Genomic DNA, 45,852 nt, shown 5'->3' on the forward strand with positions numbered 1-45,852 from the left:
TTTTCGTCGAACGTGAAGGGCTCCGCGGGACCGATCGCCAGCTTCGCGAAGTCCGCGTGACGCGGGTTCAGCAGGAAGTTTCGCTCGCCGGGGACCACGGCCGAGGGGACCTCGAGGCACGCCGAGTCGCCTGCCGCGATCCAGGCGGCGCCGATCTCTTGAAGCGCGCGCGGGCCTGGATGCCTGCGCCACTCCTTGGGGAGAGTCCCGACGAGAGCCTGGCGGATCCTCACACCGTCGGGGATGTCGACCGTGAAGCTGACGAAGTCATCGGGGAGACGAGTCCGGTGAAGATGCACGAGCTGCTCGAGAGCAGCGAGCGCGCGGCTCTCGGATGCGTAGATGACGCGGACACCCCGTGGATGCCAGCGACCGGGATAGAGAACCGCCCCGTCGCCAGTGAACGCGCTGTCGGTGTGCCGCGCCTGACAGATCCGAAAGACGCGCATCAGCCGACGATGCCGTGCTCGATTCTGCCGAGAACGTCGTCGACCTGCTCCGCGCCGATGTCGGTGTCGAGAAGGGCAAGCGGCTGCTGTTTGCCGAGCGACGGGTTCGGAGCCTGAATCCACTCGGCCGACTCCTCGAGATCGCCGAACACCCGGTTCGCGTGCGCGAGCACCCGTGCAAGCCGGTAGAGACGATCGGATTCATCCGCGGACAGGCGGCTCTGCTCCCTTCGCCGGAGCAGATTTCTCCGCGAGAGATGCAGGATCGCGCACAGGACTTCGCGCGGGATCCCGTACTGCTCCATGACGGCCGTCAGCGAGGAGAAGGGCAAGCCTCCGCGCACCCGCATCGCCAGGTCCTCCGGTGAGCGGAGGGCGCGACCGAGCACCTTCGCACCACCGAGGACGGAGACGACGCCGCCAAGCTCGCTCTTCATCGCATCAATTTATCGGCAACCGCGCCGTCTGGCGAGAGAGGCGCGCCAATTGGCGCTTTCCGAGAAGCGCGCAAGCGCTGCTCCCGGCCGCAGTCCTGCTTCGCAACCCATCGCCAACACGCACATTTCTGTGCACCGGCCGATGTCAGGCCGACCCCTTCTCCACGCGGCTCACCGTCTGCACCAGGAACAGCAGCACGGCGAGCACGTTCAGCAGCGCCCCCCACGCCCGCAGCTCGTACACGCCGGAGAGATCTCCGATGAGCCGCAGCGCGAGGCCGGCGTTCAGCAGCGCCAGGTGGATCCAGAAGCGCGGGGCGAAGCGGATCTGCACGCGAAGGATGGCTGGGAAGATGATCGGGGCGTGGCCGAAGATCATAGAGAAGGCGAAGCCGACGAAGAGCGCGTGCAGGATCGCGTCCCAGGCGGGGCCGGCTTGCGGCGCGCCCCAGGTGAGGGCGAACGCGCCGGAGAGCGCGAGCCACACGTGGCCGGAGAGGACGGCCCAGGCGATGAAGCGCGGCAGGCCGGGCCGGCCGAGCGATTTGCGCGCGAGGTCCCAGCGCAGCAGCCAGACGGCGAGGCCGAGCCATGCCGCGCCCGACAGTCGCGCACCGAGCTGCGCGTCCGCGAAGCCGACCAGCGGCCCGGCGATCGCGAGCGCGACGAGCGCGGCGAACGCGACGAGAGCCGCGCGCGTGGGCGCGAGCAGGCGCGAGAGCTCGAGGCGCTCGCCGGCGATGGTCAGCACCACGAAGGCGGCCCACAACGGGACCACGTCGACGAGCGCGCGGCCGGCGAGCCAGGCGAGCGCGCCGATCGCGAAGCAGGCGGCGCCGGCGAGCTGCGTGGCGGCCCAGCGCGTCGCGCGTTCGTAGAAGCCGAGCGCGAGGCCGGCGAAGAAGATGGCGCCGCCTGCCGCGATCGCGGCGCGGCCGGGAGCGACCGGGCCGCCGGCCCAGAGCGAGATCGTGCCGACACCGATCAGCACCGGGGCCGCGTAGCCGAAGGTGCGCTGAAGCGCGACGGCTTTTTCGAGCGAGATCAGCGTGCCGAGGAATCCAGCGAGCATCAGCGCGCCGTGCTGCGCCACGGCTTCCGGCGGAACGCTCGGCACGGCCCAGCCGACGCGGACCAGCCCGCCCGCAAGGCCCGCGAGGAGCGAGAGCATTCCCAGGATGAGCAGGGGCGCGCGTTGCATCGGCGCGAGTATAGATGCGCAGACCGCGAGCTCGCCCTACCCGTATGATGGCCGTCATAGGGCCGGGCCCGCGCCGCGGCCAGACTGCCGTGGAGGTTCCGATGCAGGCCGTTCTCGAGGGCCACTACCGCGAAGACGCCCCGTACCCGTCGGTGATCGTGAACGTCACCGAGCGCTGCAACCTGAGCTGCGCGCACTGCTTCATCTACCGCGACGCGAACCCGCTCTCGCCCGTGCGCCCGCGGGTCGCCGACGAGCCGACCGACGACGAGATGCTCGAGACGCTCGAGATGCTGCGCGACCGCCACGGCATCCGCACAGCGCTCTGGATGGGCGGCGAGCCGCTGCTTCGCGGCCCGCTGATCGAGCGCGGCGTGAAGCTCTTCCCGCGCAACACCATCACCACCAACGGCACGATCGAAGTTCCCGACCTGGGGCCGAACGTGCTCTACGTCGTCTCGCTCGACGGCCCCGAGGACGTGAACGACGCGATCCGCGGCCGCGGCAGCTACAAGCGCGTGATGCAGAACCTGCGCCGGCTGCCGGAGGATCTGTCCTCGCCGGTGCAGGTGCAGTGCACGGTCACGCGCCGCAACCAGGACCGGCTCGAGGAGCTGGTGCGCGAGCTGCAGAAGACGCGCGTGGGCTGGATGAGCTTCTCGTTCTACGTGCCGCGCGCGAGCGACGACGGGCCCGACGCCTGGCCCGACAACGAGGCGCGCGTGCCCGCGGTGCGCGAGGTGATGCGGCTTCGCAACGAGTACCCGGGCTTCGTGCGCAACACGCGGCGCAGCCTGGAGCTGATGCTCCCCGAGCACGCGGAGCGAGTCACCGCCGCCTGCCCGGCGCGCGAGCGCGTGCTGCCGCTCTACCTGGACGGGCACGTCTTCCGCACGCCGGGCTGCTGCTACGGGAACGACGTGGACTGCGTGCGCTGCGGCGCCTGGGTCGTGTTCCACCTGGCGGCCGAGCTCGAGGGGCACGCGTCGTGAGCGCCGCGAAGCCGACACGCGAGAGTGTCGAGTTCGAGAGCCGCGGCCAGACCTGCCGCGGCTGGCTCTACCGCCCCGCGGGGCCGGCCGGCGCGCGCGTGCCCGCGGTGGTGATGGCGCACGGCTTCTCGGCGGTGAAGGAGATGTTCCTGCCCGCCTTCGCGGAGCGCTTCGCGGCCGCGGGCTGCGCGGTGCTGGTGTTCGACTTCCGCTTCCTGGGCGCGAGCGACGGCGAGCCGCGCGGGCAGGTGTTCCCGTTCGAGCAGCACGAGGACTACCGAAACGCGATCTCGTGGGTGACGCTTGCGCCCGGCATCGACCCCGCGCGCATCGGCCTCTGGGGCAGCTCGTACAGCGGCGGGCACACGCTGCACCTGGCCGCGTTCGACCGGCGCGTGAAGGCGGCCGTGGCGCAGGTGCCCGCGGTGCGCGCGTGGCCGCTTCTGCTCGCGCTTCTGGGCCGGCCCGGGCTCGACGCGTTCCTCGCCCAGATCTCGGCCGACCGCGTGGAGCGCTTCAAGACCGGCGCGGTGACGGAGATCCCCGTCGTAGCAAAGCCCGGCCAGCCCAGCGTGCTGGCCGCGCCCGACGCGTGGGAATGGTTCCAGCGCACGGGCGCCGCGGTCGCGCCGAGCTGGCGCAACGCCGTCACGCTGGAGTCGCTGGAGAAGATGCTCGAGTACGACCCGCCCGGCGCGATCGAGCTGGTCTCGCCCACGCCGCTGCTCGTGATCGGGGCGAAGAACGACTCGCTGATCCCGATCGAGCAGCTGCGCGCCGCGGTCGCGCGCGCGGGCGAGCCCAAGCGCTACCTCGAGCTCGACTGCGGACACTTCGATGTGTACGACACGGAGCCCTGGTTCGAGCGCGCCGCGAGCGCCGCGACGGACTGGTTCCGGCAGCACCTGGGCGCGGGCTGAGCTTCCGGGGGCTCAGACCTCCGGCGGCGCGGCAGGCGCGCTCTCGCCGCGCGATGCGACGCGCAGCAGCGCGAGGCCGATTCCCGTGAGCGCGCCCGCGCCGAGCAGCCAGGCGAGCGGCGTGTGCGCTGCGGTGGTGTCGTCGAAGCCGGCGATGCCGAAGACCTGGTAGAGCGCGCCCAGGGTGATCACGCCGGTGAGCGCGTGCAGGGCGATCGACGGCCAGAGCGATCGGGACGCCTGGCGCAGCACCGCCAGCACGAGCGAGTTCGCGAACGCCGGCGCGACGCCCCATACGCCGCCGAAGATCAGTCCGCTGGCGACGCCGCTCATCAGCGCGCCGAGCACGATGCCGAGACCGAGCCCGAGCCTGGCGACCGCGAGCGGCTGCAGGATGCCGCGGAAGAAGAGCTCGTAGGCGAGCGGGAACACGGCGATCTGCACCACCGCGAGCATCACTCCCCAGAATGGCGGCGTCTCGGGCGCCTCGCCCGCCGCCGTGAGCTCGAGCGGCGGCGGGAACGCCGCCTTCACCAGGTTGTCGATCTCGCTGGTGAGCAGCACGGACGCGGCCAGGAACGCGACCGCGAGCCAGGCCGTCGCCGGTGCGCGCACGAGCGCGAGCCGCTCGAGCGGAGGCTCGCGAAACCGCGAAGCGCAGAGCGTGAACATGCCGCCGTAGGCGAGCACCGCGGCCATGCCGACCACCGGCACCGTGCCGCGAAAGCCGATCAGGAGCAGCACCGTCACGCAGACCATGTGGACCAGCGGCGCGAGCAGCGCGAGCACGAAGGCGAACTCGAGCGTGAGCGGCGGGCGGGCTCCGGCGTCGCGGTCGGGAATCATGATCTGAACACGATCGGGCGCAGCGCCTGTCCGGTGTAGGAGAGCGGGTCGTTGGCGACCTCTTCCGGCGTGCCGGTCGCGATCACCTCGCCGCCCTTGTCGCCGCCCTCGGGCCCGAGATCGATGATGTGGTCCGCCGTCTTGATCACGTCGAGATTGTGCTCGATCACCACCACCGTGTTGCCGCGGTCGACCAGCTTGTGAATCACGTCGAGAAGCTTCTCCACGTCGGCAAAGTGCAGTCCGGTGGTCGGCTCGTCCAGGATGTACATCGTGCGGCCGGTGGCGCGCTTCGAGAGCTCCTTTGCGAGCTTGATCCGCTGCGCCTCGCCGCCCGAGAGCGTGGTCGCCTGCTGGCCCAGGTGCACGTAGCCGAGCCCCACCTCGGCCAGCGTCGCCAGACCGCTTCGCACGCCCGGGATGTGCTCCAGGAACTCGAACGCCTCGTCGACGGTCATCTCGAGCACGTCGGCGATCGACTTGCCCTTGTACTTCACTTCGAGCGTCTGCGGGTTGTAGCGCTTGCCCTGGCACTCCTCGCAGGTCACGTACACGTCGGGCAGGAAGTGCATCTCGATGCGCAGGATGCCGTCGCCCTGGCAGGCTTCGCAGCGCCCGCCCTTCACGTTGAACGAGAAGCGGCCCGGCGCGTAGCCGCGCTGGCGGCTCTCGGGAAGCTGCGTGAAGAGCTCGCGGATCCCCGTGAAGATCCCCGTGTAGGTGGCCGGATTCGAGCGCGAGGTTCGCCCGATCGGGTCCTGCGAGACGTCGATCACCTTGTCGAGGTGTGCAAGCCCATCGATCTTCTTGTGCTTGCCGGGCTTGTCCTTGGCCTCGAAGAGCTCGTGCGCGAGCGCCTTGTACAGGGTGTCGTTGATCAGTGTCGACTTGCCACTGCCCGAGACGCCCGTCACCACCGTCATCACGCCGAGCGGAATGCGCACCGTCACGTCGCGCAGGTTGTTCTCGCTCGCGCCGACGATGGTCACGAACTTGTCGGAGCCGGGTCGGCGCTTCTCGGGCACGGGGATCCTGCGCGCGCCGGAGAGGAACTGGCCGGTGAGCGAGCGCGCCTCCTTCTCGATGTCCTCGGGTCGGCCTTCGGCCACGATCTCGCCGCCGTGCCGGCCCGCGCCCGGCCCCATGTCGATCACCCAATCGGCGGCGCGGATGGTCTCCTCGTCGTGCTCGACCACGAGCACGGTGTTGCCGGTGTCGCGCAGCGAGACCAGCGTGCGCAGCAGCCGGTCGTTGTCGCGCGCGTGCAGCCCGATCGACGGCTCGTCCAGGATGTAGAGCACTCCCGCCAGCGCCGAGCCCACCTGCGTCGCCAGGCGGATGCGCTGGCTCTCGCCGCCCGAGAGCGTGCCGGCGGTGCGGTCGCGCGTCAGATACTCGAGCCCGACGTTCTGCAGGAACGCGAGTCGCTCGCGGATCTCGCGCAGCAGCCGCTCGGCGATCAACAGGTCCTGCTTGCCGAGCTTCAGGTTCGTGAAGAACTGCACCGCCTGCGCGACCGAGAGCGCGCAGACCTGCGGCAGCGTGGTCGCGCCGACGAAGACCGAGCGCGCCTCTGGGCGCAGGCGCGCGCCCGCACAGGCCGTGCAGGCGGTGTTGCTCATGTACTGGCGCAGCCCCTCGCGCACGAGATCGCTCTCGGTCTCGCGGTAGCGCTTGTCGAGCAGGCCCACGACCCCCGACCAGCTGCGGTCGAAGCTCCACTTGCGGCTGCGCCCGAAGCGGAAGGTCACCTTCTCGTCGTTGCCGTTCAGGATCTGCGCGCGCGCCTCGGCCGAGAGCTTCCTCCACGGCGTGTCGAGCGAGAACCCGTAGTGCGTGGCGAGCGAGCGCAGCATCGCGGCGTAGTAGCGCGAGGCGTGTCCGCGGCCCTTGAACGGCGCGATCGCGCCGTCCGCGATCGAGATCGAAGCGTCGGGAACGAGCAGCTCCGGGTCGAAGAAGTCCTTCGTGCCCAGGCCGTCGCACTCGGGGCAGGCGCCCTGCGGGCTGTTGAAAGAGAACAAGCGCGGATTGATCTCGGGGAAGCTCGCGCCGCAGTCCATGCACGCGGCGAGCTCGGAGAAGAGGACCTCTTCCTGGCCCGGCCCGATGTCGACCTTCGCGAAGCCCGAGCTCGCTCGTAGCGCCGTCTCGAACGAATCCGCCAGCCGCTTTCCGACGTCGCCGCGGATCACCAGACGGTCGACCACCAGGTCGATGTCGTGGCGCTTCTTGCGGTCGAGCTCCGGCGGCGAATCGAGCTGGTGGTCCTCGCCGTCGATGCGAACGCGCACGAAGCCCTGTCGCGCGAACTCGCGCAGCTCCTTCTTGTACTCGCCTTTGCGGCCGCGCACGACCGGCGAGAGCACCTGCACGCGCGTGCCCTCGGGGAGCGCGAGCACGCGGTCGCACATCTGCTTCACGGTCTGCGCCTGGATCGGCTTGCCGCAGTTCACGCAGTGCGGCACGCCGATCCGCGCGAAGAGCAGTCGCAGGTAGTCGTAGATCTCGGTGACCGTGCCGACGGTCGAGCGCGGGTTGCGGCTGGTGGTCTTCTGCTCGATCGAGATCGCGGGCGAGAGGCCCTCGATCGAGTCGACCTCGGGCTTCTTCATCTGGTCGAGGAACTGCCGCGCGTAGGCCGACAGGCTCTCGACGTAGCGGCGCTGCCCCTCGGCGTAGAGCGTGTCGAACGCGAGCGAGCTCTTGCCCGAGCCCGAGAGCCCCGTGAGCACGACCAAGCGGTTGCGCGGGATGCGCACGTTCAGCGACTTCAGGTTGTGCTCGCACGCGCCCCGGACGACGATCTCTACAGGTTCTCCGCTCACTGCAGCTCCGGCGCGACGATCTCGACGTAGCGGTTCTTCCGCACGTCTGCGAGCCACTTCTCGAACTCGGGCATGGTGCGGCGCTCGATCAGCTCGCCGCGAAGCTTGTCCGCGACCTGCTCGAACGACACCGTCGAAGGATCGAAGCGGTCGAGGAACTGGAACAGGTTCTCGCCGTGCGCGTTCTCGATCACGTCGGTGATCTCGCCGGGCTTCAGCCCGAAGACCGCGCTCTTGATCAGATCCGGCGCGTCCTCTTCGCGGAAGACCGTGAGCCCGCCCTGCTGCGCCGTCGGCGCCCCGGAGTACTTGCGCGCGAGCCCGCCGAAGTCGCCATTCTGGCGCGCCTGATCGCGGAGCTGCGCGGCGAACGCCCGCGCCTTCTCGCGCGTTTCCGGCGGGGCGTCCGACGGCACGGCGATCAGGATGTGCAGCACCCGGATCCGCTCGCCGGGCCTGGCCTGCCCGTAGCGCTCGTCGTAGAGCTTGCGCACTTCCTCGTCGCTCACGCGGACCCGGCCCTGCACCGAGCCGGAGATCATCTTCATGCGCGTGATCTGCTTGCCGAGCTGCTCGCGGTAGGCGGCGCGCGGAAGGCCCTGCTCGGCCGCGGCGGCGTAGATCGCGTCGGCCGCGATGCCCTCCTCCTCGGCGATTCCGTTCACCGCCGCGTCGATCTCCTCTTCGCTCGCGGCGATGCCCTGGAACTTGGCGACCTGCAGGATCAGCCGGTCGTCGATCAGGCTCTTCAGCGCGTTGTCGCGAATCTGCTTCATCTCCTGGGGCGTCAGCGGGTGGTCCTTCGGCACGCGGGCGGCCACGGACTGCATCGCCGATCGCACCTCGGAGAGCAGCACCACCTCGTCCCCGACGATCGCGGCCACGCCGTCTGCGACCTCGGCACGGGCGATGCCGCTCGCGGCCAGGAGCATCAGCAGCAGGCAGAGCTTGTCTCTCATCGCAGCGTCTCCAGATACGCGTCGTTCGAGCGGATCTCGGCGCTCCTGCGCAGGCCGCGCAGCCACTCGCGGCGCAGCTCCTCGAGATTGCGCTGGCCGAGCTCCGCCTCGAGCCGCTCGCGGAGCTCGTCGAAGCCGGGCTCCCGAGCCGGGATCTTGCGCTCCAGGAAGAAGATGTGGAAGCCGTACGGCGACTCGACCACGGCCGAGAACTGCCCCTCTTCGAGCTCGAAGGCGCGGTCGAACGCCTCGGGGAGCTCCCCGCGCGCGAACGCCGGCAGCTCGCCGCCGCTCGCGGCCTCGGGCGCGATGCTGTGCTCGCGCGCCGCGGCGGCGAAGTCCCCGCCCGACTCGAGCTGCGTTCGCAGTCGCTCGGCCTTCGCGCGCTCCTCGACCACGATCTGTCGTACCTGCGCGCGCTCGGGCTGCGCGTACTCGCTGCGGTGCTCGTCGAAGTAGGCGCGCAGCGCGCTCTCGGGCACGCGCATTCGCGGGGCGAGCTCGACCAGCGCGATGCGGTCGACGATCATCTCGCGGCGCACGCTCTCGCGGTAGCGCGGATCGTCGTCCTTCCACTCCTCGCCGTGGAGCATGTGCAGGCGGTCGGTCACCTCCGTGTCGGCGACGCTCACCCCGGCTTCGGACGCGCGGTTCAGAGCGACCTGGGCCGACACCAGGCGGTTCAGCTCCTCGGTCACGACGTCGCCGCGATCGGCGTCCGGCTCCTCCTCGAGCCGCTGCTCCACCAGGCGCCGCAGCTCCGCGGCGGGAATCCGCACGCCGTCGACCTCGGCGGCCCAGGCGTCGTCGCGCCCGCCGTCACCGCAGCCGAGCAACAGCCCGAGGAGCGCCACGATCACTCGCTTCATCGGCTGGCGCTCCTTTCGACCGGCGTGCCCTCGCCGGGCTGGAGAAGATCGAGAAGGCCGAAGCTCTCGGCCAGTGCGTCGCCCGGCTCGCGCAGGCGCAGGCCCAGGCGCCGGTCCGGATAGGCGCGGATCTGCGCCCCGGGGCGACCAATCACGCGCACCAGCCGGCTCGGGTCGACGGCCGCGCGCTCGGCGATGCGCAGCTGAAGCTCGCCGTTTCGCACCTCCACGGAGAGCACGCCCAGGCTGCGGCAGCGGATCTTGAGCCGGATCACCTCGAGCAGGTTCTGCGCCGCGTCGGGCAGCGCGCCGAAGCGATCGAGGAGATCGCCGCGCAGCGCGGCGAGCTCCTCGTCGTCGCGCGCCGAGGAGAGCTGCTTGTAGAGCGCGAGCCGCTGCGAGACCTCGGGCACGTAGCTCTCGGGAAGCAGCGCGGGGAGCGGCAGCCGGATCTCGGGGTCGATCGCGTCTGCGGTCTGCTCGCCGCGCAGGCGCGCCATCGCCTCGTCCATCATCTCCATGTACAGGTCGTAGCCGACCGACGCGATGTGCCCGGACTGCTCGCCGCCGAGCAGGTTTCCCGCGCCGCGGATCTCGAGGTCCTCGGTCGCGAGTCGGAAGCCCGCGCCCAGCTCCGAGAGGTCCTGGATCGCCTCGATCCGTCGCTGCGCGTCGTCGCTGATCTGCCCGGTGGCGGGCAGCAGCAGGTACGCGTAGGCGCGCCGGTCTCCGCGGCCGACGCGACCGCGAAGCTGGTAGAGCTGCGCCAGCCCGAACATGTCGGCGCGGTGGATCAGGATCGTGTTGGCATTGGGAATGTCGAGCCCGGACTCGATGATCGCCGTACACACGAGAACGTCGTACTCGCGGTGCATGAAGGCGAGCATCACGCGCTCCAGCTTCTGCGCCGACATCTGCCCGTGCGCGATCCCGAAGCGCGCGGACGGCAGGATGCGCTGCAGGTAGCCGGCGATCTCGCCGATCGTCTCGACGCGGTTGTGCACGAAGAAGACCTGCCCGCCGCGGCGCAGCTCGCGCTCGACCGCCTCGGAGATCAGCTCCTGCGACACGCGCGCGATCTGCGTGCGCACCGCCGTGCGGTCGGGGGGCGGAGTGGCGATCACCGACAGATCGCGCATTCCCGAGAACGCCATCTGCAGGGTGCGCGGGATCGGAGTCGCCGAGAGCGTGAGCACGTCGACGAGCTTGCGCAGCTGCTTCAGCCGCTCCTTGTGCGCCACGCCGAAGCGGTGCTCCTCGTCGACGATCAGAAGACCGAGATTCCGGAACGTGATGTCCTTCGAGAGCAGGCGGTGCGTGCCGACGACGAGGTCGATCTTGCCGCTGGCCAGCCCCTCGCGCACCTCGCGAAGCTGCTTGGGCGACGAGAGCCGCGACAGGCCGGCGATCTCCACCGGCGTGCCGGCGAAGCGCTCCCGGATCGTCTCGAGGTGCTGTTGACACAGAACGGTGGTGGGCACCAGGAAGGCGACCTGGCGGCCCGACATGGCGCACAGGTACGCGGCCCGGCACGCGACCTCGGTCTTGCCGAAGCCGACGTCGCCGCAGACCAGCCGGTCCATCGGCCGCCGCTTGCGCATGTCGCCCAGCACGTCGTCGGTGACCTTGCGCTGGTCGGGCGTGTCGTCCCAGCGGAAGCGCGCCTCGAACTCCTCGTAGGCCGCGTCGGGCGCGGGAAAGGCCGTTCCCTCGAGCGTCTCGCGGGCGGCGACCACGGCGAGGAGCGCCTCGGCCATGTCCTGCACCGCGCGGCGCACGCGGGTCTTCGTGCGGGTCCAGCCCTGGCCGCCGAGACGGTCGAGCGCGGGGCTCGCGTCCTCGGCGGAGGCGTAGCGCTGGACCTGTCCCAGCCGCGACACCGGCACGTAGAGCTTGTCGGCCTTGTCGTAGAGCAGCAGCAGGAACTCCTGCTCGCCTCCTGACACGGAAATGCGTACCAGGCCGCCGAAGCGCCCGATGCCGTGCTCGGCGTGGACCAGGAAGTCGCCCTCCTGGATCTGCGCGAGCCGCTCGATCGCGTTCGTCTGGCGCGTGATCCGCACCGCGCGGCGCTGCTGGCGCTGGCCGAAGACGTTCTGCTCGGTGAGCACGACGAGCGCGTCGTCCGGAAGCTCGAAGCCGTCGGCGAGCGGCGCCACCCCGACGTCGATCTCTCCCGGCTCCGGGAGGGCCGCGAACGCGTGGCCGCGAGCGATGGGCAGCGCCAGCCCGTAGTCCGAGAGGATGTCGACGAGCCGCTCCGCCGCGGACGGCGTCGGGCAGACGATGCGCACGCGTCGCTTCTGCTCGCGCCAGGTCGCGAGCCTGCGCGAGAGCGGCTGGAGCGCGTGTCCGCTGCCGCGCTGCTCCTCGATCTCGCGCCGCAGGTCGCGGTGGTCGTCGCCGCGCACGTCGACGACCTGCTCGCGCACCAGCGGGTCGGGAATCCCCAGCGGGTCGAGGAGCACGGGGTTGCGCGCGAGCAGCGCCTTCCACGCGGAGTCGTCACTCACGTACAGCGAGAGCGGCTCGCAGACCAGCCGGTCCTGCGCCGCGGCGCGCTCGTGGCCGCCGAAGACCTCGCCCATGTATGCGAGCGCGCGCGTTCGGCCGGCCTCGGGATCGTCGATCAGAATGCGCGTGGACGGCGGCAGATAGTCGAAGACGGTCTCGAGCTCGTCGTGGAGCAGGGCCTCCAGGTTCTCGACGCCCGGCGGCAGCGACCGGCGCGCGAACGCCTCGGTGACGCTGTAGATCTGCGACTCGGGCAGGCTCCGCTCGCGGCCGCGGCGCCGGACGTCCTGGATCAGCGCGTCGACGTCGCTCGGCACGCGATAGGCGCGCGGCGGAATCGCGACGATCGAGTCGAGCTCGCCCTCTGAACGCTGGGTCGTCGGGTCGAAGCGGCGCAACGACCCGATCGAGTCGAAGTCGAACTCGATCCGCACCGGCCGGTCGAGCTGGGGCGGGAACAGGTCGACGATCCCGCCGCGCGCGCCGACCTCGCCGCGCTCCTCCACCAGGCTCGTGCGCTGGTAGCCGGCCTGCACCAGCACGTCGACGAGCGCGTCGCGGTCGATCGAGAGACCGCGCTCGAGGTGCGTGACCCGGCTGCGCAGCTCCGAGCGCGACGGAACCCGCCGGAGCAGCGCCGACCAGGGCGCGACGACGGTCAGTCCCGTCTCGGGTCCGGCGGAAAGCCACGAGTAGAGCAGGCTCATGCGCCGCGCCTCGATCTCGGGATGGGCCGAGAAGCGGTCGTACGGCGGCACGTCGTAGCGGGGCAGGATCCGGACCTCCGTTTCCGGCGAGAACGCCCGCAGCGCCGCGGCGAACTCCTCCGCCCGCGTCGAGCCGGGCGCGACCACGAGGATCGGGCCGCGGTGCGCCGCGCGGAGCTCGGCCGCGAGCCAGGCGCCGGCCGATCCCCGGATCCGGCCGAGGCGCAGCGGGAGCTGCGGGCTCTGCGCAAGCGTGACCAGCTCCGAGATCTTCAGGGGATGCGTCCAAACGAGGAGCGGCCCGCCACCCGGGATTCTCCCGGGGGATGGCACGCCCAGTTCACGGTGAGCGCCGGAGTATAGGAAAGGGTTGGGCGACGGAGAGGGCCCTGCTACTATGCGCAGCCCTCGTCTTTGGAGCCCCCGCGATGAGCCTCGAACTGATTGGCCGAAAGCTCGGAATGACCCAGATCTTCACCGAGAGCGGCGACCGCGTTCCCGTGACCGTGATCGAGGCCGGCCCCTGCACGGTGGTGCAGAAGAAGACCGGCGACCGCGACGGCTATACCGCCCTGCAGATCGGCTACGGAGCCAAGCGCGCCAAGCTCGTTCCCAAGGCCATGCAGGGCCACTTCGCCAAGGCGAACACCGCGCCCAAGCGCGTGCTCGTCGAGGTGCGGGTAGGCGCGAGCGACCTCGACGGCTACCAGGTCGGCCAGGAGCTGACCTGTGAGGGCTTCAAGGTCGGGCAGCGCGTCGACGTGATCGGCACGACGATCGGGCGCGGCTTCAGCGGCGTGGTCCGGCGGCACGGCTTCCCGACCCGGAGCGTCTCGCACGGCAACCACGAGTCCTTCCGCCACGGAGGCTCGATGTCGGCCGGCACCTTCCCCGGGCGCATCCGTCCCGGCCTGCGGATGGCCGGCCAGATGGGCAACGCGCGCCGGACCCAGCTCAACCTGAAGGTCGAGCGCGTCGAGCCGGAGAAGAATCTGATCTACGTGCGTGGGGCGGTCCCCGGTCACCCCAACGCGTTCGTGCGCATCCGGCCGACGGTCAAGGGCTAGCCGCACGGCTCGCTACGAGCGCAAGGACGGGTTCTACCGCAGGGCGAAGGAAGAGGGCCTGCGCTCGCGGGCCGCGTTCAAGCTCGAGGACCTGCTGCGCCGCGCCCCGCCGCTGCGCCGCGGCGCGCGCGTGCTCGATCTCGGCTGCTGGCCGGGAAGCTGGCTGCAGGTCCTGTCCGAGCGCGTCGGCCCCGAGGGCCGCGTGGTCGGCGTGGATCTGGCGCCCACCGACTTCGTCGCCGCCAACGTCGTGGTGCTCGCGCTCGACATGACGGAGCCCGGGTCGGCGGAGCGGATCGCGAGCGCGCTCGGCGGAAGCGCCGACGCCGTTCTGTGTGACGCCGCGCCAAAGCTCACCGGGATTCGCGACCTCGATCTCGCGGCGATCGAGGAGATCTGGGCGGCGGCGCTCGCGATCGCTCTCGCGACGCTCGCGCCCAGTGGCTTTCTGATCGTGAAGGGCTTCCCGGGCCAGGAGAGCGATCTCTTCCGCAAGCAGCTGCGGTCCGTCTTCGCCCGGGTCGACGAGGTCCGGCCCGAGGGAAAGCGCTCCACCTCGAAGGAATTCTACTGGGTCGCGTCCTCGCGCCGCGATGCCGCTCGCGGGTCCGGAAGCCCCTCGCGGATGCGCTCGGAGAAATCGGGACCCTGACCGGCCGCCTTCGCGCGCGCGTCGATGTTCGAGATCGCGCGCAGCTCCTCGAACGGAAGCGACGTGTCGGTCCGGCCGCTCTCGTACAGGGCCTGGTCGAGGTAGCCGTTCACGAGCAGGCGCCAGCCGAAGCGCGGGCCGTCCGGCTGCAGATGCCGCACGTGGCGCTGGATGCTGGTGGTGCAGTTGTCCGAGAAGGCGTTGTACCACTCGGGCTTCTCGACCAGCTCGTTCATGCTCCGCACGTAATCCAGAAGCAGCAGGCGGGCGTTCTCGGGCGGCGCGGTCAGCCGGTACAGCCAGACGTTCTCGCCGCGAAAGTTCGTGCGCAGCCCGATCAGGTCGCGCTCGTCGGCGGCCACGTAATAGATCGGGTACTGGCGGAAGAAGCCCTCGACCGCGGAGTACTGCTGGCCCTTCACCTTTCGCGTCTCGATCGAGATCGCCAGCCGTTGCCCGTCGGCGAACTGCCAGGACATGATCGTGTGCGCGATCAGCGGCGAACCCCAGTGGGAGAAGAACATGTCGAGCCCGTCGAGCTTCGAGAGGTCGTAGCTGCGGGTCTCCCAGCGCTCCGTGAAATCCGTCTCGCTCCGGTAGCTGAAGTCGCGCACGTTGTGCAGCGTGAGGATCTCACCCTCGACCTCGCCGCGCGCGAGCTGGCCGACGTCGGGCTGCCAGTCGCCCGCGTTCGAGGGCTCGAGCGAGAAGAACCAGACCAGGACGGACGCGAAGATGCCGAGCGCAACGGCCACGGCGCGCCGGAAGGGCCTGAGTCCGATCAGCGTGCCGACCGCGACGAGCGTGCAGAGCAGCGACGCCGAGCGCGCGACCCACCATGGCCCCGGAACGGTGTATGCGAGCGCGAGGCCGCTCCACCCGATCAGCGCGAGAACGGGTAGAGAGGCCAGCGCGCGCGCGATCGCCTTCATGCGAAGGGGATCGTATCAGAACGAGATCGTCGCCTCCGCGAAGATGTAGTCGGCGTCCTCGTCCTGGAAGGCTTCACCGATCATTCCACTGCCGTCCACGTGCGCGTAGTAGACGTTGAGCGCGAGCCACTTCACGGGGGTCACGGTGACCGAGGTGTCGAACATGGTGCCGATGCCCGTCTTGTTGCCCGAAGCGGTGCCCGTGAAGCCGAAGACGGTGTTGTTGGTCGCGCCTCCGCCTCCGTAGAGGAAGTCGTCGCGATCGCTCAAGCGAAGCGAGTGCAGCGTCGCCTGCGCGCTCACCATCGCGTGCGGCTTCAGGATCAGCTGCGCGAACAGGTCGCGGTTGTTCATCATGTTGTAGAAGGGGAACATCGCGTAGAGCCGCGCGGTGGGCAGCATCTGGAAGAAGGTCGAGTGATCGCCGTCGCTCGCATCCGAGTCACCCGAGCCCTGGTCCAAACCGACGCGCAGCCATGGTGCGCTCCAGACATTGGGGAGCTGGTAGCCGGCCTCGATGGCGTAGGCCCACGAGTCCTGGTCCTGGGTCAGCCAGTCGCCGGTCTGGATCGCGCCCCAGATCAGGAAGTCCGCCTTGCCCGGGCCGATCGCGTGCACGTGCGTCGCGTTGGCGCCGATCGTGTAGATCTGGATGTCGCCATGGTCCGCCTGGCGCACCGCCAGCGGCCGGTTGTCGACCGGCACCACCTCGCGCCGATCGCGGTACCAGAGGCCGAAGATGCGCGCGTTCGTGCCCGGCAATGCCTCGAGCGCCTTCAGGCTCGCCGACACGCCCGCGACGCCGACCTCGAGCTCGCGATTGGCGTTGATCTCGTAGCCGCCCCAAGTGGGAGTGAACGCGAAGCCGGTCACGTTCATGGCCGCGTTGTCGAAGGCGACCTGCCCGCCGTCGAAGCTGCGACCCACGTGTGTGTAGTCGAACGGGCCGATCAGTCGCTCGGAAATCCGGCTCTTCTGCAGCCAGAGCAGCGTCGGATCGGTGGCCGGCGCCTCGAGGCCGTCGCGGAAGATCTGCCTTCCCGCCGTGAGCGACAGGCCCTGCGCGCCGAACGGGTTCTTCCAGCGCAACCAAATGTTGCGCAGGATTCCCTTCTCCTGATTCTTCTCCGGCGTGTTCGTGTAGTACGCCCCGCCCGGCCCCGGCCCGTGATCCGGCAAGCTCGTGACCAGCGAGTGTTGGAACTGCGCGAAGAACTCGACCGGATCGCGTGTGACGCGCAGCCCCACCTGCATTCGATTCGCGAAGAATCCGTAGTCGTGATCTCGCGTCGCGGACGCCGGTGCGGTCTCGAACCAGTCGAAGCGCTCGTACCGAATGCGATCAGAGACTTCCAGCCTCACCTTCGAGTCGAAAGGCCCCTCGCGCTCGAGCTGTGCCCATGCGGTGTCGGCGATCAGAATGAGTGCGACGAGCGGGAGTAAGTGTTTCTTCATAGTGACCTGAATCTAGCAGAGCCGTGACTCGCGTTCAGGATGGGAGCCACGAAAAGCTGCGCCGCAAGCTGCCCCGTCCGTCGGCCTCCAGGACTTCTCCGTGCGCGACGACGACGCGCCCGAAGTCCCATTCGAGGATCCGGTCGATCGACGCCCGCATCGCTCGTGCGTCCTTCATCACCGAGTAGCGGAACAGCCGCGAAGGGCCGAAGCGACCATACGCAGAATTGAGACGCATGAAGACGCGCGTGAAGGCGCTCGAAGCGTGCCGCACGTTGAAGCAGAGGTCGACACAGATCAGCGTCCGGCTCGCGCGGTGCAGGAACACCACCTCGTTCAGGCCGGGTGCACCCTGCACGACGAGCTGATCGAGGTCGTCCGCCCAGAGCGACGGCGGCGTTTCCGCGAGCACCTGGTCGACTCGAATCGCGCCGCGCTTCTCGCGCAGTCCTGGCGCGGCGAAGACGAGTGCCCCGGGAAACGCCCGCGCGCTTTCGGCCAGGAAGAGGTGGTGGAGCAGGTTCGGCGCGATCAGCGCGCGCACCGGTCCGAGCGCCTCGATCTCGCCCCGGAGCGCCGCGGTGGACGGCCCGGGCGAATGGACGACCAGACCGCCGTCCGCGAGCCGTACGACGGTGGTGCGGGTACCCAGCTCGAGCCCGCCGACGCGAAGCGGCTGCTCGACGGTCCACAGCCCCGGATCGAGCTCGCGCAGGCCGGTCACGCGCCGCTGTCCGGCTCGCTCGCGCCGCGCTCGCCCGACTCGCGATACTCGGCGCGGAAGGCCGCCTTCCAGTCGGCGAAGCGGCCCGCGACGATCGCCTCGCGCATCTCCGCCATCAGCCGCTGGTAGAAACGAACGTTGTGGATCGCGCCGAGGATCGCGGCGAGGATCTCGTTGGCTGCATACAGGTGGTTCAGATACGCGCGGGTGAACGTCGCGCACGCGTAGCAGTCACAGCTCGTGTCGATCGGATACATGTCGGGGCGGTAGCGGCGGTGGTTCATTCGGATCCGACCGCGGCGCGTGAAGAGCGTCGCCGAGCGCGCGTAGCGGGTGGGGATCACGCAGTCGAACATGTCGATCCCGCGCTCGACGGACTCGACCAGGTCCTCGGGAAGCCCGACGCCCATCAGGTAGCGCGGCTTCGTCTCGGGCAGCAGCGGCGCAGTGATCGAGACGATGCGCTTCAGCTCATCGATTCCCTCGCCCACCGAGACCCCGCCGATCGCATAGCCGGGCGAATCGAAGCGGACGATGCTTCGCGCGCATTCCGCGCGCAGCTCCGGGTACACCGATCCCTGTACGATCGGAAACAGCGCCTGCGTCGAGGCGCCGTGCGCGGCGATGCAGCGCTCGAGCCAGGCGAGCGAGTTCTCGACGCCGCGCCGCGCCAGCTCCCGGCTCGCCGGGTACGGCGTGCACTCGTCGAACGCCATGATGATGTCGGCGCCGAGCGCGTGCTGGATCTCGATCGAGCGCTCCGGAGTGAGCATGACGGTCGAGCCGTCGATCTCGTTGCGGAAGCGTACGCCCTCGGGGCTGATCTCCTTGTGCTTCAGGCTGAACACCTGAAAGCCCCCCGAGTCGGTCAGGATCGGCCCGTCCCACGCCATGAACGCGTGCAGGCCGCCCGCCTTCTTGATCAGGTCCGGTCCGGGACGGAGCAGCAGGTGATAGGTGTTCGCGAGCACGATCCGCGCGCCGGTCGCCTTCACCTGTTCGGGCGTCATCGCGCGCACCGCGGCGTGCGTGCCGACCGGCATGAAGACGGGCGTCGCGACCTCGCCGTGGTCGGTGAAGAGACGGCCGGCGCGGGCCGCACAGCTGCGGTCCGTCGCCTCGAGCGCGAACCGGATCACGGCTCGCGGACGAAGAGCTTCGACCGGCCGACGAGCCGCTCTGGCAGGATCCGGATCGCGCGCTCGGGATCCGCGACCGCGCGGCCGAGCCGCCACGCGTCGACGCCCGTGCCCTGGAGCGCCGCGAGCGTGCGCTCGACGTCGGACTCCGGCACGACCACGGTCAGGCCCACTCCCATGTTGAAGACGCTGGCCATCTCGGCCGCATCGAGCTCGCCGAGCTTCCGGATCAGACCGAAGATCGGCGGAGCCGGCGGCAGGAAGTCGATCTCGAAGCCGACCGGCGCTTCGATCCGGCGGATGTTCAGGAAGCCGTCGCCGGTGATGTGCGCGAGCGCCCGCGGCTGCACGCCCGCCTTCGCGAGCGCCTCGACCTGGGCGACGTAGATCCGTGTCGGGCGCAGAAGCTCGTCGGCGAGCGTCCCTCCGAGCTCTTCGACCCATTCCTCGAAGCCGAGCTTTCGCTGCAGCACGGAGCGCGCGAGCGTGAGCCCGTTCGAGTGCACGCCGTTCGAGGCCACGCCGATCAGCGCATCGCCCGGCCGCACCTTCGAGCCGTCGATCAGGCCGCCCTCGGGCACGATGCCGATCGCCATCCCCACCAGATCCAGCCCGCTTCCCTCGCGCGCGCCGCGCAGCATGGCCGGAATCAGCGCCGTCTCGCCACCGACGATCGAGACACCCGCCTGTCGCGCGCCCTCGCAGAGCCCCTTGCCGATCTGGCCGAAGACCTCGGGGTCGCAGCGCTCGACCGCGATGTAGTCCAGCATCGCGATCGGCTTCGCTCCGACGCAGAGCAGGTCGTTCACGTTCATCGCCACGCAGTCGATTCCGATCGTGTCGTACCGGCCGATGGCTTGCGCGACCAGGAGCTTCGTGCCGACCCCGTCGGTGGTGAGCGCGACGTGCAGCGGGCCGAAAATGATCACTGCCGCGAAGTGCCCGATTCCGATCTCGCTCGCGGCGCCGAACGCCTGCGTGGGGGAGATCTCCAGAATCAGCCGCGCCAGCGCGCGATCCGCTTCGCTGGTGTCCACGCCGCTGCGCGCGTACTCGCTCTGGCTCATTCGCGCCCCGCGCTGATGCAGGAGGTCAGGTGTTCGTCGACTCGCCGCGGCTGCGCCGCAGCCGCGCGCGCCTCGTCTTGGCGCGCAGGCGCGCCCGGTGGCGCACGCTCTTCTTGCGGTTGCGATGGCCCAGCTTGGTCGACTTCTTCATGGCGCCGCGCAGCTTACCCGTCCGGGCGCATCCCTGCCAGCAGCCCGCGCTACGATCGCTGCGTGGGCGCGCGGGGCGAAGGCAGGGGCGAAAGATGAGCGTGCGAGTGCGCGTGCGTCCAGGCGTCCCCGACGCCGCGCTGCGCGTGCTGGCGGAGGCGGGTCTCGGCTTCGAGGTCGGGCCGCTCGACGGCACGGGGGTCGAGGCCCTGCTCTGCCTGCTCACGGATCGGATCGACGCGGGGTTTCTCGCCGCGAACCCGGGCATGCGGATCGTCGCGAACATGGCCGTGGGCACCGACAACGTCGATCTGGCGGCCGCCACGCGGCTCGGAATCGCCGTATCGAACACGCCCGACGTGCTGACCGACGCGACCGCCGACCTCGCCTTCGCGCTCCTGCTCGCCGCGGCGCGCCGCCTGGCCTGGGCCGACCGCTACGTGCGCGCCGGCGGCTTCGTGGGCTGGAACCCGGAGCTCGGCATCGGACTGGACGTGACGGGCCGAACGCTGGGAATCGTCGGTGCGGGCCGGATCGGCCGCGCGGTCGCCGAGCGCGCGCGCGGCTTCCGCATGGAGGTCCTGCTGCACTCGCGCAGCGGTGGTCCGCCGCTTGCCGAGCTGCTAGAGCGCAGCGACTTCGTCTCGCTTCACGTCCCGCTCACGCAGCAGACGCGCCACCTGATCGGCGCGCCGGAGCTCGCGCGGATGAAGCGGACCGCGGTGCTGGTGAACACCGCGCGCGGGCCGATCGTCGACGAGGCCGCGCTCGTCGCCGCGCTTCGCGCGGGCCGGATCGCCGCGGCCGGCCTCGACGTCTTCGAGCGCGAGCCGGCGCTCGCCCCGGGCCTTCGCGATCTGCCGCAGGTCGTGCTCGCGCCGCACGTCGGCAGCGCCACCGTCGCCACGCGCGCTCGGATGGCCGAGGTCGCCGCCCGAAACGTCGTCGCCGCGCTTCGCGGCGAGCCAATTCCGAATCGGGTGGCCTAGACGTGGCGCGCACGTCCGTCGAAAGCGCCGAGCCGCCGCTTCGCGCACGCGTCTACTACGACTTCGCATCGACGCTCTGCTACGTGGCGCACCGCGTCTTCGCCGACCTCGAGCCGGATCTCGCGGCGCTCGGCGTCGAGCTCGAATGGCAGCCGCTCGATCTTTCCGAGCTTCTCGGCTGGCCGCGCGGAGTCGTAGTCGACGAAGCGCGGCTGTCGAACGCCAGCCGCGTCGCAGCGGAGTTCGGAATCGCGGTGCGACCGCTGCCGGTATGGCCCGACTCGCGCGAAGCCCTGGCGGCGGCGCTCGCGCTCGGCCGTGGCCCGCGCGGCGAGGCGTTCCGAGAGCGCGTATTCGCCGCCGCCTTCGAGGAGCGCGTCGACCTCGACGCGCCGGGCGTGGTCGCGAGGTGCGCGCGCGACCTCGGCCTCGCCTTCGATGCGCGCGAGCTCGAGGACGCGTGCGCGACTCTCGAGCTCGGCGCGCGGCGGGCCTCGGAAGAGGGCGTGACGGGCCTGCCGACGATCATGCTCGACACGTTCCCGTTCCCGGGCGTGCAGTCGCGCCAGACCACGCTTCTCGTGCTCGAGCGCTGGGCGCGAAGAAGCCGCGCGGCCAAGCTGGTAGGCTAGGGCGCAAGCGAGGAAGGAGATCCGCATGGACGTTCAGGGTGGCTGCTACTGCGGCGCGGTCCGCTATCGGGCGACGGGCGAGGCGCTGATGCGGGCGCAGTGCCACTGTCGCGAGTGCCAGTACGTCACCGGCGGCAGCCCGAACGTGTTCATGGCGCTACCGGAGTCGGGATTCAGCTACACCAAGGCGCAGCCGAAGGTGTTCCGCCGCAAGGACCTGCCCAATCCGGTCACGCGCGAGTTCTGCGCGGAGTGCGGCACGCACCTGGTCTCGCGCGCGCCCGGCCTGCCGGGTGCGGTCATCCTGAAGGTCGGCACGCTCGACGATCCGAGCGCGTTCGGCGGTCCGCAGATCGCGATCTTCACCGTCGACAAGCAGACCTTCCACCAGATTCCCGCCGGCGTGGCCGCGTTCGAGCGGGTGCCGGGCTGAGCTCGCCGCACTCGCCGCCAATGGCCAAGGCGATGGATCTGCCCACTCCGGGACCCGTCTCGCTCCTGCGCGAGGGGCTCGGACTGCTGGAGCTGCCGCGGCTTCTGCTGCGCTTTCCCGAGCTCGCGCGCATGCCGCGCGGATCCGGCCAGCCGGTCATGGTCCTGCCGGGATTCGGCGCGAGCGACGGCTCGACGTTCGTGCTGCGCTCGTATCTGCGCTTCCTGGGCTATCAGGTCCGAGGCTGGAGGATGGGCGTGAACACCGGACAGGTCGCCGAGCTGCTGCCGCGCGTCCGCCGACGCGTGGCGAGCGCGGCCGATCGCGCGGGCGACCGGGTGCGGCTGATCGGCTGGAGCCTTGGCGGAGTGCTCGCGCGCGAGGTCGCGCGCGAGGCGCCGGACCTGGTGCGCAGCGTGAACACGATCGGCTCCCCCATCGTCGGCGGGCCGAAGTACACCGCCGTCGGTCGCATCTACGCGCAACGGGGCGTGGATCTCGACGCGCTCGAGGCCGAGATCGAGGGCCGCGAGGCGACGCCGATCCGCGTGCCCATCACGGCGATCTGGTCGCGCGCCGACGGCGTCGTCGCCTGGCAAGCGTGTGTCGACAGGCGCAGCCCAGAAGTGGAGAACGTCGAGGTCGTGGCCACGCACCTCGGGCTCGGCTTCGCAGCCGACGTGTACCGGGTCGTCGCGGAGCGCCTGCCGCGATGAAGCTCTACGTCTTTCCCGTCGCCCCGAATCCGACCCGGGTGCGCCTGTATCTGGCCGAGAAGCGCGAAGCGGGTGGCGCGATCGCGGTCGAGGAAGTGACGGTGAGCCTGCCACGCTCGGAGCAGAAGTCGCCCGAGCACCTGGCGCGCAATCCTTTCGGGCGCCTGCCAGTGCTCGAGCTCGACGACGGCTCGTACCTCACGGAGTCACTCGCGATCATGGAATATCTCGAAGAGCTCCACCCGGAGCCGTCGCTGATCGGCCGCAATCCAGTGGAGCGTGCGAGGGTCCGCGAGCTCGAGCGCATCTGCGAGCTCGGCGTGCTGCTTCCCATCGCGCAGATCGTGCACGCGACACGCTCGCCGCTGCGCCTGCCTGCGCGGCCCGAGGTGGCGGCGCATTTCCGCGAGGCCCTGCCGCGCGTCCTCGAGTTGCTCGACGCGAAGCTCGCCGACGACCGTCCGTTCCTGGCGGGCGCGGGCCCTACCGTCGCGGATTTCGCGCTCGCGGCCGCGTTCCAGTTCGGCCGCTTCGGGGGAGTCGAGATCGAGGCCCGGTTCGAGCGGATCGCGCGCTGGGACCTCGCCTACCGCGAGCGACCCGCGGCGAAGGCCGTGCTCGTCATCTAGCGCGAAGCGCTCGTGTCGTGAGACGGCCTGGCTGTCGCGATCGCCAAGGCGAGGCGCCGTAGCCCGACTCGCGCCGTTCAGTTGGGCGCTGATATCACCGAACCGACGGCATGACCCTGGGAAAGCTGTCCGTCGGCCGGATGATCCTGCTCATCTGCATCTCGTTTCTGATCCCGATCGCGCTCTCGACCTCACTGCTGATGCGATCGCTCTCGGCGAAGGTCCATCACGCCGAGCTGGAGCGCGCGGGCGTGGCGGAGCAGAGCGTGCTCGCCGACATCCTCGTCGGTCTCGCCGAGTACGCGCACCGCGCACGAACCGGTGACTCGCTCGAAAAGCCGCGTGCGAACGTCTCCGCCGGTTTCGCCGCTCTCGCCAGCGCGCAGGAGGAGTCGGCCGAGAAGCTCGCGACGACGCCCGAGGCGCTCGGCGCGGTCGATCTCGGCGCGCTCGCGCCGGCGGCGCTCGAGGCGCAGTTCCGCAGCCTGGACAGGGATCTTCCGAGCCTTGCCGGATTCGAGCGAGAGACCCGGCTGCGCGATCTTCTTCTCGGCGTGCGCGGCCTGATCGAGTACATCGGCGACAGCTCGATGCTGATCCAGGATCCCGACCTCGATTCCCGCTACCTGATGGAGCTCACGACCGCCACGATTCCGCAGAGCATCCTGCACATCGACGCGGCTCTGACGGTCGCGGCGCGGACCAGCCCCGGCGCGAGCCTCGCGGACAAGGATCGCGAGGAAGTGACCAGCCTGGGCCTGGTGATCTCGCAGGGCGATCTCGATCGGGTGAGCCTGCAGGCGACCAAGGCTCTGCGCGCGAACGCGAACGGCGGAAGTCCCAGCGAAGCGCTGCAGCGCGACCTGCCACCGGCGCTGCACGGCCACGGGCTCGCGCTCATCGACGCGAAGCAGAGCACCGTGCAACTCGCCTTCACCGCCGATGTGGGGGCGTACGCGCAAGAGTTCTCGCAGTCCGTGCTCGGGTCGCTGGCGCAGAGCCACGCGCTCTGGCACACCGCCGCCGCCGGGCTAGACGATCTGCTCGCGACGCGCGTCGCGGGTCTGTCGCGCGGACGCGCACTCACGCTCCTCGTCGTCTTCGCTTCGCTCGCTCTCACCGCGCTCCTGGCCACTCGGATCGCGCTCAACATCACGCGACCGCTCGCGCAGGCGGTCATGGTCGCCGGCTCGCTCGTCGGAGAGGAGACCGCCACGAGCGGTGGCGACGCCTCGCAGGCCGGCACCAGCGAGATCCTGCGCGCGACGCACGCGCTCGGCCGGCTCGCGGGCTCGCTCAAGGATCTGGTCGGTCGCGTGAAGGGCACCGTCGAGAATCTCGGGAATTCGGTCGAGGCGCTCGCGCCGGTCGCCGAGCAGATCGAGCAGAGCTCATCGCAGCTCGGCGAGAATTTCCGCGAGATGGACGACGCGAGCGAAGCGGCCGCGCGAAGCCTTGCGACGGCCGCGTCGGCCGCCACCCAGGCGAGCCGCGGCGTCGACGAGCTCGCCGCGGGTGCGAGCCGCGTGAGCAGCGACATGGAGGCCGCGCGCGCCAACGTGGAGTCGGTGAACGAGGCGATCCGCTCGGTCTCGACCGCGGTCGAGGAGCTCTCGATGTCGCTCTCCGACGTCGCCAGGAGCTCCAACCACTCCGCGGGAATCGCGAACGGCGCTGCGCGCAACGCTCGGGAGACGACGGCGGCGTTCGACAAGCTGCGCGTCGCGGCGGAGGAGATCGGAAACGTGGTCGGCGTGATCAGCGACATCGCCGATCAGACCAACCTTTTCGCGCTGAACGCCCGGATCGAGGCGGCGAGCGCCGGTGAGGCGGGCCGCGGCTTCACGGTCGTCGCCAACGAGGTCAAGGAGCTGGCGCGTCAGACCGCGCTGGCCACCCAGGAGATCGAGGAGCGCATCCACTCGATCCAGTCGAGCACGCGCGCGGCCGTGGACGCGACCGAGGGGATCGTCCGGATGATCGACGAGATCCACGAGAACACGCGCTCGATCGTGATCGCGGTCGAGGAGCAGACCAGCACCAGCTCGGAGATCTCCTCGAATCTCTCGGAGGCTGTGAATCGCACCGACGCGATCTCGCGCGCCGTCGCGAGCGCCGCCCAGGCGAGCGCGCAGTCGGCGGCGGGAGCGGTCGAGCTCTCGAGCCTGGCGTCGCGAATGTCCACCTCGGTGGCGGATGCGTCGCGGAGCGCAAACGCGGTTCGCGCGGTCGGAGGCCGGGTCGATGGCGCAGCCAAGGAGAACCGCGAGGTCTCCAAGGTCGCGCTTGGCGCCGCGCAGCGCGTGGTCGAGGAGCTCGAATCCCTGCGCGCGCTGCTGCGCGAGTTCTCCTAGCCGACCGGATCGCGCCCGGTTTCTCGTGCCAGCCCGACGACTTTCGCGCGCACTTGCGCCTTCGTTCCCGCCCTCCGAGGGGGCGACACGGACGAGCGTTGACACCCGGCGCCCCGGCGTCGTCTAATCCACCCAGTCGGTGGGTGATTCGTCAGGCCGGAGGCCGTGGTGTCGCGGTTGTTCTTGGTCGCCTTGGTGTCGCTGGTCACGGGTGTCGCGGGGAGCGCAGGTGCGCTTCAGCTCACGGTCGAGCAGAGCTTCCCGCTGAACGGAGCGCCGGGAGACGCCGAGGACATCGCGGTCATCTACGACGGAGCCAACGCGGGCATCTACATCCCGCACGACAGCCAGGGCCTGGTCACGGTGCTCGACGTGAACACCGGCGCGTTCCTGTACAACTTCAGCTTCAACTTCGGCACGTTTCCGCACACCGAATTCCGCGCCATGGACGTGCTGCCCAACGGAAATCTGATCATCGGGCAGCACGACGTGAACTACGTGCGCGAGTTCGTGATCCCGGGGAATCCGGGAGACGGCAGCGTGCCCATCGCCACGCCCGGCACGATCAATTTCGCCCTGCCCAACCATCCCGACCATCCCGACCTGAACCAGGCGTTCGACGAGTTCGAGGCGATCACGGCGTTCGCGCGGCCGTCGGACGGGCAGGTGTTCCTGCTCATCGGCGAGGAGGGGCGGACGCCGACGGGCCAGAGCACGGAGGCACCCGGCGAGGTGTACCTGGCGCAGGTCTCCGGCTCCGGGATCACCGGCTTCACGAAGCTCTTCGATGTACCGCTCGCCGACAACTTCGACGATCTCTCCGGCCTCGACGTGATCAACATGGTCTTCGACGGCGCCGGCAACATCGACCTTGCGAACTCCACCGTGATCATGACCGACGACAGCTCGGGCAGCGACTCGAGCGCGTTCGTGCTCAACCTGCTCGGTCAGATTCTGGAGAGCCTCGACGGGCCGGGCGCTGGCATCACCGCGAACTTCGAGAGCGAGTTCGGCCAGCCGTGGCGCGATGCCGAGGGCGTCGACTACGACGCGGCGACCGGGAAGATCACGGTCTTCTTCAGCGATGGAGCGAGCGGCACGCCGGCGATCGTGCGCTTCGACAGCGTGCTGGAAGCGCCGCCCGCTCCCGAGCCCGCGCTTCTCGGCCTGCTCGGCGCGGGACTCGGCGCGCTCGCGCTGCGCCGCGCGCGGAGCTCCCGGCTCTAGAACAGCGGTTCGAGCTTCGCGGCGGTGCCGACCGCGTGCAGACGGAGTCCGGTCGCCGCGGACTCGGGAAGCTGCGCGAACGGATCGAGCGTGATCTCGAGCCCGACGACCGCGTTCGCACCGAGCAGCCGCGCCTTGTCGCGCAGCGACTCGAGCAGCTCGCGCTCGGCCTTGCTCCAGGCCTCGGAGCGGTCCTCGACCTGGTCGTCCTGGAGGAAGAGCTCCGAGCTGATCGGTCCGAAGTAGGCCGCGGCGCGCGTGCCGCTCACCCACGGGGACGTGTAGAGCTCGACATCGTTCTCGGAGTCGAGCGGTGCGCGGGACTGCGTCTCACCCACGAACTGAGCTATCGGCAGTCGCGCCGGCAGACTGTACGTAGATTCGTGTCGGGCGAGCGCTCGTCGACACCGCGCCTCTCGGGTATCTTCCGCGCGCTTGCGGGGGGAGTTGCGGGTGCGGGTGAATCGACCAGATGCCGCCGTGCTGCGCCGGGTCTGCATGGCGCTGTCGTGCGCGCTTGTCGTCGCCTGTGCCCGGCCCGAGAGCGGCCCCGCCGCTCCGTCCGACGCGGCTGGCGTCGCGCCGATCGTCGCGCGGGCCGAGGCGGCGCTCGCGAGCGGCGATCTAGACACCGGAATCGATTCCTACCGCGAGGCGTTCGAACGCACGCCCTGGAACACGCGAATCGCAAGCTCCCTGGTCGCGGCGTACGTCGCGCGCGCGGAGCAGAAGCGCGTGAAGCCCGGCGGCCCCAAGGGACTCGCGCTCGCCGACGCCGACCTGCGCGCGGCGCTCGCCATCTCGCCGGAGGATTCCGAGCTCGGGCGCAGCCTCGCCGTGGTGCTGCTCGAACGCGCAGCCATGGAGCGCGACGACGCCGAAGTCGCGCGCCTGCGAGAAGAGGCGAGCGGCCTCGCGCCCGACCTGGTCGCGCAGACGCCGATCGTGCGGCTGTCGGTCGAGCGGCGGCTCGACGTCGCCTACGACCTGCTCGAGCGGGGACAGCTCGACGCCGGCCTCGACCAGCTAGAGGCCCTGCTGCGCGAGTATCCGCAGAGCGCCGAGGCCTCGCGGCTGCTCGCGCAGGCGCTGGTGCGAAAGGGGAGCCTGCAGACGCAGCGCGCCGACTACGCCGGCGCGAAGCAGAGCTACGCGCGCGCGGTCGAGCTCTATGCGCAGCTGTCGCCCTGCGACGGCACGCGCTGCGATCGCGCGGAGCTCGAGCTCGCGCACCGCAACCGGATCAGCTCGGCGCTCGATTCCGGGAGCTTCGACGCGGCTCGGGCGGCGCTCGCCGAGGCCGAGAGCCTCGGGCTGACCTTTCCCGACCTCGAGCGCAGGTGGCCGGAGCTCCGCTCGCCCTGACCATCCCGCGCCCGGCCCCTGCTATTCTGGCGGGCGAATCACGGGGAGGTTCGTCATGGCGGTTCACGGCGGCAAGCTCGCGGCTCGCGCGCTCCGGCTCGCGGGAGTCGATTGCATCTTCACGCTCTCGGGCGGGCACGTGATGGCGATCTACGACGGCGCGCTCGACGAGGGCATCCGGGTCATCGACGTTCGGCACGAGCAGGCCGCCGTTCACGCGGCCGACGCCTACAGCCGGCTGAACCCCGGCAAGCTCGGCTGCGCGGTGCTCACGGCCGGCCCCGGCGTGACCGACGGCGTGACCGGCATCGCCAACGCCTGGCGCGCGAACAGCCCGATTCTCGTGATCGGCGGGCAGGGCCCGTTCTCGAACCTGCGCCGTGGGTCGCTCCAGGAGATGGACCACGTCTCGATGATCCGCCCGATCTCGAAGTGGGCGGACGCGTGCTACGACACCGCGCGAATTCCCGAGTACATCGAGCTCGCCGCGCGCCACGCGACCTCCGGCGTGCCCGGCCCGGCCTTCCTCGAGATCCCGATGGACGTGCTGATGGGGCAGTCCGAGTTCGAGAAGGTCTGGTTCCCGAGCTTCCGCAGCGCTCCGCGCCAGGCTCCGGATCGCGCCGACGTCGTGGCCGCGCTGCAGATCCTGGCCGGCGCGAAGCGCCCGATCATGATGGGCGGCACGGGGGTGAAGTGGTCGCAGGGCGGCGCCGCGATGCGCCGCTTCGTCGAGGAGACCAAGCTCCCGACGTTCCTGAACGGAATGGGGCGCGGGCAGCTCCGTTTCGACGACCCTCAGTTCATGAACCGCTCGCGCAAGGACGCGATGAGCCGCTGCGACGTGTTCGTGCTCGCCGGTTCGCCGCTCGACTTCCGGCTGCGCTTCGGCAAGGCGATTCCGGCCAACGCAAAGATCGTGCAGCTCGACATGGAGAACACGCTGATCGGCCAGAACCGCTCCGCCGACGCGGCCATCGTCGGCAACCTCGGCGTCGCGTTCGAGCAGATGCTGCAGATCATGAAGGAGGAGTCGCTCCGGCTCGACTTCACCGCCTGGCGCGACGAGCTGCGCGCGATCGAGGTCAAGATCGAGGCCGGCTTCCAGAAAGAGCTCTCGTCCGACGAGGTGCCGATCGACCCGCTGCGGATGTGCCGCGAGATCCGCGACTTCATCGACGAGGACACGATCCTGATCGGGGACGGCGGCGACATCGTCGCGCAGGCCGCCAAGGTCGTGCCGGTGATGAAGGAGAACTGCTGGATGGACCCGGGCCCGCTCGGCACGCTCGGCGTCGGCATGCCCTTCGCGCTCGCCGCGCAGGTCTCCTTCCCGGACAAGAAGGTGCTGATCATCTACGGCGACGGCTCGTTCGGCCTGAACGGCTTCGAGTACGACACCGCGATCCGCTTCGGCCTTCCGATCGTCGGCATCGTCGGAAACGACGCGGCCTGGGGGCAGATGCTGCGCCCGCAGATCGGCATCTATGGCAAGGAGCGCGCGGTCGCGACGTATCTCAGGCCCACGCGCTACGACAAGGTGGTCGAGGCGCTCGGCGGGCACGGCGAGCACTGCGAGCGCCCCGAGCAGATCAGGCCCGCGCTCGAGCGCGCGTTCGCGTCCGGAAAGCCCGCGCTGATCAACGTGATGATCCGCCGCGACGAGAGCGAGCCGAAGGGCAGCACCTACGTCTAGCGCGACCGATCTGGCCGATCCGCTCTGGGGGCCGGCGACGCCCGGCCTTCCGCCCGGCGGTCACCCGATCGCGAACGCGGCCTGCCGCGGCGTCGCGGACGCGCGCGGCGTCGTCTTTGCGGGCGGCAAGATCGAGGCGCTCGTGCGCGTCGGGGCGGCGGTGCTCTCCACCAGCCGCCCCGAGGCGACCGAGTACGGTGTAGCCCAGGTGCGGCGCGCGCTCTCGGCGGACGGCCTGCGCATCCTGCACGTCGTGTTCGCGCCGGCCGCGGCCCGCGCGCTCCTGCTCGCCTGGGTCCGGATCGAGAACTCCGGCGCGGAGCCGCTGGCGCTGGAGTACACCGAGACCTGGGACGTTCCCGCAGGCGATTGGTCGACGGCGCCGGCGGCCTGCGAGCGTCGCTTCGGCGGTCACGTCTTCGCGCTCGCCGACTGCGGGATCGTGTCGCGCGCGGAGCCGCCGGCGCAGCCGCCGGTGCGCGGACTTGCGCTCGACCTGCGCATGGCGGTGCCCGCGGGCGCGCGCCGTCATCTGGCCTTCGCGTACGTCGCGGTGGCGGAGGAAGAGGACGCGGGAGCGCTCGTTCGCTCGTTCCGCGGCGAGGTCGGCGCGAGCCTGGAGGCGATCGGCCGCTACACTGCGTGACGATGAGCCGCCTGATCTCGACCGCGATCGCTCTCGTTCTCGCGCTCCTCCCGTCGCTCGCCGGCGCCGAGAGCAGCAGCGCGATCGTCCATGAGGCCGCGCGCCCGATCAAGAGCGGCGATGGCCGCGTCGCCAGCTTCTGGTGGCTGCCGCAGGAGTACTGGGAGCAGGTCGCGCGCGAGCTCGCGATACCCGCCGAGGAGCAGGAGAAGGTCCGCGTCGCGTTTCGCGACTACCTGCTGATCGCGGCGCTCGAGTCCAAGCTCGACGCCGCGCAGAAGCCGACCTACGCCAGCATCGCCGAGATCGTCGACCGCGCGCAGTTCAAGCGCAACGGGACCAAGGTCGGGGTTCTGCGCGAGGTGAACCCCGAGGTCGCGCGCCTCACTGCGAGCCTGGTCTACCTGCTCCGCGCCTCGCTCTCGGGACTGGGCGAGGGCCTGCGCGTGCTGCCGCTCGCGAACGTCGACGCGAAGGGCAATCCGATCCTCACCGGCGCCGCTCCGGGCGAACTGCGGCTCGAGTACCGCTTCGACGATTCCGGCCCGGCGCACGCGGTGATGTGGCGCGCGCCGTTCACCGCGATCGCCGGGACGACGAAGTGCCCGAAGGGCGGCGAGGAGCTCGAGGCGAGCTGGGACTGGTGCCCCTGGCATGGCGTGAAGCTCGGCGGCGACTGACCGAACCCGCGGTTCAGGCGGTGCCGCGGATCGCGCCTTCCAGAACGTCGAGCGCCTGCGAGAGATCGGCCTCCGGAATGTTCAGCGCGGGGAACAGCCGCAGCACCCGGTCGGCGGTCAGATTGACGAGAACGCCGAGCTCGCGGATCTCGGCGTGCACGCGCAGCGCGAAGGCCGGGTCGCGCAACACCAATCCGATCAGAAGTCCGAGGCCGCGCGCGCACTCCACCTTCTCGGGCTGTGATCTCGCGAAATCTCCGAGCCGCGCGAGCACGTCCTTGCCGAGCAGTGCCGCGCGCTCGACCAGCCGCTGCTCCTCGATCACGCGCAGCACGGTCGCGCCGGCGCGGCAGGCGAGCGGGTTTCCGGCGTAGGTTCCGCCGTGATCGCCGGGCTGGATCGAGGCCATCACGTCCTCGGTGGCCATGAACGCTGCGAGCGGGAAGCCGCCGCCGAGCCCTTTGCCGAGCGTGACGATGTCGGGAGTCACTCCCGCGTGGTCACAGGCCAGCCAGCGACCCGTGCGGCCGACGCAGGTCTGCACCTCGTCGGCGATCAGCAGCGCGCCGGCCGCGTGGCATGCGTCGGCCACGCGCCGCAGGTAGTCGGGCGGCGGCACGACCACGCCCCCCTCGCCCTGGATCGGCTCGACGATGAAGGCCGCGATCTCGGGGCCGAGCGCCGCCGCAACCGCTTCCACGTCACCGAAGGGCACGAACGAGGCCTCTCGAACGATCCCCTTCCAAGGGCCGCGGTACTTCTCCTGTCCGAGACAGCCCATCGCGCCGAGGGTGCGACCGTGGAAGCTGTTCAGCGTGGCCAGGAAGCGGCTCCGGCCGGTCTTGCGCGCGGCGAGCTTCAGCGCGCCCTCGTTCGCTTCTGCGCCGCTCGACGTGAAGAACGACTGGTGGATTCCGCGCGGCGCGAGGCGCGCGAGCCGCTCGGCCAGATCGAGCTGCGGCTTGGTGTAGACGATGTTCGTCGTCTGCATCAGCGTGCGCGCCTGATCGCTGATCGCGTCGGCCAGCTCCGGGTGACAGTGACCGATCGCGGTCACGCCCCAGCCCGCCGTCAGATCGATGAACTCCCGGCCTTCGACGTCCCAGACGCGCGAGCCGAAGCCGCGCTCGAGCGCGACCGGCCAGCGCCGCACCATGGGCATGAACACCTGCTTCTCTCGGGAGACGATCGCGTCGAAGACCTCGGACATGATTCCACCTCTGGCTTGCGGGAGACTCGATCAGGGGGGCACGTGAAGTGCGACTGTAGAGTCCCGCCGGCGGGAGGAGATCAGACGGATCTATCCGCGCCGGTGGGACCCGGTACGGGCGCGACGCGCGGACACGCAGATGACGATCGCGGCGGGCATCGGCCGCGCAGAATGCGGCAGGCCGATCGGGGTGTCAATCGAGCAGGGCCTCGAGCTCGGCCAGGTCGGAGATCACGTGGTCCGGCGCGCGACCCTCGTACTCGCCGAGCGCGCGCGACGGTTCAGCGACGCGACGAGTGAGCCAAGCCGTGCGCATGCCGACGGCCGCGGCGCCGGCGATGTCGGCGGCCAGGTTGTCACCGACGTGGATCACCTGCTGCGCCGAAAGGCCCAGACGCTCGAGCACGGCCGTGAAGATCTCGGCGCGCGGCTTGCGGATGCCGATCTCGTCGGAGATCACGACCTCGTGGAAGTGCGCGAGCAGCCCGGCGCGGTCGAGCACGTCGCGCGCGGTCTCGCCGTGGCTGAAGTTCGAGCAGACCGCGAGACGCACGCGTCCGCGCAGGCGCGCGAGAACATCTGCGTGATGGCCGAGGTAGGTCACCTGCTCGCGAATCGCGCCCATGTGCGTGCGCGTCAGGGCCTCGGCCATCTCGGAATGCGGGGCCCCGACCCGCCGGCCGAAGGCGAGAAAGCGCTCCAGGGTCGGCAGCTCGCGGTGCTCGGCGTAGTACGCCTGGCGCAGCTCGCGATCCACGGCGCCGAGCTCCGCTGCAAAGCGCTCGAATTCCAGGCCGTGCCACTGCACACTGGCGGCGTGCAGAAGCCCGTAGGTCGACGGCGCGCGGCGCCCCGCGATCTCGACGCTGGGAAGGCGGTCCATGTGAACGTCGACCAGCGTGTCGAAGAGGTCGATCGAGAGCGCGGCGACCGGCACGCCGCGCAAGATAGCCGCGTGCGCTGGATCGTACACGGCGAGAACCTGGACGTTCTGCGCAAGCTTCCGGACGCGCTCGTCGACCTGGTCTACATCGATCCGCCGTTCAACACGGGCCGAACGCAACGGCGCGCACGCCTGCGCGTGGAGCGCGACGAGCTCGGCGGCGACCGGACCGGATTCGCGGGCCGGCGCTACAAGAGCCGCGTGGTCGGGGTCTCGTCGTTCGACGATCGCTTCGCGGACTTCCCGGCGTTCCTCGAGCCGCGGCTCGTCGAGGCGCGGCGCATCCTGAAACCCACGGGCTCGCTCTTCGTGCACCTGGACCCGCGCGAGTCCCACTACGTGAAGGTTCTGCTCGACCGCCTCTTCGGGCGCGCGTCGTTCATGAACGAGATCGTCTGGGCGTACGACTACGGCGCGCGCACGCGAACGCGCTGGCCCGCGAAGCACGACACGATCCTTTGGTACGCGATGGACCCGCGTCGCTTCACGTACGAGTACGACGCGATCGACCGCATCCCGTACGCCGCGCCGGGCCTGGTCGGCCCCGAGAAGGCCGCGCGCGGCAAGACGCCGACGGACGTCTGGTGGCAGACGATCGTGCCCACGAACTCGCGGGAGCGGACCGGCTACGCGACGCAGAAGCCGCTGGCGATCCTGTCCCGGATCGTGGCCGTCCACTCGCGTCCGGGGGACCTCGTTCTCGATTTCTTCGCCGGCAGCGGCACGACCGGAGAGGCTGCCGCGCGCCTGGATCGCGGCTTCATCCTGGTCGATTCGAGCCCGGAGGCGCTGCGCGTGATGGCGAAGCGCCTGGCCTTCGCGAAGCCAAAAACCCTTACGTCACGTCAGCTTGTTGGGCCTTAGAGGCCGGTGTTAGCCTGCCCTCGTGCCGACCGAGACCCCCCAGGCCGAGCTGCGCGAACGGATCCGGAAGGCCGTAGAGGCCGAGCCGCTCGAGCGCCGCGACGCAGTATCGATCATGGCTCGCGTCGAGCGCGATCCGCAGACGATCCTCGAGCCGCTGCTCGAAGCCGCCCGCGAGCTCGGCGTTCGCGGCCACGGCCGCGTGGTCTCGGTGTCGCGAAACGTATTCATCCCCCTCACCAATCTGTGTCGCAACCGCTGCGGCTACTGCACCTTCGCGGTCGAGCCCGACTCGCCGCACGCGAAGACCTGGCGGCTCGACGAGGTGCGCGACACCGCCCGGCGCGCGCGCGCGCAGGGCTGCCTCGAGGCGCTCTTCTGCCTCGGCGACAAGCCGGAGCTCGCCTACCGCGGCTACCGGGACTGGCTCGGCGAGCGCGGCCACGCGCGCACGACCGACTACCTGGCCGAGGCCTGCGCGGTCGCGTACGAGGAGGGGCTCTTCCCGCACACGAACGCGGGCATCCTCTCGCCGGACGAGATGGCGGTCCTGCGCAAGACCAACGCGAGCATGGGGCTCATGCTCGAGACCACGAGCGCGCGGCTCCGCGAGCGAGGCGGCGCGCACTACTACGCCCCCGACAAGGAGCCCGAGAAGCGCATCCGAATGACGCGCGAGGCCGGCGAGCTCGGCATTCCCTTCACGAGCGGAATCCTGGTCGGAATCGGCGAGACCGCGGAGGAGCGCGTCGACACGCTCTACGCAATCCGCGATCTGCACGCACGCGGCCGCCACATCCAGGAAGTGATCGTGCAGAACTTCCACCCCAAGCCGGGGACCGCGATGGCCGACGTACCGATGCCGAGCGACGCGCTGATGGCGGGCACGACGGCGCTCGCGCGCCTGATCCTCGGCCCGCGCATGAACCTGCAGGCGCCGCCGAACCTGTCGCCGACGTCGCTCGAGCTGCTGCTTCGCGCGGGCATCAACGACTGGGGCGGCGTCTCGCCGCTCACGATCGACTTCATCAATCCCGAAGCGCCCTGGCCCGAGCTCGACGAGCTGCGCCGCCGGACCGAGGCGGCCGGCTACGAGCTCCGCGATCGGCTCTGCGTGTATCCGGAGCTGATCGCCGAGCGGCCGGAGCTGTTCGAGCCCGAGATGCTGCAGCGCCTGCGCGATCGGACCGACCCGCAGGGCTGGCCGAGGAGTTCCGATGCCCACACGACGAGCTGACCTCTCCGACACACTTCTGCGTGGCACGACCGCGCCCGTGCGCGAGGTTCTGGAGCGCTCGCTCGAGGGCCGCGAGCTCTCGCGCGGGGACGCGGAAGTCCTGCTCGGCTCGGAGGGCCGCGACCTGCAGATCCTCTGCGCCGTCGCCGACAGCGCGCGCTTCGACGACGTCGGCGACGAGATCTCCTACGTGGTCTGCCGGAACATCAACTTCACGAACGTCTGCTACGTCGGCTGCAGCTTCTGCGGCTTCTCGCGGCACAAGCACGAGGAAGAGGCCTACGACCGCACGCTCGACGACGTCGTCGGGCGCGCCCGCGAGGCCGTGGCGCGCGGCGCGTCCGAGGTGTGCATCCAGGGCGGGATCCATCCCAACAAGGATGGCTTCTGGTACCGCGAGATCCTGCGCGCGATCAAGGCGGAGCTTCCGGATCTGCACATCCACGCGTTCTCGCCCGAGGAGATCCACTTCGGCCAGCAGAAGTCGAAGGGCATGTCGCTGCGCGACTACCTCTCGATGCTGAAGGACGAGGGCCTCGGCTCGATCCCGGGCACGGCCGCCGAGATCCTCGACGACGAGATCCGGCGCATCCTCGCGCCGCGAAAGCTCATGACCGAGCGCTGGGTCGAGATCGTCACCACCGCGCACGAGGTCGGCCTGCGCTCGAGCTCGACGCTGATGTACGGCCACATCGAGAGCCCGCGCCACGTCGCGGGCCACCTCGAGCTTCTGCGCGAGATCCAGAAGCGCACGGGGGGATTCACCGAGTTCGTCCCGCTCGGCTTCATCCACCACAACACCAAGCTCTACAACGAGCGGGGCTCGCGCGCGGGCGCGACCCTGCCCGAGGATCTGCGCCTGATCGCGATCGCTCGCCTGTTCCTGCGCCCCTGGATCCGCAACGTGCAGATCTCGTGGGTGAAAATGGGCTTCAAGACCGGGCAGGTCGCGCTGATGTCGGGGGCGAACGACTTCGGTGGAACGCTGATGGAGGAATCGATCAGCAACGCGGCTGGCTCCGAGCACGGCGACCACGTCGAGCCCGAGACGATCGAGCGCCTGATCCGCGAGATCGGCCGCACGCCCTACGAGCGCACCACCACCTACGGGCGGCGCGAGCGGAAGAGCGTGGCGAAGGCCGCGCCGCTCGAGCTCGAGCTCGCCCCGGAAGGGCGGCCGTCGGCCGGGCACGGCATTGCGGTCCCGAGCGGCTACTAGCGGCGTCCCTCAAGGCTCGCGTCCGGAAGCGACGATGAGGCAGCCATGAGGCGGGTCCTGGTCACCGGCGGCGCGGGCTTCATCGGCTCGCACTTCATCCGCATCCTGCTCGCGGAAGAGCCGGACGCGCAGGTCGTGAACCTGGACGTGCTCACCTACGCGGGCAACCTCGCGAACCTGGCCGACGTCGCCAGCTCCCCGCGCTACCGCTTCGTGCGCGGCGACATCCGCGACATGAAGGTCGCGCAGGAGCTGGTGTCCGACGCGGACTGGATCGTGAACTTCGCGGCCGAGTCGCACGTCGATCGCTCGACCAAGGCGCGCGCGGGCGAGTTCATCGACACCAACGTCTACGGCGCGTACGTCATGCTCGAAGCCACGCGCCAGGTGAACCGCGGCGCGCGCTTCCTGCAGGTCGGCACCGACGAGGTCTACGGCGACGTGCCGTTTCCGGAGTTCCCGACCGAGCGTGCGATGCTTGCGCCCTCCAGCCCCTACTCGGCCGCGAAGGCCGGCGCGGACCACATCGCCCTGGCCTTCCACCGCACGCACGAGATGGACGTGATCGTCTCGCGCTGCACGAACAACTACGGGCCGAACCAGTACCCGGAGAAGGTGATCCCGGTCTTCGTCACCAACGCCCTCGACGGCGAGCCGCTGCCGCTCTACGACGGCGGTACCCAGGTGCGCGACTGGCTGCGCGTCGAGGACCACTGCCGCGCGCTGCTCCTGCTGCTGCGCCGTGGCGTGGCCGGCGAGATCTACAACATCGGCGCGAACCAGACGCCCGAGGTCAGCAACCGCGAACTCACCAAGCTGATCCTCGACTGCACCGGCCGGCCCGAGTCGCTGATCCGCCCGGTCACCGGGCTGCGCCCCGGCCACGATCACCGCTACGCCGTCGACACCGCCAAGGTTCGCGCGCTCGGCTGGCGACCGGCCGAGGACCTGGCGGCGGGAATCGCCCGGACCGTCGCCTGGTACCGCGAGAACCGCGCCTGGTGGGAGCCGATCAAGTCGGGCGAGTACCGCGACTACTACCAGAAGCACTACGGCGAGGCTGCCCGCCGTTGACCCGCTGCGCGAGCGCCTCGAGCTCGTAGCGCAGCTGCGGCTTCTCGACGATCCGCCGCTCCACCACGCCGATCGCGTACATGACGCTGGTGTGATCGCGGTTGAAGGCGCGTCCGATCTCGGCCAGCGACGCCTCGGTGTAGATCCGCGCCAGGTACATCGCGATCTGCCGCGGCCGCGTCAGGCTCTGCTTGCGCGAGCGCGCGCGAAGATCGTCCTTGCCCACACCGTACGCGCGCGCGGTCTCGGCCATGATCTCGTCGAGCGAGCGCGCGCGTCCGGGCAGCTCGACCGCGGCCAGCGCCTGGCCGACCAGCTCGGGCGTGATCGCGGTCTTCAGCAGCGACGCGCGCGCGACCACCTGATTGAGCCCGCCGACCAGGTCGCGAACCGAGGCGAGCTCGCGCCGGGCGAGCAGCTCCAGACACGCGTCGGGAACGCGCACGCCGCCGCGCGCCGCGCGCTCGCGCAGGATCGCGAGCCGCGTCTCCTGCTCGGGCGGCGCAATGCACGCGACCAGGCCAGAGGCCATTCGCGAGGAGAGCTTCGGGTCGAGCTCCGCGAGCTCCGCGGGCGGGCGGTCCGCCGAGAGCACGATCGTCTTCCCGTGCGACATCAGATGATCGAGCGTGTGGAAGAGCTCGACCTGCGTCGCGCGCTTTCCGGCGAGGAACTGCACGTCCTCGAGGATCAGCACGTTCGTCGAGCGGCGATAGCGCTGGCGGATTCGCGGCATCTGCCCCGCGCGCATCGCGTCGGTCACCTCGGTGGTGAACTCCTCGCTCGACCGATACGTCACGGCGTGGCCGAGCCGGCCGTGGATCGCGCGACACAGGTGCGACTTCCCCATTCCCGTTTTCGCGTAGAGGAACAGCGGACTGCAGCGCCCCGCCTGGCCGCGCGCGACCAAACGGGCGGCCTCGAGCGCAAGCGCGTTGCTTGGCCCCTCGATGAAGCTCTCGAAGAGGCGCTCCTGCGCTCCCGAGATCTCGCCCCGCTCGTCCGACTCCGGCTCGGAAGCCGGCTGCGCGATCGGCCGCGCGGTGGCCGGCGCGGCCGCGGTTCTGACCGGCTCGACGCGGTAGTCCACCGCGCGAACGCCGCCCGCGCACTCCTCGATCAGCTTGCCGTAGCGGCTGCGCAGCCAGTCCCGGCTGAAGCGGTCCGGACAGCGAAGCACCAGCGTCTCGCCTTCGAGCCGACCGTCCAGCGCGCGGAACCAGGCTTCGAACACAGCCTCTCCGACGCGCCGTCGCAGGTCCGCGCGAACGGCCTCCCACCCCCCACGGTTGTCCATCTCGGCCCGATTACCCCTCAATTCGGCCGGATTTCCGGCCGACCCCCACGTGAATTCCGCCAGCGACTCTCCCATGGGGTCGCAGACGGGGCAAAGCCGATTCCCGATCGGCTGGCCTTTCGCCCGCGCCCTACACGCGTGTGGACACGACCCGGATACGAGGGTCTTCCCCAACGGTGACGCAACCGTTGGGATTCGCGTCGGAGTTGGCGGCGGGCGCGCGCCATGAGCCCTGCGATTCACGGCTCCGTGCACAGGCGTACTCACAGCGAAGTGCCACGGAGCGGTGTCTCGCGATCTGTCGATTCCGAAGGATTTCGCAAGATTTCAGATGGAATCGACGTTTTTCAATTCACGCGCTTCGGCCCCTCGGGAAGCCTCGCCTCGGCGATTCGGAAGATCAGCAGGCGCAGAAGCAGCTCGCCCTGCACGACCGGATCGGCCGCCTCGAGCAGGCTCTGCTTCTCGAGCGTCGGGCCGTCGAGGCCGAAGGCCAGCGCATTCTGCAGCAGCACTGGATCGAGTGCTTGCATTCGATCGCCGAGCTGCGCGGCACTCGCGGGCGACGTCAGCCGCACGAGCTCGAGCATCCGAGCCTCGAGCTGCGGGCGCAGCTCGGCGAGCCTCTGCTTCGCACCAGGCTCCAGGTCAGAGAAGCTCGGATCCACGAGCAGCTCCGCGTCCACGCTGCGAAAGGGATCCCGCGACTTCGTCTCCTGTCGGATCCGGAAGCGCCGCTCTCCGTGCAGCAGCAAATTGAAGCGCCCGTCGGCCTGCCGCTCGCTCTCGACGATGCGGCCGGCGCAGCCGACCTCGAAGATCGGCGCGCGCGGCTGCATCGCGTCCGCGTCGCCGCGGATCAGAACCATCCCGATCACCTGATCCCCGCCGAGCGCCGCCTCCGTCATCGCCCGGTAGCGCGGCTCGAAGATGTGCAGCGGCAGGTAGGTGCCCGGGAACAGGACCACGCCCGGAAGCGGGAAGATCGGAAAGCGGGTCGGGAAGGCGGTCGCGTCGTCGGGCTCGGTCATCCGCGAAAGTTATACTTCCGCAGGCCCCCCCGGAGCCAGAGATTGACCGAGTCCGAGCGCGAGGCGCGCGAGCGCGCGATCGAGCGGCTGCGCCGCCACGCTGCGCTGCTCGCGGAAGCCTTCGAGCTGCCGCTGCGCTCGATCGAGCCCGAGAGCGAGCGCGTTCGCAGCCGCTACGGGATCTGCTACTCGGACGGCCGGATCCAGATCCGGCTCCATCAGCTCCGCTCGGACGGCGTGCTGAAGTACTCGGTCATGGTCGACACGCTCTGCCACGAGCTCGCGCACCTGCGGCACTTCGATCACGGGCGAAGGTTTTGGGCGTTCTACCGGCGGATCCGCGCCTACGCCAGCAGGCAGGGCATCTACCGGCCCGGGGCCGAAACAGGGGCCGCGGCGCCGGAGCCGTTCCGCGCGCCCGGGCTTCCCGCCGCGCCGCGCGCCGAGCCGCGCCGCGGGCTGATCCAGCTCGAGCTCTTCCCGGGGGGTTAGGCCTCGCGGACCTTGTCGTACTCCTCGAGGGAGTTCGGACCGGCCTTCACGTCGACCTCGATGTGCTCGAGCGCGATCGCCTTGTCCAGCACCTGGGTGACGAGCGAACTCACCGTCAGCTCATCGAATTCCGCGAGCGCGTCTTCGAGGGCGGATTCCTCCACCGAGAGCTTGACCTGAAGCGTGATTTCGATCGCCATAACGGGGTCTCCCGCCTCCAGCACGGACGGTTAGTGATCGGGGGACGCGACTATAACGAAGGAGCCCGGCCGCGCTACGGATTTTTCAGTGAAAATTTCGGGGTCGCGAGATCGCCGCGAGCCGCCTTCGAGCTGTCTGGACCCGCCCGGAATCGGTACTGTTCGGCCCCCATGAGCCTCGTTCCCCGCTCGCGTCTCGCGCTCCTCGCGACCCTCCTCCTCGCGCCCGCGTGCGACCGGCGCCTCGAGCCTTACGTCGAGCCGGCCGACGAGCCCGCGCGCCTCGAGCGACCCGTGCGCGTGCCCGGACTCGAGAATCCTGCGCCGCGCGCGCGAATGCCGATGGGACCGCCGCAAGCGGCGGGCGCCCCCGCAAGTGAAGATGCGGCGCCGATCCGCGGCCGGGTCGTCGCTGGCGACGGCGTCGAGTCGGGCGGCGAGGGCGTCCTGTTCGTGATCGCGCGCGGCGCCGGCGGCGGCCCTCCGCTGGCGGTGAAGCGCCTCGCGGTCGGTCCCTTCCCCCTCGCGTTCGAAATCGGCCCGGCCGACGTGATGATGCCGGGCCGATCCTTCAGCGGCCCCATCTCGCTCTCCGCCCGGATCGACCGCGACGGCGACCCGCTGACCCGCGACCCGAACGACGCGACCGCGGAGCTCGCCGCCCCCGTCGAGCCGGGCGCGAGCGATCTCGAGCTGATTCTCGAGCGAGCCAACCCGGGCTAGTCGATCCGCCGATGCGCGCTCGGATCGCGATCCTGTGTCTGCTCGCCGGGCTCTCGTGCACTTCGGGCCCGGTGAGCAACAACGATCGCTGGGGCATCGATTGCGCGGCCGAGCCCGTAGAGCTGCCGGATCTGGGCGAGCCCTGGCTCGTGCTCGAGGCCCCGGTCTCGGACGCATCGCTCGAGACGCTGCTGCCGTGGGTCGAGCTTCGCGGGCGCGTCGGTGTGGGGCCGCGCGGCCCGCAGGACGTAGTGCTCGCGATCGACACTTCGGGGAGCGTGTTCGGGCCCTCGGGCGCCGACTTGGACGGCGACGGCGTGATCGGCCGGCCGGCCTGCGACTACTTCGGCTACGCGCGGCTGCGCTGTCGCGGCTACAAGCGCTGGACGACGGACTTCGACGACATCGTGCTGAAGGTCGAGATCGCCGCTGCGCTCCAGCTCGTCGGCCTCTTGAACCCGGAGACGACACGCATCGGCATGGTCAAGTTCGGCGGGACCGCGTGGGTCGAGCAGCCGGTCGGCGAGGTCGACGGCGTGAAGCGCGCGCTCGAGCGCTTCCGCTACGTGATGCGCGGAGGCACCGACATTGCGGCGGCGCTGCAGAAGAGCCTCGAGCTGCTCGAGCTCGCGCCGCCGATCGCCGGGCAGGAGACGCAGCGCACGATCCTGCTGCTCTCCGACGGCGTGATCGCTCTGCCGTACGCCGCGCACGAGCGCGAGATCGACGAGGCAATCGCCGCGGCCGTGCACCGCGCGCGCGCAGCGGGCACGCGGATCTTTGCGTTCGGCGTGGGCGAGACGGAGGGAACCGGCCCGACGCTGCTCTGGAACCTGGCTCGCTACACGCGCGGCCGACACGTCTCCGTGCCCGCGGCGCGCGAGATCGCGGTGGAGCTACCGCTCGTGAGCCTTTCGGGCGTCTCCGACGTCGAGCTCGCCAACGAGACGACCGGCGGCCACGGCCGCGCCACGCGCATCTTCCCCGACGGGAGCTTCGACGGGCTGCTGCCGCTGGCCGAGGGCGACAACACGCTCCGCGTCGTCGCCACGCTCGAGGACGGCCGTCGCCTCGAGACGCGCACCCGGATCCGCTGGTCGCCCCCGCCCGAGCCGAGCGCGGCGGATCGGGCCACGAGCGCCGCCCTGCTCGAGGCACTGCGCACGCGCACACGCGCGACGGACGAGGCCGCGCGCGTGCACGCGGAGCGCCGCCGCCGTCGCCTTCAGCTCCTGGAGCTCGAGCCCGAGGACCCGAACGCGCCGGTCGAGTGAACGACCCGGGCCAGCGGGCGGCGCCGACCAAAAATCTACGCTTACCCCTGAAATCCCAAGTTGGCGCCAAGTTACGGGGGTGACTCCGGTGTAGCGTCACCTGTGTCGAGGCAACTCGGGGGGGTGAGTCATGGCGCGAAGTCGAACGGGCCTTCTGCTTCTCACGCTGCTCGTCGCGGGATTTGGGTCGGTCGCGCAGGCGCAGGGCGGATCGGTGATCGAGGCGAGGGGCGAAGCGAGCTACCGCATCCCGATCGTCGTTCCGCCGGGCCCGGGCGGCCACCAGCCCGATCTCTCGCTCGTCTACAACAGCGGAGAGGGGAAAGGTCCGGCGGGGTGGCTCGGGTTTGGCTGGTCCGTCGCCGGCGAGAGCCGGATCGAACGCGAGACGCGCACGGGGAGCCCGTACGACTTCGACAACCTCGCTTGCGGGACCGGCTCGAAGTTCCCGTGCTACCGCGCGGACTACGTGCTCGACGGCCAGGACCTGGTCTGCTCGTCGGGAACCTGCAGCACCTGCACGAGCGGAACGCCCTGCCGCTACCGGACGCAGTCCGACGACGGGCGCATCATCCAGTTCAAGGGCGACGCGTCGGGCTGGGAGATCAAGGACCGCGACGGCCGCACGCTGATCTACGGCGCGGCCAGCGCGGGCACCGGCCGGCTGCTGAACCCCGCGAGCATCATCGGCCAGGTCTTCAGCTGCAGATCGAGAGCTCGACGGACGTGAACGGCAACGTGATCAGCTACACGTACGACACGAGCTCGAGCGCGAACGTCGCCTATCTGAAGAAGATCCAGTACGGCCAGGGAACGGCGGCGAACCGCAGCGTCGAGTTCATCTTGAACAACCCGACCTCGGCGCCACGGCCGGACAAGCCGGTCTCCGCGAAGGCGGGCTTTCGGCAGCAGACCGACCGGCGTGTCACCTCGATCGAGGTTCGCGCGGCGTCGAACGCGCTCGTGACTCGCTACGACCTGACCTACAGCCAGGATCCCGACTCCCTGCGCAGTCAGCTCGCGGCGGTGCAGCGCAAGGGCAGCGACGGGCAGGCGTCCCTGCCGCCGTACAGCTTCGAGTACTCGTTCCGCGCGGCTGGCCGAGGCCTGTTCGGCAACACCGAAGCGAGCTTCGCGCCGTCGTCGACGAGCTGCTGGCCGGACGGCGGGATCTGGGCCGGGATCGGTCCGTCGACGGTCTTCGGAACCATCGCGGACATGAACCGCGACGGTGTCGGAGACCTGTACCAAGTCACCAACGCCTACAGCACGTCGGCCGGGATCGTCGCCGTCTCGCTCGGAACCGGCACGAGCTTTCGGCCGGGGGCGGGCAAGACCTGCGGCTCGTCGTCGTTCGGCCAGGGGACGCAGTGGTCGCCTTACAAGCTCCTCTTCTCGGATCAGTACGCGGACGGCGCGGTCATGGACTTCGATGGGGACGGGTATCCCGATCATCTTCTCTCGAACGGCCTGACGGGCCTCTACAACGGAGTTCCGAGGCTGCTGCGCCGCGGCAGCGCGGGCGGCTTCACCGAGCCGCCGCTGCACACCTCCTTCGAGCTCGCTCACGATTGGGGCTTCAACAACCTCGGCTGGACCTACACGTTCGACTGGAACCCCTACATCCGGATCACGAAGACCACCAACGGCGAGGTCGACGTCACGATCGCGCTGGCCGACGTGACCGGCGACGGTCGCCCGGATCTCGTCGCGACCCAGCTCGAGGGCCCGTACGAGTACTACGACGGCGTGGCCGACGACCCGACCTGGCCCTCGTGGACGGGCTGGGGCGTCTTCGTGAACCGCGGGCTCCTGACGGGCTCCGGCGGAACCTGGCTCGACTTCGGCACCCGCCCGCTCCGCTGGCCCGCGGCCGCGAATGCGGCGATCCAGCACGACTACCAGGGGATGATCTCCACCGTCGTTCTCGCGGATCAGAACGGCGATGGGCTCGCCGATCGCATCTTCTCGAACGCCGTCGAGTACGGCTACGGCGCGGGCTTCTACGCACAGGAGAGCGTGCCGAGCGGGGTCGGCCTGCTCGTGACCAACACGACCTGCACGGTGACCGGCACCTATGACTTGAACGGCGACGGGTTCCTGGATCACATCGACGCACAGGACACCAGCAGCTCGAATCCCAGCTGGAGCGTTCGCTTCGGAACCGGTCACGGCTTCAGCTCCCAGGCCAAGGTCTTCCCCTCCGACGGCGGCGGAATCGCCCCGGGGTGCGTCGAGGGAAACGGCGTGAACACGGTCCCGGCGTCACTTCGCGACGTGAACGGGGACGGCGTGCCTGACCGCCTCCGGTACCAGGTCGGTGTCCGCCTGAATGCGGGTGCGCTCGACCCGAGCGCGGAGACCGATCCGAATCTTCCCACCGCGGTGTTGCCGGGGCTCCTGCTGCGGGCCACTGACCCGCTCGGCGGGGTGGTCGAGTTCACGTACCTGGCAGCCGCGCAGATGAAGGACGCTTCCGGCTCGTCCGCCAGCCCCGGCTTCTCGCTCGCCAAGCCCGTCGTCTCGCGCATTCGCCACCGCGACGGCCGAGCCGGAACCCCCGCGGTCGTCACCAAGCTCTGGTACGGAGGCGGCGTCTTCGACTACGCAGAGAAGGAGTTCCGCGGCTTCGGAACGGTGATCACCACGCAAGTCGAAGACGGAGTCGACGCGTCGCAGATCACGTCGACGTATCTCACGGACCGCGACTGCGCGTTTGCGCTGGCATCGAGCGAGACGTCGCTTGGTGCGAACGTCCTCGCGCGCGAGACGCTGTCCTATCAGACTGTGACCGGCGGTGGCGCCGTGCCAGATGAGTGGACGAAGTGCCTTCCCGCGACGCGCGTCGTCGAAAGCGTCGAGGGAAACGAGGCGGCAAAGAAGGCGAGTCGGTCAAGCGGCTTTAAGTGTGTAGAAGTTCTTGGGCGCGGAGAGCGCGTACTTTCTCCAACCGAGATTCATCGTGAGGGCGACGTAGGCCAGCAGGCGGTGAGTCGTCGTCTCCCCGCCGGTG

General features: G+C 70.1%; 43 protein-coding genes. 24 read left to right on the forward strand and 19 right to left on the reverse strand.

The genetic code is table 11. From position 1 onward, the window contains the following. The 3 genes from FJ108_07905 to FJ108_07915 form a co-directional block, all read right to left on the reverse strand. Positions 1-449: RES domain-containing protein (locus tag FJ108_07905; GenBank protein ID MBM4335820.1), on the reverse strand; the 449-nt coding region annotated here is incomplete at its 3' end. Next, a complete protein-coding gene (locus FJ108_07910; protein MBM4335821.1) occupies positions 449-886 on the reverse strand; it encodes a DUF2384 domain-containing protein in 438 nt (145 codons plus the stop codon). The genes FJ108_07910 and FJ108_07905, both read right to left, overlap by 1 nt. Positions 887-1,031: 145 nt before the next feature. Further along, positions 1,032-2,087 carry a hypothetical protein gene (locus FJ108_07915; GenBank protein MBM4335822.1) on the reverse strand — a complete coding sequence of 352 codons (1,056 nt, stop codon included), beginning with the start codon at positions 2,085-2,087 and terminating at the stop codon, positions 1,032-1,034. Between the two features lie 14 nt (positions 2,088-2,101). Between FJ108_07915 and FJ108_07920 the strand changes: the two genes are divergently transcribed. Together FJ108_07920 and FJ108_07925 are read left to right on the forward strand one after the other, a co-directional pair. Further along, positions 2,102-3,079: a radical SAM protein gene (locus FJ108_07920; GenBank protein MBM4335823.1), complete on the forward strand. Its 978-nt coding sequence runs from the start codon at positions 2,102-2,104 to the stop codon at positions 3,077-3,079. Continuing rightward, the gene (locus FJ108_07925) at positions 3,076-3,999 is read left to right on the forward strand and encodes an alpha/beta hydrolase (GenBank protein MBM4335824.1); all 924 of its coding nucleotides are present in this window, start codon (positions 3,076-3,078) and stop codon (positions 3,997-3,999) included. Before FJ108_07920 ends, FJ108_07925 begins: the two co-directional genes overlap by 4 nt. 12 nt (positions 4,000-4,011) lie before the next feature. On the opposite strand, the gene FJ108_07930 is transcribed toward FJ108_07925, so the two are convergent. Genes FJ108_07930 through mfd form a run of 5 tightly spaced genes read right to left on the reverse strand, consistent with a single transcriptional unit; the run spans position 4,012 to position 13,055 of the window. After that, positions 4,012-4,845: a CPBP family intramembrane metalloprotease gene (locus FJ108_07930; GenBank protein ID MBM4335825.1), complete on the reverse strand. Its 834-nt coding sequence runs from the start codon at positions 4,843-4,845 to the stop codon at positions 4,012-4,014. Beyond that, a complete protein-coding gene (gene uvrA, locus FJ108_07935) occupies positions 4,842-7,673 on the reverse strand; it encodes an excinuclease ABC subunit UvrA (protein MBM4335826.1) in 2,832 nt (943 codons plus the stop codon). Before uvrA ends, FJ108_07930 begins: the two co-directional genes overlap by 4 nt. Next, the gene (locus tag FJ108_07940; GenBank protein MBM4335827.1) at positions 7,670-8,632 is read right to left on the reverse strand and encodes a hypothetical protein; all 963 of its coding nucleotides are present in this window, start codon (positions 8,630-8,632) and stop codon (positions 7,670-7,672) included. The genes uvrA and FJ108_07940 overlap by 4 nt, the downstream gene beginning before the upstream one ends. Further along, on the reverse strand, positions 8,629-9,501 hold the full coding sequence (locus FJ108_07945) for a hypothetical protein (protein MBM4335828.1): 873 nt from the start codon (positions 9,499-9,501) through the stop codon (positions 8,629-8,631). Before FJ108_07945 ends, FJ108_07940 begins: the two co-directional genes overlap by 4 nt. Further along, complete coding sequence (gene mfd / locus FJ108_07950) at positions 9,498-13,055, reverse strand: transcription-repair coupling factor (protein ID MBM4335829.1); 3,558 nt, start codon at positions 13,053-13,055, stop codon at positions 9,498-9,500. Before mfd ends, FJ108_07945 begins: the two co-directional genes overlap by 4 nt. A 95-nt stretch (positions 13,056-13,150) precedes the next feature. Between mfd and rplC the strand changes: the two genes are divergently transcribed. Both rplC and FJ108_07960 read left to right on the forward strand, forming a co-directional pair. Further along, positions 13,151-13,789 carry a 50S ribosomal protein L3 gene (rplC, locus tag FJ108_07955; GenBank protein MBM4335830.1) on the forward strand — a complete coding sequence of 213 codons (639 nt, stop codon included), beginning with the start codon at positions 13,151-13,153 and terminating at the stop codon, positions 13,787-13,789. Beyond that, positions 13,728-14,441 (forward strand): RlmE family RNA methyltransferase, encoded by a 714-nt coding sequence (locus FJ108_07960; protein ID MBM4335831.1) that lies wholly within the window; start codon positions 13,728-13,730, stop codon positions 14,439-14,441. The genes rplC and FJ108_07960 overlap by 62 nt, the downstream gene beginning before the upstream one ends. Here the strand turns inward: FJ108_07960 and FJ108_07965 are convergent. Genes FJ108_07965 through purM form a run of 5 tightly spaced genes read right to left on the reverse strand, consistent with a single transcriptional unit; the run spans position 14,357 to position 19,758 of the window. Further along, a complete protein-coding gene (locus tag FJ108_07965) occupies positions 14,357-15,373 on the reverse strand; it encodes a DUF4105 domain-containing protein (protein ID MBM4335832.1) in 1,017 nt (338 codons plus the stop codon). The two genes, FJ108_07960 and FJ108_07965, sit on opposite strands and share 85 nt — an antisense overlap. Positions 15,374-15,388: 15 nt before the next feature. Then, complete coding sequence (locus FJ108_07970; protein MBM4335833.1) at positions 15,389-16,828, reverse strand: hypothetical protein; 1,440 nt, start codon at positions 16,826-16,828, stop codon at positions 15,389-15,391. A 34-nt stretch (positions 16,829-16,862) separates the two neighbouring features. Next, positions 16,863-17,543: a DUF4336 domain-containing protein gene (locus tag FJ108_07975; protein MBM4335834.1), complete on the reverse strand. Its 681-nt coding sequence runs from the start codon at positions 17,541-17,543 to the stop codon at positions 16,863-16,865. A 5-nt stretch (positions 17,544-17,548) separates the two neighbouring features. After that, positions 17,549-18,688: a tRNA guanosine(34) transglycosylase Tgt gene (tgt, locus tag FJ108_07980; GenBank protein MBM4335835.1), complete on the reverse strand. Its 1,140-nt coding sequence runs from the start codon at positions 18,686-18,688 to the stop codon at positions 17,549-17,551. Then, positions 18,688-19,758, reverse strand: a complete 1,071-nt coding sequence (gene purM, locus FJ108_07985) for a phosphoribosylformylglycinamidine cyclo-ligase (GenBank protein ID MBM4335836.1) — start codon at positions 19,756-19,758, stop codon at positions 18,688-18,690. Before purM ends, tgt begins: the two co-directional genes overlap by 1 nt. Before the next feature lie 245 nt (positions 19,759-20,003). Between purM and FJ108_07990 the strand changes: the two genes are divergently transcribed. The 7 genes from FJ108_07990 (at position 20,004) to FJ108_08020 (ending at position 26,888) form a co-directional block, all read left to right on the forward strand. Then, a complete protein-coding gene (locus FJ108_07990; protein ID MBM4335837.1) occupies positions 20,004-20,897 on the forward strand; it encodes a D-glycerate dehydrogenase in 894 nt (297 codons plus the stop codon). Between the two features lie 2 nt (positions 20,898-20,899). Next, a complete protein-coding gene (locus FJ108_07995; protein MBM4335838.1) occupies positions 20,900-21,529 on the forward strand; it encodes a hypothetical protein in 630 nt (209 codons plus the stop codon). A gap of 25 nt (positions 21,530-21,554) precedes the next feature. Continuing rightward, positions 21,555-21,962: a GFA family protein gene (locus FJ108_08000; GenBank protein MBM4335839.1), complete on the forward strand. Its 408-nt coding sequence runs from the start codon at positions 21,555-21,557 to the stop codon at positions 21,960-21,962. A 32-nt stretch (positions 21,963-21,994) separates the two neighbouring features. Further along, a complete protein-coding gene (locus FJ108_08005) occupies positions 21,995-22,678 on the forward strand; it encodes an alpha/beta hydrolase (GenBank protein MBM4335840.1) in 684 nt (227 codons plus the stop codon). Continuing rightward, positions 22,675-23,307 carry a glutathione S-transferase family protein gene (locus FJ108_08010; protein MBM4335841.1) on the forward strand — a complete coding sequence of 211 codons (633 nt, stop codon included), beginning with the start codon at positions 22,675-22,677 and terminating at the stop codon, positions 23,305-23,307. The genes FJ108_08005 and FJ108_08010 overlap by 4 nt, the downstream gene beginning before the upstream one ends. A gap of 110 nt (positions 23,308-23,417) precedes the next feature. After that, a complete protein-coding gene (locus FJ108_08015) occupies positions 23,418-25,661 on the forward strand; it encodes a hypothetical protein (GenBank protein MBM4335842.1) in 2,244 nt (747 codons plus the stop codon). A 168-nt stretch (positions 25,662-25,829) separates the two neighbouring features. After that, positions 25,830-26,888 carry a PEP-CTERM sorting domain-containing protein gene (locus tag FJ108_08020; GenBank protein MBM4335843.1) on the forward strand — a complete coding sequence of 353 codons (1,059 nt, stop codon included), beginning with the start codon at positions 25,830-25,832 and terminating at the stop codon, positions 26,886-26,888. Here FJ108_08020 and FJ108_08025 read toward each other — a convergent pair. Beyond that, the gene (locus tag FJ108_08025; protein ID MBM4335844.1) at positions 26,885-27,226 is read right to left on the reverse strand and encodes a heavy metal-binding domain-containing protein; all 342 of its coding nucleotides are present in this window, start codon (positions 27,224-27,226) and stop codon (positions 26,885-26,887) included. The genes FJ108_08020 and FJ108_08025 overlap by 4 nt on opposite strands. Before the next feature lie 121 nt (positions 27,227-27,347). Between FJ108_08025 and FJ108_08030 the strand changes: the two genes are divergently transcribed. From FJ108_08030 to FJ108_08045, 4 genes are all read left to right on the forward strand, one after another. Further along, entirely contained in the window at positions 27,348-28,253 is a 906-nt protein-coding gene (locus tag FJ108_08030) for a hypothetical protein (GenBank protein ID MBM4335845.1), read from the forward strand. A gap of 55 nt (positions 28,254-28,308) precedes the next feature. Continuing rightward, positions 28,309-29,949 (forward strand): acetolactate synthase, encoded by a 1,641-nt coding sequence (locus tag FJ108_08035; protein MBM4335846.1) that lies wholly within the window; start codon positions 28,309-28,311, stop codon positions 29,947-29,949. 142 nt (positions 29,950-30,091) lie between these two features. Beyond that, a complete protein-coding gene (locus tag FJ108_08040; protein ID MBM4335847.1) occupies positions 30,092-30,595 on the forward strand; it encodes a hypothetical protein in 504 nt (167 codons plus the stop codon). Between the two features lie 2 nt (positions 30,596-30,597). Then, positions 30,598-31,275 (forward strand): hypothetical protein, encoded by a 678-nt coding sequence (locus FJ108_08045; GenBank protein ID MBM4335848.1) that lies wholly within the window; start codon positions 30,598-30,600, stop codon positions 31,273-31,275. A gap of 13 nt (positions 31,276-31,288) precedes the next feature. On the opposite strand, the gene FJ108_08050 is transcribed toward FJ108_08045, so the two are convergent. Together FJ108_08050 and FJ108_08055 are read right to left on the reverse strand one after the other, a co-directional pair. Then, entirely contained in the window at positions 31,289-32,485 is a 1,197-nt protein-coding gene (locus tag FJ108_08050) for an aspartate aminotransferase family protein (GenBank protein MBM4335849.1), read from the reverse strand. Between the two features lie 193 nt (positions 32,486-32,678). Beyond that, positions 32,679-33,422 (reverse strand): HAD family hydrolase, encoded by a 744-nt coding sequence (locus FJ108_08055; GenBank protein ID MBM4335850.1) that lies wholly within the window; start codon positions 33,420-33,422, stop codon positions 32,679-32,681. A gap of 18 nt (positions 33,423-33,440) precedes the next feature. Here FJ108_08055 and FJ108_08060 point away from each other — a divergent pair, with 18 nt between their 5' ends. From FJ108_08060 to rfbB, 4 genes are read left to right on the forward strand one after another with little or no spacing between them, the layout of a single operon-like run. Next, positions 33,441-34,292, forward strand: coding sequence for a site-specific DNA-methyltransferase (locus tag FJ108_08060; protein ID MBM4335851.1), 852 nt, complete (start codon positions 33,441-33,443; stop codon positions 34,290-34,292). Between the two features lie 22 nt (positions 34,293-34,314). Next, a complete protein-coding gene (gene cofG, locus FJ108_08065; protein ID MBM4335852.1) occupies positions 34,315-35,529 on the forward strand; it encodes a 7,8-didemethyl-8-hydroxy-5-deazariboflavin synthase subunit CofG in 1,215 nt (404 codons plus the stop codon). Beyond that, positions 35,510-36,748 carry a 7,8-didemethyl-8-hydroxy-5-deazariboflavin synthase subunit CofH gene (gene cofH, locus FJ108_08070; protein ID MBM4335853.1) on the forward strand — a complete coding sequence of 413 codons (1,239 nt, stop codon included), beginning with the start codon at positions 35,510-35,512 and terminating at the stop codon, positions 36,746-36,748. The genes cofG and cofH overlap by 20 nt, the downstream gene beginning before the upstream one ends. Positions 36,749-36,793: 45 nt before the next feature. Beyond that, positions 36,794-37,822, forward strand: coding sequence for a dTDP-glucose 4,6-dehydratase (rfbB, locus tag FJ108_08075; GenBank protein ID MBM4335854.1), 1,029 nt, complete (start codon positions 36,794-36,796; stop codon positions 37,820-37,822). Here rfbB and dnaA read toward each other — a convergent pair. Both dnaA and FJ108_08085 read right to left on the reverse strand, forming a co-directional pair. After that, positions 37,761-39,194, reverse strand: coding sequence for a chromosomal replication initiator protein DnaA (dnaA, locus tag FJ108_08080; GenBank protein MBM4335855.1), 1,434 nt, complete (start codon positions 39,192-39,194; stop codon positions 37,761-37,763). The genes rfbB and dnaA overlap by 62 nt on opposite strands. Positions 39,195-39,466: 272 nt before the next feature. Then, positions 39,467-40,150, reverse strand: coding sequence for an ATP-dependent protease (locus tag FJ108_08085; protein MBM4335856.1), 684 nt, complete (start codon positions 40,148-40,150; stop codon positions 39,467-39,469). Between FJ108_08085 and FJ108_08090 the strand changes: the two genes are divergently transcribed. Further along, on the forward strand, positions 39,998-40,642 hold the full coding sequence (locus FJ108_08090; protein ID MBM4335857.1) for a M48 family metallopeptidase: 645 nt from the start codon (positions 39,998-40,000) through the stop codon (positions 40,640-40,642). The genes FJ108_08085 and FJ108_08090 overlap by 153 nt on opposite strands. Here FJ108_08090 and FJ108_08095 read toward each other — a convergent pair. Further along, on the reverse strand, positions 40,639-40,866 hold the full coding sequence (locus FJ108_08095) for a hypothetical protein (protein MBM4335858.1): 228 nt from the start codon (positions 40,864-40,866) through the stop codon (positions 40,639-40,641). The genes FJ108_08090 and FJ108_08095 overlap by 4 nt on opposite strands. Positions 40,867-41,013: 147 nt before the next feature. Between FJ108_08095 and FJ108_08100 the strand changes: the two genes are divergently transcribed. From FJ108_08100 to FJ108_08115, 4 genes are all read left to right on the forward strand, one after another. Then, complete coding sequence (locus FJ108_08100) at positions 41,014-41,565, forward strand: hypothetical protein (GenBank protein MBM4335859.1); 552 nt, start codon at positions 41,014-41,016, stop codon at positions 41,563-41,565. Positions 41,566-41,576: 11 nt separating this feature from the next. Further along, entirely contained in the window at positions 41,577-42,839 is a 1,263-nt protein-coding gene (locus tag FJ108_08105) for a VWA domain-containing protein (protein ID MBM4335860.1), read from the forward strand. Positions 42,840-42,969: 130 nt separating this feature from the next. Beyond that, positions 42,970-43,569, forward strand: coding sequence for a hypothetical protein (locus tag FJ108_08110; GenBank protein MBM4335861.1), 600 nt, complete (start codon positions 42,970-42,972; stop codon positions 43,567-43,569). Then, a partial coding sequence (locus FJ108_08115) for a hypothetical protein (protein ID MBM4335862.1) occupies positions 43,566-45,852 on the forward strand: 2,287 nt, incomplete at its 3' end. The genes FJ108_08110 and FJ108_08115, both read left to right, overlap by 4 nt.

It is taken from the genome of Deltaproteobacteria bacterium (assembly GCA_016875225.1).
Classification (GTDB): domain Bacteria; phylum Myxococcota_A; class UBA9160; order SZUA-336; family SZUA-336; genus VGRW01.

Bases quoted from the DNA above. Each gene is read 5' to 3' on its own strand.
- FJ108_08050 (MBM4335849.1), bottom strand. From the start codon at position 32,485: ATGTCCGAGGTCTTCGACGCGATCGTCTCCCGAGAGAAGCAGGTGTTC.
- dnaA (MBM4335855.1), bottom strand. From the start codon at position 39,194: ATGGGAGAGTCGCTGGCGGAATTCACGTGGGGGTCGGCCGGAAATCCG.
- FJ108_07965 (MBM4335832.1), bottom strand. From the start codon at position 15,373: ATGAAGGCGATCGCGCGCGCGCTGGCCTCTCTACCCGTTCTCGCGCTG.
- FJ108_08010 (MBM4335841.1), top strand. From the start codon at position 22,675: ATGAAGCTCTACGTCTTTCCCGTCGCCCCGAATCCGACCCGGGTGCGC.
- FJ108_07970 (MBM4335833.1), bottom strand. From the start codon at position 16,828: ATGAAGAAACACTTACTCCCGCTCGTCGCACTCATTCTGATCGCCGAC.
- FJ108_07940 (MBM4335827.1), bottom strand. From the start codon at position 8,632: ATGAGAGACAAGCTCTGCCTGCTGCTGATGCTCCTGGCCGCGAGCGGC.
- FJ108_08000 (MBM4335839.1), top strand. From the start codon at position 21,555: ATGGACGTTCAGGGTGGCTGCTACTGCGGCGCGGTCCGCTATCGGGCG.
- FJ108_08100 (MBM4335859.1), top strand. From the start codon at position 41,014: ATGAGCCTCGTTCCCCGCTCGCGTCTCGCGCTCCTCGCGACCCTCCTC.
- FJ108_07945 (MBM4335828.1), bottom strand. From the start codon at position 9,501: ATGAAGCGAGTGATCGTGGCGCTCCTCGGGCTGTTGCTCGGCTGCGGT.
- FJ108_07915 (MBM4335822.1), bottom strand. From the start codon at position 2,087: ATGCAACGCGCGCCCCTGCTCATCCTGGGAATGCTCTCGCTCCTCGCG.
- FJ108_08110 (MBM4335861.1), top strand. From the start codon at position 42,970: ATGGCGCGAAGTCGAACGGGCCTTCTGCTTCTCACGCTGCTCGTCGCG.
- FJ108_08085 (MBM4335856.1), bottom strand. From the start codon at position 40,150: ATGACCGAGCCCGACGACGCGACCGCCTTCCCGACCCGCTTTCCGATC.
- FJ108_08015 (MBM4335842.1), top strand. From the start codon at position 23,418: ATGACCCTGGGAAAGCTGTCCGTCGGCCGGATGATCCTGCTCATCTGC.
- FJ108_08035 (MBM4335846.1), top strand. From the start codon at position 28,309: ATGGCGGTTCACGGCGGCAAGCTCGCGGCTCGCGCGCTCCGGCTCGCG.
- FJ108_07910 (MBM4335821.1), bottom strand. From the start codon at position 886: ATGAAGAGCGAGCTTGGCGGCGTCGTCTCCGTCCTCGGTGGTGCGAAG.
- FJ108_08045 (MBM4335848.1), top strand. From the start codon at position 30,598: ATGAGCCGCCTGATCTCGACCGCGATCGCTCTCGTTCTCGCGCTCCTC.
- FJ108_07990 (MBM4335837.1), top strand. From the start codon at position 20,004: ATGAGCGTGCGAGTGCGCGTGCGTCCAGGCGTCCCCGACGCCGCGCTG.
- FJ108_07920 (MBM4335823.1), top strand. From the start codon at position 2,102: ATGCGCAGACCGCGAGCTCGCCCTACCCGTATGATGGCCGTCATAGGG.
- cofH (MBM4335853.1), top strand. From the start codon at position 35,510: ATGCCCACACGACGAGCTGACCTCTCCGACACACTTCTGCGTGGCACG.
- rplC (MBM4335830.1), top strand. From the start codon at position 13,151: ATGAGCCTCGAACTGATTGGCCGAAAGCTCGGAATGACCCAGATCTTC.
- purM (MBM4335836.1), bottom strand. From the start codon at position 19,758: ATGAGCCAGAGCGAGTACGCGCGCAGCGGCGTGGACACCAGCGAAGCG.
- rfbB (MBM4335854.1), top strand. From the start codon at position 36,794: ATGAGGCGGGTCCTGGTCACCGGCGGCGCGGGCTTCATCGGCTCGCAC.
- FJ108_07930 (MBM4335825.1), bottom strand. From the start codon at position 4,845: ATGATTCCCGACCGCGACGCCGGAGCCCGCCCGCCGCTCACGCTCGAG.
- FJ108_08005 (MBM4335840.1), top strand. From the start codon at position 21,995: ATGGATCTGCCCACTCCGGGACCCGTCTCGCTCCTGCGCGAGGGGCTC.
- FJ108_08105 (MBM4335860.1), top strand. From the start codon at position 41,577: ATGCGCGCTCGGATCGCGATCCTGTGTCTGCTCGCCGGGCTCTCGTGC.